Here is a 57,031-nt window from a genome sequence, read left to right on the forward strand (position 1 = left end):
CGCCCAGGTGGCGGAGCTGGCCCGCGCCGGCATGGCGGTCGGCATCGCCGGCCTGTTCCTGGAGGCCCATCCGAATCCGGCCGAAGCCAAATGCGACGGCCCCAGCGCGCTGCCGCTGGCGCAACTGGAGCCCTTCCTGGCCCAGCTCAAGGCCATCGACGACCTAGTCAAGTCCTTCGCGCCTCTGCAGATCGACTAATCCCGGCCGCCGCCGCGCGCCTCGCTGCGGCGGACCTGGCCGTCCTACTCAAGCGCTCAGGCTGTGGAACAGCTCGTCTTCCTGGGCGAAATGCAGCCTGAGCACCGCTTCCAGGCCGTAAAGCGCCTGCTGGATGTCCTGGATCCCCAGCTCCGACGGCGAGTCCCTATGCTGAGCGAACAAGCGCGCCAGCCTGTGAATGCCGCGGAAGATTTCCTGGTGGCTGCGGCTCAGCGCCGCTAAGGGATCGTCGCCGCCCAATAGCGGTGAGACTTCGGGGTACAACGCGCGCTCATCGGCCTGCTCATGCGGCAATAGCTCAAGCTGCAGCCAAGCGTCTAGCTCATCCATCGCGACGCATCTTGACTCGGCTGCCATCGATGGCAGCGATCTGGCCAAGTCCGACAGCTTGGCCAGCAAGGGTTGGAGCAGCCTGTGCTCCGAGCGCAAGGCGCTCAGCTTCGCCTCCGGCAAAGTCTTGCCCTGCCCCCGCAAAGGGCGGACGCCTAGCGCGCGCAAGGCGTTGGCGATGGCCGCAACATCGATTAGCTCCTGCAACAAGGCCCCCTCCAGCGGCGGCAGATAGCCGGCCGCAGCCAACAGCATAGCCAGCAGCGACAGGCCCATGCCCAAAGCCGCGCTTTGCGCGGCCAACCGCAGCGCGGCAGCCGCCACCATTTTGGCCTCGGCCAATTTATCCAGCCGGTCGGCCAGCAGCACGATGTCGGCGCTTTCCGCCGCCGCGGCCGAGCCGCGCGCCCCCATCGCCACGCCGACCCCGGCAGCCGCCAAGGCCGGCGCATCGTTGACGCCGTCCCCCACCATCACGCTACGCTGCCGCTCGCGCGACGCCTGGACGACTCGCTCCAACTTGTCCGCCGGCGACAACTCAGCATGCACTTCATCCACGCCTATGCCGCCGCCTATGGACTCAGCCACCTCGCGCCGGTCTCCTGTCAGCATGACCATGCGACGCACGCCGGCTCGGCGCAGCAGCCTCAAGGCGCGCGGCGTTTCCAGCCGCAGCTGGTCGGATAGCTCCAGCACGCCCTCCAGCCGTCCATCCACGGCGACGAAGACCGCGGAAGCGCCCTCCGTGGCCATCCGTTTCTCCTCCTCGAGCAGCCACGGCTCCGCCGCCGCGTGGAGCAAGACATATTGCGCGGTGCCGATCGCCACGCGCCGCCCCTCCACCACGCCGCAGATGCCGGCGCCTGGTTTTTCCTCAACCTGTTCCGGCAAAGGCAGCGGGCCGCTGCCGCGCTCATGCGCCGCTCTCAAGATGGCTGTGGCCAACACATGGCAGGACATCTGGTCCAGCGCGGCGGCTAGGCGCAGCAAGGCTCCCGCTTCGCGCGCGCCATAGACTCGAATGTCGGACAACGCCGCCTGGCCGCCAGTCAAGGTGCCGGTCTTGTCGAAAAACAGCACATCGGCCGCAGCCAGCGCTTCCAGCGCATGGCCTCCCTTGACCAGCACGCCGCGCCCGGCGCAATTGGAAATGCCAGACATCAAGGCGACTGGCACCGCCAGCAACAATGGACAGGGCGTGGCCACCACCAGAACCGCCAAGGCTCGGGCCGGATCGCTGCTCGCCCACCAGGCCAACGCCGCGAGCACCAAGGCCACGGGAATGAATCCCAAAGCGTAACGGTCGGCCAGCCGCGATGCCGGAGCCTTGCTGGAAGCAGCCTGCCCCACCAGCTTGACGATGCCGTTAAAAGTGCTGTCCTCGGCTCGGCGGGCCGCGATCATGCGCAGGCTGTCGCCGGCATTGATGGCGCCGCTGCGCAACCACCCGCCAGCCTGCAACCGGACCGGCAAGGACTCGCCAGTCAGCGGCGATTCGTCCAGCGCCGCCTCCTCGCCCACCAGCGGGCCATCGACCGGCACCATCTCCCCTTGCATGACCAGCAGCACGTCCCCAGGACGAATTTCCTCTATCGCGACCGTGCTCAGCGCCTCGCCGTCCAAGCGGTGCGCCAGACGCGGCGCGCGCTGCAGCAAGGCCGCCATTTCACGCGCGGCCTTGCCGGCGGCGAAAGTGTCCAGCAGACGCCCGGTCGCGGCCATCGCCGCGACGACGGCCGCTGTCGCTTGCTCTTCCAGCGCAATGGCGACCGCGATAGAGAGCACGGCGAGCACATCCACTCCGATCTGCCGCCGTTTCAAGGCCCCCGCGGCGTCAAACAACAGCACGCCCAGCATGGGCAGCGCGGACGACAGCAGCAGCGGAGATACATCTCCCCCGCCGCCCCATGCCTGGCGGATCAGCGCAAGCAGCAAAGCCGCGGCGGGGATGGCCAACAAAGCCACATTCCACGACAGATTCCGACTAGACATCGCAACACCCTCATGCCAGACCGGCCCCTGTTCGGAATGTACACCACGGCGACTGCTCGCGAGCGTTCCGCAATCAGCGCGGCGCGCAAAGCCGGCATCTGCGCACGCGGCCGCGCGAACAAGCCCCAGACTCCTCAGCCGGCCCCACCCCGGCTCAAGCATTATCAGCCCAGAGCCGGGGTCGCCGAAGATTAGCGCCTAAGGCAGCGGTATGCTTCCGTCCGATAGGGAAAGGCGACCTCGTCCCGGCCGCGCAGATCAGGATGCGTGTAGATCAAACGGCGCAACGCTTCGGCGAAGAGCCGTTTTTCATCGTCCGGCAAGGCGGCGATGAAGCTGACCGACAGAAAACGATCGACGATCACGCGTTCCGGCGGGCCGACATGGCTGTGCGAAAACATGGTCAAGGCCGGCGCGGCAAAGTAGCGGACGGCTTCGAACGGCCTGCGCCATGCGCCGGAATGAAACCGCGGCGTATCGCCCTCGTACGGAGCCAGCAATTCGCTGATTCGCGCCACCCAGTCGCAGGACTCGTCGCGCACATTCCAGATCAGCCCCAGGCTCCCTCCCGGCTTCAGCACCCGGTGGATTTCCCGCAGCGCATCTTCATTGGCGAACCAGTGGAAAGCCTGCGCGCACGCGACGGCGTCCATCGACGCGTCAGGCAGCGGAATCTCCCCCGCAGTGCCTTTCAACGCCCGCAGCCCCGGCAAACGCATCTGCAACTGAGCTCGCATCTCATCCACCGGTTCCACCGCCGCCACCTCGCCGGCCACCGTCGCCAACAAACGGGTGAACTTGCCGGTGCCCGCGCCCAGATCCAACACCGCCGAATCTAGCCTCAGGCCCAATTCGCGCTTCAGCCAGTCGGCCAGTTCCGGCGCGTATTCCGGCCGGCCGCGCTCATAAGCCTGAGCCTCCTTGGCAAAACCTGCTTTAGCCTGTCCATGCAATGTATCCATATTCCTCCGCCGCTTTACAGCGACCCGTGAAATTACTTTAACAAGAACAGTATTGATACGTATTTTTAAGCCAACCCTCACTGCCTAATATGGACCAGGGCGGCTCCATACCCTGCCGACGACACTCGCCTGGCTCGCACTCACATCGTCCATCCGGCGATCCGAAGACTCATCCTTGCCGCCCCCACCTTCCTAAACACTCCCGGAGGGCATATGACCACTGCCACCGAAACCCAGACCGCCATCGCGGAAGCGACGGCCACCAAGAGCTATGCCTGGACGCTGACCGCGTTCCAGCAACACGGCAATCTCTGGCTCAGATGGAGCAGCACCGCGCCGTTCCGCGCCCAACAAGGCCAAATCCACGTTTACGAGGGAACCAGTTTCCCGTCCAACCCGCAGGACAAAACCAAGAAATGGACCTGGGACGATGCCCAGAACACGCCATGGGACACCGGCCTGCCCTGGGGCTCCAACTGGTATTGCGCCTACATCGCGGAACGCCCGCCCAACGGTCCTTACGCCTACGTGGTGCAGGTCATCACGCCGCAGGAAAAGTAAGCTAGCCATAAACGACAAGCGGAAGCCCCTAGCTTCCGCTTTTTACACCCATCTTTTCGTATCGCCCGCATAAGTAACCTATCATGGCTGTTTCCAACATGCGCTATAAAAGACCAAATTGAAAAACTTGCTCAACCCCATCCTCCCATTTTTGCTCGCGATGACTCTTAACAGTCTCCCCACTCATGCTGCACCTCCTCAATACTCTAGCACCATGGCGCAACTGGATGCCATTATGCGCGAAGCTGCAGAACAATTCGCCTCCACGCCGGAGATAGCTCGCAAGCAAGCGCAGTGCTTGCAATTGCCGACAGAAGTCGACAGCCATATCCCAGGATGCCCGCTACAGTTCATGGACTCCTACAGTATCAGTAGCATCCCTGTCGGCAGGCTTCTCCCAGGCAAACGCGGCAGCATCCTGAGCATATTAGACAAAAAAAATGGCATCGCCGAATTCGGTATTTTTTATCCCGATGGTCAGGCACGCTTGGATAAAGTCGTCATTCGGACCGGACAAAGCGCGCAATACACCGTCCGTGACGATCAGGGGCGCAAGCTGGTCAGCTATAGCATTGGAAACAGCTTATTTAATGGCCGCTGGCAACAATGGGATGAAAACGGCAGAAAAGTTGCCGACGGCAATTATCAGAATGATCTGGAAAACGGCCGTTGGCGCAATTGGAATGAGAGCGGAGAGCTAGTTCAGGATGCAACCTATCGCGGAGGAGTGGAGATCTCAGGTTGGAAGATCCTGGCGAATTACCAACAGAAGTTCGTCTGGAAAATGGTTCCGGCCGGTCGTCAACAGGAGATATACCAACAGGACAAGGAAGGCCGCTACTGGTTGAAGCGGCGGGAAATCGTCGGAGACAAGCCTGACACTCGGCTCTCCCAGCAAGGCGAGATCACCACCTGGCATCCGAATGGACAAATGGCCAGCCATTATTACAGCCAAAATGGAAAATGGCACGGCCCTTACGAAACTTGGTACGAAAATGGCAAGAAACAAGAACTCTGCCATTACATAGATGGAGACAAAAACGGCAAGTCGGAGCAATGGTATGAAAACGGCCAAATGAGCGCATCGGATGATTATCGGAATGGCAAGCAGCAGGGGCCATCGCTGACCTGGCATCAGAATGGCCAGAAACGCTGGGAGGTCAGCTACCAGAATGGCAAGAGAGAGGGCCTATATCAGTTCTGGAACGATCGCGGCTTCCTTGTCAGCCGGGTCATTTATCAGGCCGGCAATATGGAAGGATGGGAAAAAGTATGGTTCAAACCGGGCCAGCTCAAATCGGAAACTATGTACAAGAACGGCAAGAAACATGGCCGGGAACGGATCTGGCAGGATAACGGCCAGCTCTGGGCCGACACCCAATATGTCGACGGCCAAGCCGAAGGACTAGCTGTCAACTACCGTGAAAACGGGCAGAAAAAGAGCGAATACACCTTCGCGCATGGCATCGAAAACGGACCCGCCCGCTTCTGGGACGAGCAAGGCAAGCTCTATAGGGAAACCATTTACCGGAATGGGATTTCGGGCGACAGCCAGCTATAGCGGCAAACGAGGCGCATACGCCTCTCGTCATCAAACCGCCGCCCCAGCCTGCAACTCTCTCAGATAGGGTTTGACCTTGGCGGCCGTTACTTTCTGCAGCTTGCACAGCAAGGCGTGGTCGATGTCCGGCAGGTGAAATTGCTGCCGCAGCGTATCGCTCAGCAGCGCCATCAAGTGGGCCGCCATTTCGGCGTCGGCCATCGCGCGGTGGGCGCGGCCGGTATCCGGCAGGCTGGCCCAGCGCGCCAGCGTGCCCAGCTTGTGGTCCGGCGCCTGCGGCAGCAGGCGGCGCGACAGCATCAAGGTGCAGGCGAAGTCCTGGCGGCGGACTAGACCCAGCAAACCCAGTTCATAGTCCCAGAACTTGCGGTCGAAGCTGGCGTTGTGCGCGGCCAGCGGCGCATCGCCGACAAAACGGGCCGCGTCGCGCATCACCTGATCCGCCGGCGGCGCGCTTTTCAGCATCGCGTTGCTGATGCCGGTCAGCCGCTCTATCATCGGCGGCACCCAGACGCCGGCGTTCATCAGGCTCTGGAAACGGTCCACCACGCGGCCGTCTTCCACCATCGCCACGCCGATCTCGGTGGCGCGGCAGTCGCCGCCCGGCGATGCGCCGTTGGTTTCGAAGTCGATGACGGCGACGCGCTGCCTCATGCCAGAGCGGCCTTTGCCGCCTCTTCCGGCGTCAGACCGTCGAAGAACTGGTCGGTATACCATTCGGCCTGCTCTTCGATGTGTTCCTGAGCCTCGGCCTCGGTCGCGCCTGCGGCGACCAGATGGGTTTCCACTTCGGCGCACCAGGCCAGCAGCGCCAGCGTTTCCTCGTCCAGTTTTTCCTGCGGCTTCTTCGACATCGGGATTTCCTTGCGATTCAATACATTATCGAGCCGGGCATTGTACCCGGCTTTGGCCTGCGCGCAAGCGCGGGTTTAGTCATCCACCCGGCCACGCAAGGACTTGATCGCCGCCCGCTGCGACTTGCCGGCCAGCCTGCGCTGCTTCGAGCCATAGGTCGGCTTGGTGGCGCGGCGCGTTTTCGGCGTATGCCCGGCGGCATCGATCAGCGCCTGGAGCCGCTCGATCGCATCGGCGCGGTTTTGCTCCTGGGTACGGTATTGCTGCGCCTTGATCACCAACACCCCATCCTTGCTAAGACGTTGATCGTTCAAGCCCAACAGCCTTTCGCGCAGCCATTCCGGGAGAGACGAGGCGGCGATGTCGAAACGCAAGTGGACGGCGGACGAGACCTTGTTGACGTTCTGGCCGCCGGCGCCTTGGGCGCGCATCGCGGTGAACGTCATCTCGTCCTCTTTGACCAGATACAGGGATGGCGGCATGGCGGAAACAATCATTGCTAAACACCCATTATAAACCGCGCGGACCCGATGGCTCGCGCGGTTATCGCTCAACCCTCCGCCTACCGGCAAAAGACAAAACCCGCCGCGCCGGACAGGCCGGCGGGCGGGTCTCGACCAAGCCTAACCTGTCACGACTTCAGATTTTTCACCAGCCCGTCGCACACCGGTTTCTGCGCGTCGTCGGCCGGCAGCTTCCCGCACACGCCGTCCAGCTGGCCCGCCAGGCGGCCGACGGCCTCCGCGTGCCTGCCATCCTGATTCCAGGCTTTGAGCTTCCCGGCCACCTTCTCCAGAGAACGGCGGCTGCGTTCGTAGAACGCGCTGCCCGACTTGCCGGCATCGATGAACACCTCGCTCGCCGCGGTCTCGATCCGGACCGTATCCTGCGGCGCCAGTTCCACCGCGTTGCTGACGTAGCTGGCGCCCCATTGCAGCCGGGTGGCCTGCCCTTCCGACGCCTGATAGGCCTTCTGGTACCAATCCAGCGCCGCCGCCTTGTCACCGCGCTCCTTGGCGTTGGAGGCCAGGATCAGCATGTGGTAATACGGCGCGTGCGAAGTTTTCAGCTCTCCCTTCAGCAATTTGTCCGACTCGTCCAGCAGGCCCGCGTCGGCCAGCAGCTCGCCGGCGGCGGTGATCACCGCCTGGCGCTGATAGGGGTTAGCGCTGGCCTTGTCCGCGTCCGCCGCCTTGGCTTTCACATCGGCCACCAAACCGGCCGGCAACGCCTGCTTGGGGTGCTGCTGTTTGTACAGGGACAGCAGCGTGGATGTCGCGCCCAGCCTGTCGCTCCAGGACAGGGTCGAGTCGGCCTCCAGCTTTTTCAGCTGGACATCAAAGGCTTGGCGCAGCGCAGCGTCGTCGCCCAGCAGCTTCAGCGCGTCGCTGGCGGAGTAGATGACGATGTCGGCGTTGGCGCGGCTCAGCGCGTCATCGCCCAATACCTTCAACAGCCGGTTGCGCGCCTGGTTCCGGTCGAAAGCCAGAGGCTCCTTCTCACCCGCCAGCGCGGCTAGCGCCTTCAGTTGCAAGCGGGTCGCGACAAAAGCCGGTTCGGACGGCACTCTCTCAGCCAGTTTTTCCAGCGTGGCGGGAACGTCTTTCTCCGGCAGCAACTGGCCGCGGTCCACATCCCAGGCGTAGTCGGCCAGCAGTTGCCAGTCGGCAGCAGCCAATTTGTTGCCGGCCAAGGCGTCGGACAATAGCGCTTTCACCGGTTTCACCGCCGTCAAGCCCAGCTGCAGCGTGCGCAGGTAACGCTCCGGATCCACCTCGCCCGGCAGGCGGGTAATCTCCGCGCCGTCCGGGCGGAACAGAATCATGGTCGGATAGCCTCGCACCTTGAATTTCTCGCCCAGCTGCTGCGCGTTCTCGCTATCGCCGTCCAGGTACACCGGCACGAACTGGCGGGTGGCAGCAATGAAGTCCGGCCGGTTGAAGATGGTGGACTTCACCTGATTGCACGGCGGGCACCACACCGCGCCCCAATACAGGAACACCGGCTTGTTCTCCGCCTGCGCGCGCGCGAACGCCGCCGGCACGTCGCCCTGCTGCCAGCCGATGCCAGGCGGCAAGGCATGGCCGTCGCTGACGTCTGCATGCGCGATCGGCATCAAACCAGCCAGCGCCAACGCCATCACCACCAAAGTTCGCTTCATGTCTCTGCCTCTTTCTGTCTTTGTATGCGTGGGGCCATGCTACACCCAATATTCTAAGAGCATAAAGACAGACTGGCGATTTGCTTAGCAGCGGAGCAGCAAAAGACGCCAACAATGCCAATGACGCTCGAATGGCGACTCGCCTATCATCGATAGCCATGAGCCGCCGGCCCCTCCGCCGCGGCTATCGCTGAGCGGCAGCGTCCACTACTTCCACATCGAGCATGCCGACGGCCGCGTGCTGCAAATGCCCGCCATGCCCTTTCCCTACTTCAGCGTCTTGCTCAGCGGCGACAGCTGCGCGGAGCGCGGGGGTAAACGCATGGCGTCCCCGCGCAGCTTCGCCGTCGGCGCGCTGTCGCGCCCGGTCAGCCTGCGCATTTCCGCCGGAGCCGTTTTCGCCAGCGCGCAGCTGCGGCTCAGCCAGCTACAAACACTGTTCGGCATTGCCAACCATGAATTGACCGACCAGAGCTGGCCGCTGGGCGCGCTCATCGGCCGCGCGGAGGAAGAGGCGCTGTTCGACAGCCTGCATCCCGGATACGGCGCTTAGCAATGGACAGACCCGCTGTCTGACTGAATCATGCGCAGGCTGGCGCGGCGCCCCCAGAGAGGACTCGACCACTGGCGGCAGCCGTCCGTCTCATTGTTTCTCGACTCCCGGCTGCTGGCAGAACCATCCAGCCTGAGCATGCGCCAGTTCGAACGCCGCTTTCGCCCGCTACGGCCAGCCATTGCGCGACATGTCGCTTTCCCCACAGTCATAAACGGCCTGCTTCGCCGCGCCCAAAACGGCAGCTACGTGCCTAGCCGCCCGCCGACCTCGTAAGCGCTGCGGTACCGCCCGACAAGCGATCTGCCAGGTGAAATCAGTCCTCGCGCAGCTCAAAATCGTGGCTGATGTCGGCGGTCTTGGCCAGCATGATGGACGCGGAGCAGTATTTCTCCGCCGACAGCTTGATCGCCCGCTCCACCGCGTCCGGCTTCAAATCGCGCCCCACTACCACGAAGTGGAAATGGATGCGGGTGAACACCTTGGGATCGACGTCGGCGCGGTCGGCCTGGATTTCCACCCAGCAGTCGCGCACGTCCTGACGGGATTTTTTCAAGATAGTGATCACGTCATAGCTGGTGCAGCCGGCGGTGCCCAGCAGCACCAGCTCCATCGGCCTCGGTCCCAGGTTGCGGCCGCCGCCCTCCGGCGCGCCGTCCATCACCACCGCGTGGCCGCTGCCGGTCTCGCCCATGAAACACACGCCGTCCACCCATTTCAGCCTCGCCTGCATCGTCCCGCTCCCCTATTTGATCAAAAATGTCCATCAGACTAACACTGCCGATTTGGGCGGACAAAGATTCACCGGTAGAATAGAAAGATTGTCCCGTTATATTCCGAGCTGCACCCATGCTGGTACTTGGCATTGAATCCTCCTGCGACGAAACCGGAGTCGCGCTGTACGACACCCAACAAGGCCTGTTGGCCCATCAGCTGCACACTCAGATGGCGATGCACGCCGAGTACGGCGGCGTGGTGCCCGAGCTGGCTAGTCGCGACCATATCCGCCGCGCAATCCCGCTGACCGAAGCCTGCCTGGCCGAGGCCGGCAAGACGCTGGCCGATCTGGACGCCGTCGCCTACACCCAGGGCCCCGGCCTGGGCGGCGCGCTGATGGTGGGCGCCAGCATGGCCAACGCGCTGGCCTTCGGCCTGAATATTCCCGTCATCCCGGTACACCACCTGGAAGGCCATCTGCTGTCGCCGCTGCTGGCCGATCCCAAGCCGGAATTCCCCTTCCTGGCGCTGCTGGTTTCCGGCGGACACACCCAGTTGATGGCGGTGCGCGGCGTCGGCGACTATGAAATCCTCGGCGAAACAGTGGACGACGCCGCCGGCGAAGCCTTCGACAAGACCGCAAAACTGCTGGGCCTGCCCTATCCCGGCGGCCCGCTGCTATCCAAGCTGGCGGAGTCCGGCAGTCCGGACCGCTTCACCCTGCCGCGGCCCATGCTGCACTCCGGCAACCTGGACATGAGCTTCTCCGGCCTGAAGACCGCGGTGCTGACACTGGTGCGCCAGCAAGAGTCCGCCCAGGGCGAGCTGGACGAACAAACGCGGATGGACATCTGCCGCGCCTTTCAGGAAGCCATAGTCGAGGTGCTGGTGAGGAAATCGCTGGCCGCGATGAAACAAGCCGGCATGAAGCGGCTGGTGGTAGCCGGCGGCGTCGGCGCCAACAAACAGCTGCGCGCCGCGCTGGACGAAGCCGCCGCCCGCAAGCGTTTCGAGGTGTTCTACCCGCCTTTGGCGCTGTGCACCGACAACGGCGCAATGATCGCCTTCGCCGGCGCGATGCGCGTCAAATTCGCCGAGCCGGCAGGCGGCTTCACCATCAAGCCGCGCTGGGACTTGTCCAGCCTGCCGGCGGTTTAAACCGAACTCATACGCCGCCCGCGCAAACGGGCGGCCAGAAGAATATGATCCAACTGAAGAACCTCAGCCTGCGCCGCGGCCTGAAAGAGCTGCTGATCGGCGCCAACCTGACGCTGAACCCCGGCTACAAGGCCGGCCTGACCGGCGCCAACGGCGTGGGCAAGTCCAGCCTGTTCGCGATGCTGCTGGGCGAATTGCACGCCGACGGCGGCGACATGCTGCTGCCGCCCAACTGGACCGTCGCCCACGTGGCGCAGGAAACGCCGGCGCTGGAGCGCAGCGCGCTCGACTACGTGCTGGACGGCGACAAGGAGCTGCGCGCGCTGGAAGCCCAACTGGCCATCGCGGAAGACAAGCACGACGGCAACGCCATCGGCCATCTTCACGGCGAACTGGCCCATATCGACGCCTACTCCGCTCCGTCCCGCGCCGGCAAGCTGTTGACCGGCCTGGGCTTCGACGAAGCCGGCCAGCAGCGTCCGGTGGCCAGCTTCTCCGGCGGCTGGCGCATGCGCCTCAACCTGGCCCAAGCGCTGATGTGCCGCTCCGACCTGCTGCTGCTTGACGAGCCGACCAACCACCTGGACCTGGAAACGGTGCTGTGGCTGGAAGACTGGCTGAAGGCCTACCCAGGCACGCTGCTGGTGATCTCGCACGACCGCGACTTTCTGGACGCCATCTGCAGCCACACTGTCGAGGTGGCCAACCAGACGCTGACGCTGTACACCGGCAACTACAGCCAGTTCGAAGTGATGCGCGCAGAGAAACTGGCGCGCCAGCAGGGCGAGTATGAAAAGCAGCAGCGCCAGATCGCACATCTGGAATCGTTCATCACCCGCTTCAAGGCCAAGGCCAGCAAAGCGCGCCAAGCGCAGAGCCGGGTCAAGGCGCTGGAAAAGCTGGAGCGGATCGCCCCGGCCCATTCCGCCTCGCCGTTCGATTTCCATTTCGACAGCCCCGAGCACCTGCCCAACCCGCTCTTGAAGCTGGACAAGGCCGACGCCGGCTATGGCGACAAGACCATCCTGTCCGGCATCAGCCTGTCGGTGGAAGCCGGCGCGCGCATCGGCCTGTTGGGCGTCAACGGCGCCGGCAAATCGACGCTGGTCAAGCTGCTGTCCGGCGACCTCGCGCCGCAGACCGGCGAGCGCGTCAACGCGCAGATGCTGAAGATAGGCTATTTCGCCCAACACACGCTGGAAACGCTGCGGCCGGACGAGTCGCCGCTGCAGCATATGCAACGCCTGGCCCCGACCACCCGCGAGCTGGAGTTGCGCAGCTTCCTAGGCGGTTTCAACTTCCGCGGCGACGCCGCCACCGACCCGGTGGGCCCGATGTCCGGCGGCGAAAAAGCCCGCCTGGCGCTGGCGATGATAGTCTGGCAAAAGCCCAATCTGCTGCTGCTGGACGAACCGACCAACCACCTGGACCTGGAAATGCGCCACGCGCTGACGCTTGCGCTGCAGGACTTCACCGGCGCGCTGATCGTGGTATCCCACGACCGCAGCCTGCTGGAGTCCACCACCGACGTATTCTGGCTGGTGAGCGGCGGCAAGGTTCAGCCCTTCGACGGCGACCTGGAAGACTACCGCCAGTGGCGCCTTGCCCAGCTGGCGGAAAACGGCAAACCATCCGAAGGCGACGCCCAGGGCGTCAACCGCAAGGAGCAGAAACGGCAAGAGGCCGAAGCGCGCCAACAGCTGGCCAAACAGCGCAAACCCTTGCAGAGCCGCCTATCCAAGCTGGAGCAGGAGATGGACAAGCTGTCGCAGGAAAAGAGCCAGCTGGAGACTTTCCTGTCATCCAGTGACGCCTATGACGACGCCAACAAGCAGAAACTGGCCGACAGCGTGCGGCGCCAGGGCGAAGTCGCGGGGCGGCTGGAAGTCGTCGAAGAGGAATGGATGGAAGTGCAGGAACAACTGGAAGCGCTGGCTCAGGCCGACTAGCGCCGCTTGCGACGGATCATGGCGGCGAGAGAAATTACTTGTAATCTCCGCCGCCGTCTTCTTACGCTAAGAAGAGGCGGGGTTCCCCGCGAACCGGAACGCGCCATGCCGCATGCGCTCACGCACAAGCTTCTGCTGGCCAGCCTGCTGCTGGCCGCGCCCCGCGTTTTTCCGGCAGAACCCATCCGCCTCGCCACCCATCTTCAGCCACCTCTCTCTTTCACTCGCGACAACGGCCAGGCGGACGGCCTGGCGGTGCAGGTCGTCGATTGCGCGCTGAAAAAGATGCAGCGCCCCTACACCTTGGACTTCGTGCCCTGGCCCCGCGCGCAATGGCAGGTCCAGCATCTGCAATCCGATGGCTTCTTCGCCGCCACGCAATCCGAAGAGCGGGACCGTTACGCGACGCTGTCCGCCCCGCTGATTCCTTACGAGCGGCGCTGGTATCTACTGAAAGCCAACCCGCTGTCGCCTTCCAGCCCCGAATTCAAACGCCAAGCGCGCATCGCCGCCTTCAGCGGCTCCAATATGGATATCTGGCTGCGCGACCACGGCTATCGCCTGAGCGCCACCCCAGGCAATAGCGAGCAACTGCTGCGCATGCTGCAATCCCGCAGGGTGGACGCCGTGCTGGGCAACAGCTACGCGGTGGACGCGCTGATCGCCCGCCTGGGACTTCAGACAGAGCTGCGCAGCGAGTTGGCCGAAGCGCTGCCGATGGGCCTCTACTTCGGCAAATCCTTCCTCGCCCGCGAAGGACCTCAATTCCTTCCCCAGTTCAACAACGCGCTGCAAAACTGCCGCCCCAAATGAAAATGCCGCCCGAAGGCGGCATTCGATATGCCTAGGCGCAAGCCGCTCAAACGGCGGCAGGCTCCCTCATCAACAACGTGACCAGACCGGCGATCTTGCGCTTCAGCTCGCGGCGGTCCACCACCATGTCCACCGCGCCCTTGTCCAGCAGGAACTCCGCGCGCTGAAAACCTTCCGGCAGGGTTTCCCGCACGGTCTGCTCGATCACTCGGGCGCCGGCGAAGCCGATGCGGGCCTTGGGCTCAGCCATCACAACATCGCCCAGGAAGGCGAAGGATGCTGACACCCCGCCCATAGTCGGATCGGTCAGCACAGAAATGAAGGGCAGCTTGTGTTCGGTCAGCAATTGCAGCGCGGCGCTGGTCTTGGCCATCTGCATCAGCGAGTTCAGGCCCTCCTGCATCCGCGCGCCGCCGGACGCCGACACGCAGATGAACGGCGCCTTGGCCTCCACCGCGGCTTGCACGCCGCGCACGAAGCGCTCTCCGACCACCGAGCCCATCGAACCGCCGATGAACTTGAATTCGAACGCGGCAACCACCGCTGGCAGCGAATGGATGCTGCCCTGCATCACCACCAGCGCGTCATCCTCGCCAGTGTCGCTCTTGGCGGCGGTAAGGCGGTCTGGGTACTTCTTGCTATCCTTGAACTTCAGGATGTCCACCGGCCGCACTTCTTCGCCCACCTCGCGCCGCCCCTCTTCATCCAGCAGAAGGTTCAGGCGCTGGCGCGCCGTCAACGGATGATGATGGCTGCACTTCGGGCAGACTTGGAGGTTGTTTTCCAGATCTGTGTAATACAGTACCGCTTCACATTCCGGGCATTTGCTCCAAAGCCCCTCTGGTACCGCCGAAGGCTTGTCTGCGCGGTTTTCGCGCTTGATCTTCGGCGGGAGGAGCTTGTTCAACCAGCTCATGCTGACTCCTTGAATCTGAGTGTCCGGATATCTCCGGCCACATTGCGACGGGGGCGATGCGCCCCCGTCTGTGTTCTAGCGGATGGCAGCCTTTAATTCGGCTACCAGACGAGTTAACTGCTCTTTGGCAGCTTCGGGTGTCGCCGCCTCAATTTCCTGCACCAGCCTGCTGCCCACCACCACCGCGTCAGCGGCGGCGGCGATGGCCTTGGCAGTCGCGGCGTCGCGAATCCCGAAGCCCACGCCTATCGGCAGCGGCAATTGTTGTCTGAGGGCAGCAATTTTACGCGCTACATCCTCAATGTCCAGATGTCCGGCGCCAGTCACGCCTTTCAGCGACACATAATAGACGTATCCGCGGGCCAGTTTGGCGATTTCCGCCACCCGCGACGGCGGGGTGGTCGGCGCCACCAGAAACACCGTGTCCAGGCCCTGGGCATCCAGCGCGGATTGAAGCTCGGCGGCCTCTTCCGGGGGACAATCCACCGTCAGCGCGCCATCCACGCCGGCCGCCTTGGCCCGCGCGGCAAATTCGGTATAGCCCATCGCGCACAGCGGATTCAGGTAGCCCATCAACACCACCGGCGTCGTTGCGTTGTCGCGACGGAATTCGGCCACCATCTCCAGCACGTGGCGCAAACCCACCTTGTGCTTGAGCGCGCGCTCGGACGCGCGCTGGATCACCGGGCCGTCGGCCATCGGGTCGGAAAACGGCACGCCCAGCTCGATGATGTCGGCGCCGCCCTCCACCAGACCATGCATCAGCGACACGGTCAGGCCGGGATGCGGATCGCCCGCGGTGATGAACGGGATCAGGGCTTTCTTGCCCGCGAGCTCGGCAAAACAGTTGGCAATGCGTGACATTCTCGCCCCCTTCACAGCGTGATGCCGGCCAGGCCGGCAACGGTATTGATGTCCTTGTCGCCGCGGCCGGACAGATTGACCAGAATCACCTGGTCCTTGCCCATGGTCGGCGCGACTTTGGCGGCCCAGGCCAGCGCGTGGCTGGATTCCAGCGCCGGGATGATGCCTTCCAGATGACAGCAATCGTGGAAGGCGCGCAACGCCTCGTCGTCCTCGATCGACACATACTCGGCGCGACCGATGTCTTTCAGGTGGCAATGCTCCGGCCCCACGCCCGGATAGTCCAGCCCGGCCGAAACCGAATGGGTCTCGATGATCTGGCCGTCCGCATCCTGCATCAGGTAGCTCTTGGAGCCGTGCAGCACGCCCACCGGCGCGCCGGAGGAGATCGGCGCGGCGTGCTTGCCGCTGGAAACGCCGTGGCCGCCCGCCTCCACGCCCACCATGCGGACGCCCGGCACGTCGATATAGGGATGGAACATGCCGATCGCATTGGAGCCGCCGCCCACGCAAGCCACCACCACGTCGGGCTGGCGGCCTATCGCTTCCGGCATCTGGATCTTGGATTCCGCGCCGATCACCGATACGAAATCGCGAACCAGCATAGGATACGGATGCGGGCCGGCGGCGGTGCCGAGAATGTAGAAGGTAGAGTCGACATTCGTCACCCAGTCGCGCATCGCTTCGTTCAGCGCGTCCTTGAGCGTCTTGGAGCCGGACTCCACCGGCACCACGGTGGCGCCCAGGAGCTTCATGCGGAATACATTGGGCGACTGGCGCTTGACGTCCTCCGCGCCCATGTACACCACGCACTCCATGCCGTAGCGGGCGGCGACGGTGGCGGTGGCCACGCCATGCTGGCCGGCGCCGGTTTCGGCGATCACGCGCTTCTTGCCCATGCGGCGGGCCAACAGCGCCTGGCCGATGGCGTTGTTGATCTTGTGGGCGCCGGTGTGGTTCAGGTCTTCGCGCTTGAACCAGATCTGCGCGCCGCCCAGCTGCTCGGACCAGCGCTTGGCGTGGTAAACCGGGCTGGGGCGGCCGACATAGTGCTTGAGCTCATGATGAAACTCTTGCCAGAACGTCGGATCGGCCTTCACGCGGGCGTATTCTTCTTTCAGCTGATCCAGCGCCACCATCAAGGTTTCGGCGACGTAGACGCCGCCGTAAGGGCCGAAATGGCCCTGCGCATCCGGAAAATCATACCGATCCATGTCTTGCTCCTGATATGAAGGCCGCCATTCTGGCGGCGGATTTGATTCCCTTGGACGCCTCCACTCCGCTGGAGACATCCACCGCGGCCGGCTTCACCCGGCGCACGGCTTCGATAATGTTCTGTTCGTCCAGCCCCCCGGACAGGATCAACGGCAAGGGCAGATTGTCCGGCAACAGGGTCCAATCGAACGTGGCGCCCGTGCCGCCGTGCGCGCCTTCGACGAAAGCGTCGGTCAGCAAGCCCCGCGCATCGGGATAACAGCGCGCCCATTCCAGCAGGTCCACGCCCGGCTTCACCCTCACCGCCTTCAGGTAGGGTCGATGGAAAGCGCGGCAGAACTCAGCGCTCTCCTCGCCGTGGAACTGCAACACGTCGATCGCGCAACCGGCCAGCACCCGCTCCACCCATTCGCGCTCGGGATTGACGAACAAGGCCACCACGCTGACGAAGGGCGGCAGCGCGGCGATCACCGCGCGCGCCTGCTCAATCGACACATTGCGCGGGCTCTTGTCGTAAAACACCAGTCCGACGGCGTCCGCTCCCAGGCGGGCCGCCTCGGCGCCGTCCTCCGGCCGGGTGATGCCGCAAATCTTGACTCTGACCACGATGTCCTGTGCCCCGCTCGATAAGGGTTGTACTTCAGCGCAGCCTGAGCCGCGCCGCCTCGCAGCGGGACGGCAGCGCGAACGCGTCCGGATAACCCACGCCGGTCAGATACAAGCCGTCCGGCATGAAAGTGGGCGGCGCGCTGGTGCGGTCCCGCGCCGCCAGCAAAGCCTGCATGTCGTCAGGGCTCAACGCCCCTTTGCCTACGTACAGCAGCGCGCCGACGATGTTGCGCACCATGTGGTGCAGGAAGGCATCGGCGTTCAAATCGAAGCGCAGCAGGCCGTCGGATTCGACGATATCCAATTGCTGCAGATTCTTGACCGGCGACTTCGCCTGGCACTCCGACGCGCGGAAACTGGAAAAATCATGCCGCCCCAGCAGCCGGGCCGCCGCCTCGCGCATCGCCGCCACATCCAGCGCCTGGTGATACCAGCCCACCTTGCCCGCCAGCAGGCAGGAACGGACCGGATGAGTCAGCAGGAAATAGCTGTAGCTGCGGGAAAACGCGGAGAAGCGGGCATGGAATTCGTCGCCGACTTCGCGCGCCCACACCACTGCCACCTCGGGCGGCAACAGCGCGTTGACGCCTCTTACCCAGGCATTGAGCGGACGCGTCGCATCGGTATCGAAATGAACTACCTGCATCGCGGCATGCACGCCGGCATCGGTGCGGCCGGCGGCGTGGGTGGCCACTTCGCGGTTGCCGGCGATCTGCCCCAATGCCTGATTCAGCCTGTCCTGTACCGTATTGCCGTGCGGCTGGGTCTGCCAGCCGGCGAACGCCCGACCGTCATACTCTATGCCGAGCGCGATTCTCATACCCACTCATCCATTCATTGCCACGCTCCAGTCGACCAAAGCCTCGCCCAGAGCGATAAAGCACCCACTTTATCCTATCCTGCCCGGTTTGCGCCACACGCGTCGCCTCAATACAAAAACAAATGGCACCGGCCGAAACCGGTGCCATTGGCCACTCCCGCCCACGCACTTAGCGGCCGTGCTGGGCCTCGCGCATCAACAGCTCGGCGGTTTCCTTGTCGCCCATTTCCATATAGAGCTTGGCCAACTCCATTTTCTCGACATCCTCGGTTCCCTCGATCGGCGCCTCCATTGCCTGCGGCGGAGCGGAAGGCGCTTTCGCGGCGACAGGCGCGGCTGCCGGAGCCTCGGGAGGAGGAGCCACTATCGCGGGGCGCGGCTCAGGCGCCGCGGCCTTGGGCTCAGCAATCTGCGGCTCCGCGCCGGGTTCCCGTGCGAACAAGGGGTGATCGGGCAGTTGGGCGCGGCCCAGCTCGCTGACCCGCTGCCACATGGTACTGTCCTTGCTGAACATGCTCTGGGCGGCGGTAGCCTCCTCGATGAACACGGCTTTGTCAGGCTGGGCCGCCAGCACTTCCAGCAACTTGTAGCGCAGATCCTGCCGCAAGGGCTCTTTCGCCAGGCCCTCCCGCAGAATCAGCAAAGCCTGGTCGTCCCGCCCATAAGCCAGATAGACCTCAGCCTCGGCCATCACGTCGACGGAGCCCAGATCTATGCCCTCATCGCTCTTCAACGAACTCATCAGCGAGGTCAGCGGCTTCAACTGCATCTTGGCGGATTCGGCGTCATTGCCTGCGCCGCCACCAGCGTCCTGGCCAGCGGCGGCGGCGCGGCGGCGGCGGATCAGCAGCAGCGCCACCAGTCCCAGCGCGGCGGCCGCGCCGCCCAGCTTGATTTGCACATCCCTGTCGTTCAACGCCGACATCGCGCCTGCCGCCGCGCCGCGCGCCGGCGGAGACGGAGGAGCGGCCTCCCGCCGGATAACCGGTTCGGGCCTGCTCTCGGGAGACTGAAGCAGTTCCGGCGGCCCATGCAAAGCCGGAACCTCCGGCTTGACTGCCGGCGACTCCGGCGGCTCTTCCTTCCTCGCCGCCTGCGCCTCAGGCTTGTTGGCGGGTGGTTTGGGCGGGGCAGGCGTGGGTTTGGCGGACACGCCCCCCTCCTGCTTGCTGGCCGCCACAACGCCCGCGGATGCAGCAGAGGGCTTGCTCTTGGCTTGCTGAAGCGAACGGATCTTGTCTTCCAGCGCCTTGGCTCTTTGCTCGGTCTGCTTCAGCGCCTGTTCCTGCTTCATCAGCATGTCGCGCATGCGGCGCTCGGCCGCCAGCGCCTGCGGCGATGATGCCGTTTGAGCGGCAGGCTTCGACTCCGGAACGGGCTTCGCCGCCGGCTTGGTTTCCGGCTGGGCCGCCGCCTTGGCCGGGCGGGACTTCGCCAGATCGGCCTGATGCCCTTCCGCCAGCAGTTTGGCCATGCTGCCCGACTTGGCGGTGTCCTTCGCCTCCTCCGGCTTGCCCGCGCCCTTCGCCGCTTCCGGCATCGTCCAGCCGCTCGGATAATGCAGCTCCGCGCCCGCCAGCAGGCGATTGGCGTCGCCGTCGACGAAGGCCTCGGGATTATCCCGCAACAGCCGCCCGGCCACATCCTCGCCGCGCGCCTGGCCGCTCATCTTCATGGCGATCCCCGACAAGGTATCGCCTCTTTTCACCTGGTAGATCTTGCCGCCAGACGTCGACTCAGCGCCGGCAAGCCTTGCCTCCGGCTTTGCGACAGCCGCTCCGCCCTTGGCCGCGGCGCCATCCAGCGCCAGGCTGTAAGTCTTTTGCGCCCGGATAGTGCCGGCGATCACCTCAACCCGGAACGATAGTCTCGGCTGGGTGATCGGCAGAGATGAGGACAGCCGCAGCATGCGGTGCCCGCTGGGTGAACGGTCCAGTTGATGAGAGATGGACGCCACTTGCGACAGCTGCTCCTTCATCGCCACACCCTGCGCGGCATCCGGCAGAATCGCTACCCGAAATTGCTCCGACTTGTCGAAAGCGCCGCCCAGCAAGGGCAGCTCTGCGATCAGCGGCTCGCCCAGACGGGAGCTGACGCGGATATCGCCCAAGCCCGCTCCATCCAGCCTGGAACCCTGGTCCGGCGTCGCGGCATGGCGCTTGTCGTCGTCTCCGCCGGCTGGCACCGGCGCCTTGCGGCGCGGCCCGTCGCGCTTGTAATCCACCTCGAACTCGCGGACCAAGCTGCCCGCAGGCCATCGCACCTCAACCGCGAAGCGCAGCAAGGGTTCGCCGAAGCTCGCCGGGCCCTTGACCTGCACTTTGCTGATGCGGCCATCGCTGCTGCGCACCAGATTGAAATGCAAAACCGGCGCGGAACCGCTGTAAGGGGACAGCAGCGGATAATTGTTGCGATCGGCCAGATTCACCTGCGCCAGATCTTCGATATCCTCATTGACGACCGGTATTTCAGCGGCGAACGACTCTCCATCCGCCGAAAGCACGCGTATCGGCCCTAATCCCGCATGCGCCGCATAAATGCTTCCCATGCCTGCCAGCAGCAGCGCCAAGCCTGTCTTGCGAAAATTTGCAGCCATCGTTGATGTTCCCAATCTTCTTGCGTGCATGATACAACCCGCCCCAACGGAAAAATACCCGCCTTCGCCCCAAAGGCCCTTAATCCATCAAGGCAGCCGGCATTTTGCAAAAACGCATAATTAAACCTTATAGCACTTTCGCCTGACAATCCCATGCGAAACGCAATACTGAATTGATGGCATCCCAATTCCTCCGCAGCGCCGCTCCGCCAACCATCAGACCGATGAATCCTCATCCCCGCGCATGAGAATCGCCCGACGCTCAAAAGGGGATTTGCCTTTCCATCCTGCTGCGTTTTCGGCTGTGCGTTTAGCGCCCGCGATGGCCAAACGCCAGACGCCCTACCCCGCGGAAATGGAAAATCGGCGTTCTGTCGCGAAAACATGCGCCCTACTGAAAACCCACGCAAGGCTCGGAGAAAGCCCAAACATGAAAAAACCGCCTGAGCGCACGGCTGCAGGCGGTTTTCTTGCCGGAGGGCGGCAATCGCTCAGGAACTGATCTTGTCGAGCAAGGCCTGAGCTTCGTCCTTGAGCGGCCCCTGGGCCTCGTTCAGCAAATCCTGCAGCACCTCGCGCGCGCCCTCGCGGTCGCCCATGTCCAGATAAACCTTGGCCAAGTCCAGCTTAGTGGCCAGAGGATCATCCATCACCGACACACCCTCCGCCTCTGCCGGAGCGGTCTGAGCCGGCTGCGCCTCCTCGGCAACTTGCGACTCCTCCGCCAGCATGTCTTCGTACAAGGACTCCAGCCCCTCGGCGCCAGGCGCCTCCGCCGGCTTGGCTTCCGCCACAGATGCCCCATCCAGATTGAAGTCGAAGTCCAGCATATTGGCCTCCGGCTCCGGTGCCTTAGACTCACCCGCTGCGGGCTCCGCCGTCAGCATGGCGTCCAGATCGAAATCCAGCGCGCTGGCTTCCGGCTCCGGCGCGGCCTCGCCGCCTGCCGGGGCATCAAACAGCGCCGCCAACGGATCTGCCTCTTCCGCGGCCGCCGCCGGCAATGCCGGTTCGGACGGCGCCGGAGCGGGTGCCGCTTCGATGGCCGCGGGAGCCTCTTCGCCGAACAACTCTTGATCCAGATCGATCACCTCGCCGCCAGCGGCCACCGGCGCGGACTCCGGCTCGCCGGCACCCGCCTGATACAGGGCGTTGCCCGGATCGATGGCCCTGCCCAAAGCCGCCGCCTTGGCCCACAGCGCGCCCTTGCCGTCGAAGGCGGCATGCATTTCCTTGGCCAAGCGCTCGAAACCAGCGACATCCGGCCTGGCGGCGTACACTTCCATCAGCTTCATCCGCACCTCATGGCGCGACGGATCCTTCTGCAGGGCATCCTTGAGAATTTCCTCAGCCTGCTGATCGCGGCCGTAGGCGATGTAAACCTCGGCCTCCGCCACTGGATCGACTTCCGCCGCATCGATGGCGCCGGCAGCCTGGGTGAAGTTGCTCATGAAAGAGTTGCTGCCGCCTGCGGCGTTGGCGTCATGCCCGGCTACCGTGCTGCGGCCCAGCGCGGCGCTGCCGGCGTTCTCGTCAGCAGCTTTGCGCCGCCTGGCGATCATGACGCCAAGCAACCCCAGCAAGCCCACGCCGGCGACTCCGCCTCCGATCAGCGGCAGATACCCCAGCACCCTGCTCATCAGCGATGGCGCAGGCGGCGGCGCAGGATGCGCGACCGCGGGCTTGGGATGGGGCTTCTCCACCGGTTTCGGCTCCGGCTTAGGCGCGCTGGCAGCAACAGCCTCATGCGGAACGCTTGCGGCCATCGGCGCGCTGGACGGCGCCGGCGCGGCGGCAGGCACGACGGGCTCCAGCTTGGCGCCCGGCGCCTGCAGGCTGCTCTGCAACGCTTTCAACTGCTGCTCCAGCGCCGCGATGCGGGTGGTGGCGTCCTGCAACGCCTTTTCCCGGGAGCTGATCTGTTGCTGCAAATCATTGAGCCTGGCGCTGTCCGAGCCATCCCCCGGCGCCAGTTTCAACACGTCGCCTCCCTTGCCCGCCGGCACGGCTGCCTGGCCTCCGGCTGACGAGGCCTGCGCAGCCGGAGCGGGCTCGCCCAGGATGCCGGCCACCTTGCTAGCCGACAAAGCGCGCATCTTGCGCGCGGACGGCACTTGCAGCGTCGAGCCCGGCTTGGGATGGCTGACGTCGCCATCGGCGAAAGCATCCGGATTGGCCTGAACCAAGGCGGCCATGGCCTGCCGCAACGACGCGCCCTTGGGCTTGACCTTTGCCGCCAAGGAGCGCAGCGTGGCGCCCTGACGCACCGTCAGCTCGCGCGGCGCGGCGGGAGCAAGCTTCGCCGGCGCAGCCTGGCGATAACGGCTGGCCTGATCGCTGTCCGCATAGCTGGGCACGTCCTGGACAATGTTTTGCGCGACGTAGTTGGCGGGATCGAGCAACACCGTATATTCGCGGACCGAGCGGCCGGACGGCGCCTTAGCCTCGACCACGAAGCGCAGATAGGGATCGTTTATGGGCTGGGTGGAGCTGACGCGTATCATCGCGCCGCGCGTATTGGGACTCAGCGCGAAGCGCAGGGAGGACAAGGAGCTGGCGTAATCGACATTCAAGGCCTGAAAGGTTTCGATGCCCGCCAACCCTACTCTGACGGCGTCCAGCTCCGTCGGCTGCACGCCGGTCATCTCGATGTCGGCCTTCAATAGCTCGCCCAGATTGGAGCGAACATGTATCTTCCCCAAACCGGCCCAGGCGCACGCGGAGTACGCCAGGGCGGTCAATAGCACGCCAAGCTTGAGTTTTCCCTGATTTCTCACTGTCTACCTTCCGGCACTGTCGCATTATCAGATGTTATCGGCATTCATCCCTTCGGGATGAGTGTGCAACTGTTGCAATCTTAGGCCCTGGCACGTCGTTTAGCCAGATTTCACAACCGATGCCAGCTTGGCATGCCGTGCGCGTCGTTTACATCAAGGCGCTTTGCCCAGCCAGGATTTCAGCGACGCGCACGCAATGCAGCGCCGCGCCGGCCTTGACGTTGTCGGCCGACACCCACAAGCCCAGCGTCTTGCCGTGCTTGCGCAGGCGGCTGACCCACACCATCTCGTTGCCGGTGGCCTCCATCGGCGTCACGTAGCCGCCATGCTGGTCGCTGCCGACCACCTGCAATCCTGCCGCCTTGAGGCGTTTGCGCGCTTGTTCGAGGTCAAACTCTTCATGCAATTCGACTTGAATCGCCCAGGAATGGCCAAAGAACACCGGCACGCGCGCGCAGGTGACTTCCAGTTGTTCCGGCTTCAGCTTCAACAGGCGAGCGGTTTCGTCGCGAACCGAGCGCTCTTCTTCCGAATCGCCGCTGTCGTCCACATCGCCGATCTGCGGCAACACGTTGAAGGCGATGCGCTTGGCGTAGACGCTGACTTCCGCGTCGCGATGCGAGAACAGCGCGGTGGTTTGCTCCGCCATCTCTTCCATCGCCTTCTGGCCGCTGCCGGATACTGCCTGGTAGGTGGCCACGGTCACGCGGGCGATGCCCAGCGGCGCGAGCGGCGCCAGCGCCAGCGCCAGCGGCGTCACCGTGCAATTAGGCACGGCCACCAGCGGCGCGCGGCCCAGTTCCTCCAGCTCGGAGGCATTGATGGCCGGCGCCACCAGCGGCACGCCGGCGTCGCCGCGGAAAGCGGAGCTGAAATCCACCACCGCCGCGCCGGCATCGCGCGCTTGCGGGACATACTGGCGCGAGATGTCGCCGCCGGCGGCGAAGATGGCCAGGCCGACGTTCTCGAAGTTGAACTCGTCCACCACGTGCACGTCCAGCTCCAGATTGCCCAGCGACACGGTGCTGCCATCCTGCTCGGCGCTATCCACGGCGAACACTCGCGCGGCCGGGAAGCTGCGCTCGGCCAGCAATTCCAGCACGGCTTGGCCCACCAGGCTGGTGGCGCCCACGACGGCGATCTGCAGAGAAGTCGACATAATGTTGTTCCTATCGTTACCGCCGGCGGCGTCTCGCCCGCCGGCATTGCAATGCGAAAAGGGCACCGAGGTGCCCTTGAATTCTGTTGCGGCCGGCAAAGCCGGCCCAGGCTCGCGCCTATTCTACCCGTCAGCGCTCGATCAGGATACGCAGCATGCGGCGCAGCGGCTCGGCCGCGCCCCACAGCAGTTGGTCGCCGATCACGAAGGCGGACAAATACTCGCCGCCCATATTCATCTTGCGCACGCGGCCGACGCCCACTTCCAGGCCGCCGGTAATCGCAGCCGGCGTCAGTTCCTTGACCGAAATCTCGCGGTCGTTAGGCACCCACTTCACCCAGTCGTTGCCGGACTTGATGATGGATTCGATCTCGGACAGCGGCAGATCCTTCTTCAGCTTCACGGTCAGCGCCAGGCTGTGGCAGCGCATCGCGCCGATCCGCACGCACAGACCGTCCACCGGCACCACGCTGGAGGTGCCGAGAATCTTGTTGACCTCGGCCTGGCCCTTCCACTCTTCCTTGGACTGGCCGTTGTCCAGTTGCTTGTCGATCCACGGAATCAAGCCGCCGGCCAGCGGCGCGCCGAAGTACTCAGTCGGCACGTCCTCGCGGATGGCCTTGGCCACTTTGCGGTCGATCTCCAGAATGGCGGACGACGGCGTGGCCAGCTCTTCGGCCACGGTGGAGTGGATCGCGCCCATGCCCTTCAGCAGCTCGCGCATGTGGTTGGCGCCGCCGCCGGAAGCCGCCTGGTAGGTCATCGAGGACACCCAGTCGACCAAGCCTTCGCGGAACAGGCCGTTCATGCCCATCAGCATGATGGAGTTGGTGCAGTTGCCGCCGATGTAATCCTTGACGCCGTTGGCCACGCCCTTGTCGATCAGCTCGCGGTTGACCGGGTCCAGCACGATGATGGAGTCTGCCTGCATACGCAGCGTGGAGGCCGCGTCGATCCAGTAGCCTTTCCAACCGGCGGCGCGCAGCTTGCCGTACACCTCGGTGGTGTAATCGCCGCCCTGGCAGGTGACGATCACGTCCATCGCCTTCAGCTCGTCGATGTCGCCGGCGTCTTTCAGCGGCGGCACGTCGCGGCCGATGTCCGGCGCCTTGCCGCCGACGTTGGAGGTGGTGAAGAACACCGGTTCCGCGATCACCGCGAAATCGTTTTCCTCGCGCATGCGCTGCATCAGCACGGAACCGACCATGCCGCGCCAGCCTACAAAGCCTACTCTCACTGGAAATCTCCCGAGTCTGTCCTAAGTCCGAATCGTGACCGCCGCGCGGCTGACGCCGGCGCGGCGGTTAAATTTTTGTTACCCCATTGTGCAGCGCGCCACGATGGCAGGCAATGGGGTAAATCGTTTTTATTGTGAAGTTCCGCAGAACAAATGATTAAGCCGCGATGAACGGCTTGCCAGCAGGCATTGAGACCGGCGCCAAAGGATGCCGGAAGCGCCCGGCAGGCACCACCATCGGCCAGAGGACCAAGGCTTGGGCGGCATTACGCCCAGGACTTGGGCAATGCCGCGCCATGCCTGGCTCAACCCCCGCTTGACCGAGCAGCGGGCCATACGACAAGCACGGCATCAGGGGAAACCGTCAGCCGCGCTTTAAGAGTGGCTAACAAAACTCTGTGTTACGGCTGAGGCAAGGCGCGCCGACACAGGCAGTAGTTGAGTACGACAAGTCGGCGCAACGCCGCATCAGGAATTTTGTTAGCCACTCTTAGCGGTAAAACCTGCGCTTGCGGGTAAAGCAGGCCGCCAAGCCTTGCCATATCAAATAGCCGGCGGCGACCACTGCGCTAGCGACGATCAGCAGGCTACCGCCGGCGATCAGCGCGAAGGGCTCGCGCAGCACGCCGCCCGCGTCGACATGGGAACCAATCAAACCGGCCGCGCCCAAGCAGGCCAAACCGGCGGCCGCCATCAGCGCGACGATGATCAGCAAGGATTTCAAAGAACAGGACATAGTTCCAGACCTAAGTAGCGGATAAGTTCTCAGTCCAGGTTTTCCACTCCGAGTTCCATGCTTGGGGCCATGCTAGGCTCACAATGAACCTTCACAATTCTACTCAGCTTGGCAGAGAGGGCTGTTTCTTGAGCTTTGCCCGCTCGGCCAGAACTGTAGTCTAGGTTGAATAAAACGAAGCCCAATGTTTACCGAGAAAATACTCGACCCCATAAATATTGATCGCCATATATCGCAATGAGCGCTGGACTTCGCAAGCTCAGCCCAATTTACGGCTCCACCCATTAAAAATTACTCAACAAAATAAACCAGAACAGCACTAGCATCCTCTTTAATTAGATCCGAGCTAACAACACCCTTTGGAAATTCCTTACCACTCTGAAAACGTTGATAATTTACATTATTAATAAATCGATCAAAATCCTCTCCGCCGCATTTAGGACAAGCAGGCATTGATGCTAAAAATCGGTGAACTTTCTCTTTCTGATACTCATAATACCCGCCCCCATAATCTGGAACCACATTAGGTTTAGGCTCACTCAGAACTGGGTTTACTCGCTGATCAACCCAAATTATAGAGTAGCAAATCCTACATTGCGCCCCTACCACTAAGCTATCAGCCCAAGTCAGGTACACTAGCCCATCAAGTTCGTAGGACCGGATATGAGCTGGCTCAATACCGAGCCGGGAAGCCATCACTTCCTTAATGATCACTTTCATATCTCCCATTATGGAAATCGGACATCAATAATCGGCACAATTGTCTTTGGGTCGTAACGTCCTCCAAAGAGAACAACAGGGCCGTAGGTTGGGCTGAATGAAATGAAGCCCAACATTCACCGAGAAAATGCACGACCCCATAAATATTGATCGCCATATATCGCGGCAAACGTTGGGCTTCGCAAGCTCAGCCCAACCTACGGCCCTCTCCAATGTTGCAACCGCCGCATTTTAAACACCGAACCTTCCCACGAAAGGCTTGGTCCGATTCAACTATGCGATCAGGTTAATTTCTGAGTGCTGATTGAGAAACTGCTCTTGGTCCTCGCCAGCAATAAGAGGCTGTACCTCAGCAGGAACTCTCGTCCTGGAAATTCGAATACCATTCATGCACGATCGACACCAAATCAATTTCCAGCCGAATTCACTATCAGCAAAGCCAAAGTACTGATAAGAAAGGCCGATGGAACTACAAACCAGGCATGAACACTGAGCATATCCAGCATCGCTAGCCGGCAAGTATTTCACCCAATCCAGGTAAGTAAAGTTATTGACCATTATTCACCCCCCAGGTCGCTCTGTTTTGTTCTTCTGATAGGGCCGGAGGTTGGGCTGAATGAAATGAAGCCCAACGCTTACCGACAAAATGCACGACCCCATAAATATTGATCGCCATGTATCGCGGTGAACGTTGGACTTCGCAAGCTCAGCCCAACCTACGGCCCTGGCGTTTGCGCCTGACTTGCCCGCGCTCAGAGCGCTGCGCATTCTCAGCCCCTTCCTGCCGGACAGCGAGGCAATGCAAGACGTCGTGACACGCAGCGCGCTGCTGGCGATGATCTCGGATGACCCCAAACCTCACGGTTTGCCCCAAACGGATTCACCGCCCCACTGGGACGAATTGAAACGCCGTGCCTGCCAGCAACAGAACGACCATGTCATCAAGCTTGTACACGCCTGCTGGCAAGAAGATGGCTTACGCGCCGATCCGCGCTGGCGCAAGGCTGCCGCGCTAGCGCTGCATGGCCGTGGATAGGAGAGGCAGAGCGGGCATGTCCCCGCCCGCCCATCCCGCTTCTTACATCGCCGCCACCACCGCGTCGCCCATGCTGGAACAACTGACTTTCTCGCAGCCGGCTTTGTAGATGTCTCCGGGGCGATAGGACCATAGATACCGCCTTTCACTTCAAGCGGCTCCGGCGTAGTCGGCCCGGTAAGGTTGCGTGTTTCAGCACGCTCAAGCACAGATGGACCAGTTTCCGCATAGCCGCTTGAAGTGAAAGGCGGTATCTACGGCCCTATTAGCGGTAAAACCTGCGCTTGCGGGCAAAGCAGGCCGCCAACCCTTGCCACATCAAATAGGTGGCAGCGACCACGGCACTGGCAACGATCAGAAAGCTGCCGCCGGCGATCAACGCAAAGGACTCTCGCAGCACACCGTTCGCGTCGACATGGGAACCGATCAAGGCGGCTGCACCCAGGCAGGCTAAACCGACGGCCACCATCAGCGCGACGATGATCAGCAAGTGTTTCAAGGAGCGTGGCATAGTTCCAGACCTAGGTAGCGGATAAGTCTTCAGTCCAGGCTTTACACTCCGAGTTCCATACTTGGGACCATGCCAGGCCCACAATGAACCTTCACGATCCAACTCAGCTTGGCAGAGAGGGCCGTTTCTTGAACTTTGCCCGCGCGGCCAGAACCATAGCTTGGGGAGAATGAACTGAAGCCCAACCTACGGCCCTGCTATCCCATCTAACTACTTGCTTACCTTCCGTGGCGTTAAGACCACCTGGTTGCGACAACCAGAATAGCGGCAACTCACCTTTTGGAGCTACGCCCTCTCTGTCCCAACAGTTCCAACGTACCGTCACTTACCCAACAAGTGACCAAGTCGCTGATCCAGCCCCTCGTCCGAGAGTCCCTTGCCACTTCCATCGAAGTCCCACTTCCATACGTAGGAAATGTCGTCTAGCGAAAAACTATCAAAGAGCTCATAAAGCAGTACTCCGGCATCATTTCGCGACACCCCATACTCCGCAGAAAGGTCGCGCAGCAACCTACTCACCGACAAATAGGTACTTAGCTTGGCTCTCCAAACATCAGCATCCGCTGACGTAAACTCTTGAGGCTGAATTGCCATCTGAATGGTCCTTATTTCCTTAGTTGGGCTTGCCAAACCAGACTTTAACATCGACTCCGTAATCTTGAAGCTTAACAACCTGGGTATAACCGAACCCTTTGGCTTGCTGACCCGTCCAAGTTGAAAATGCCGCCTGCTCTGGCGTCAATGGGTTCGCACCAGATGTCAATTGTCGGTACGTTTCCTAGTTAACGCTGCCATCTCCGTCGAGCCAAGTTCCACGTATCTGATTTACTTGCACTCCATCCTGCTTCAAACGGTTCATCAACCCGTAAAACATATCTTTGCCACCACCGAGGGTTGCGCTATTACCTCCAGCGCGAATGTCAAAGCCAAGCGTACCTTCCAAGTCAATAACGGCGTCAAGATAGTGTACGTCACCGTAGCCTCGGTATAGGTACCGCACATCCGGTGCTCTCATTCGCTGTGGGACAAAGCTATCAGTTAGGTCAATCCTTGGCGTGTACCCACTTGCGGTTGCACTCTCGGTCGCTAGGCTTTTCCGGCCCGTTCACGCATCCGCGCCCTCATCTCCTTCATCGCCCCCGCGTCTTCGCCAAGAATGAAGAAGTGCTTTTGACTAACGGGGCATTCGATGCCGCGTAGGACTGCTCCGCGCTTCCAATTTTCAGGAATCGTCCTTAGCTTGGCACGGCAAACCGGGCAAAAAAGCTCCCCACCTTCCCGAGTATGCTTCAACGCGTCGGCGCTTGACAGTTGGTCGGCAAGCATCTGGTTCATCATCGGCCTCCAAATGGATACTTACCCTGAGGCAAGTCTGGGTAGAGAGACTGCACATCGTTCCATATGTTCATACGCTCCTGCAACAAGGGGCGAACACCATTCTGGAACAAGGATTCATTCCTAAACGCAAGATACTCAGTGTACTGAGTATCTTGTGGAATCCCGTTGAAGAAACCGTTTTGGTGTGGTCTGTCCCGATCCCCATGGACACTAACTTAAGGTGGATAATCCCCACCAAGGAGCAGTGTTCATGACCAAGACCAGACGTACTTTCCCTGAGGCCCTCAAGCGCGAAGCAGTTGAGCAGGTACTTGCCGGCACCCGCCCTTCGGCGCTGACGCTGAAACGCAGATGCAGGCCGCTGGCGTCGTAGATACGGCGGGTGGTGCCGACGCCGGCGATGGTTTCGCTGATCAGCTGGTTCTGCGCGTTGTAGCGGCGGCTGGTCTGCCGCTGCTGCGCATCGCGCGCGCCGATGCGGTTGCCGGCGGCGTCGTAGTCGTAGTGGCTGCTCTGGCCGCGGCCGTCGGTGACGTCGCTGACCCGGGCGTGGCTGTCGTAGTTGTAGCGTTGCTCCACCCCGCCGCCGGCGAGGCGGCGCAGCTGGCCGTTGTCGTATTCGAGCTGGGTGGCCTGGTTGGCGGCGTCGGTGACGGTGGTGCGCTGGCCGCCGGCGTCGTAGTCGAAGCGGGTGATCAGCTTCTGGCCGTCGCGCACGTCGCTGACGGTCTGGATCCGGTAGTCGGACCCGACCTGGACGTAAGTGAAGTCGAGTTGGCTGCCGTCGCTCTGCTGCAGACTGGCCACCCGGCGGCTGGCGCCGTCATAAACATAGCGGGTGGTGTAGACCTGGCCGTCGGCCACGCTGTTGTCGTCGGGGGTGAGATCGGTGGTGACGCTGCTCAAACGCCCCTGGGCGTCGTAGCCGTAGCGGGTGCGGGTCAGCGTCTGGCTTTGGCCGTCTTTCAGGTACACCGTGCGCAGCTGGCTCAGCTGGCCCTGGGCGTCGTAGTCGACAAACAAGGCTTCGCCGCCGGCGCGCTTCAGGCTGACGATGCGGCCGGCGCCGTCGTAGCCGACGTCCACCGTCTGGCCGTCGCGGTCGCGGGTTTGCTGCAGCCGGCCGCCGGCGTCGTAGCGCTCCTGCGCCTGGCTGGCGCCGTCGGTCCAGGTCCAGCCTTGGGCGTCGCCGCGCAAGGTGTCGTCGGCGCCGCTGTCGCTGCGTTGCGACACGTACAGCCCGCGCGCCGCGTCGTAGGCGTACAGGGTGTCGCTGCCGTCCTCGGCCAGACGGTGGACGCTGCTGCCCGCCGTATTCAGCGCGCCGGACAGGCCGCTCAGCTGGCGGCTGTAGCCCAGCCGCCAGTTGCCGGCGTCGCCGCCCTGGCCCTGGCTGTTGTAAGTGCGGATCAGGCCCCGCGGCAGGCCGCCGGCCAGGAATTCGTCCTGGTGCTGCAGGATCAGGTTGCCGTTGCCGGCGTTGACGTAGACTCGCTCGCCACCGCGGCCGAACGCCGCCGCGCCCAGCTGGCCTGATGCGCCCAGCGCCGCCAGCGAACCGTTGCGCAAACCCAGTCCCGTACCCGCCACTACTGCAACCATACCGCTACCCCATCAAAAGTCTGTTGTGTCGAACAGCCTTATCCTGGATTTGCGGCGAAAGTTTAGCGGAAAGTGAAAATATTTTATTCGCATTCGAGCATGAAAATTGCACTTCACTGTGGAATCAAGGACTTAAAACGCCAATCAACAACCGACCATCTATATAAAAAATGGCGCGATCCTTCAGCGGATCGCGCCACGCGCGTCAATCAGCGGACCAACGGCGTCACATCGCCGCCACCACCGCGTCGCCCATGCCGGAGCAGCTGACCTTCTCGCAGCCGGCTTCGTAGATGTCGGTGGTACGGTAGCCCTGGGCTAGCACCTTTTTCACCGCGTCCTCCACGCGCCGGGCGGCGGCTTCCTGGCCAAAGCTGTAGCGCAGCATCATCGCGGCGGACAGGATGGTGGCCAGCGGGTTGGCCAGGTTCTGGCCGGCGATGTCCGGCGCCGAGCCGTGGCTGGGCTCGTACAGGCCCTTGTTGTTCTGATCCAACGAGGCGGACGGCAGCATGCCGATGGAGCCGGTCAGCATCGAGGCTTCGTCGGACAGGATGTCGCCGAAGATGTTGCCAGTGACCATCACGTCGAATTGCTTCGGATTGCGCACCAGTTGCATCGCCGCGTTGTCGACGTACATGTGGCTGAGTTCCACTTGCGGGTACTCCTTGGCCACCTCGATCATGATTTCTTTCCAGAACTCGGTGGTTTCCAGCACATTCGCCTTGTCCACCGAGCACAGCTTGCGGTTGCGCTTCATGGCGATGCCGAAGGCGACATGGGCGATGCGGCGCACTTCGCTCTCGCTGTACCGCATAGTGTTGTAGGCCTCGCGCTCGCCCAACTCGTTGACGGCGATGCCGCGCGGCTGGCCGAAGTAGATGTCGCCGGTCAGTTCGCGCACGATCATGATGTCCAGCCCGGCCACCACTTCCGGCTTCAGCGTGGACGCGTTGGCCAGCTCCGGATACAGGATGGCTGGCCGCAGGTTGGCGAACAGGTTCAGGTCCTTGCGGATGGCCAGCAGGCCGCGCTCGGGACGCAGCGGACGGTCCAGCTTGTCGTAGGCGGGGCCGCCCACCGCGCCCAGCAGCACGGCGTCGGCTTCGCGCGCAAGCTTCTGCGTGGCCTCGGGATACGGCGCGCCGTACTGGTCGTAGGCGGCGCCGCCTAGCGGCGCGTGTTCGGTCTCCATCTTCAAACCGTCGCGGCGCAACACGTCCAGCACGCGCTCTGCCTGGGCGATGATTTCAGGACCGATGCCGTCTCCCGGCAGGATAGCGATCTTCATGAATGCTCCTTTATTTCCGCTTGTCGTCGTCGCGCCGGGTCAGTCTCTCCACCAATACCCGTTCGCAACATTTGAATACGATATAGGCCGCCATCGCGGCATAGCCGGACAGCAACAGTTCTCCCAGCTGGCGCAGCGCGCCGTCCATCGCCGCCTGCCAGCCCACATCCAGCCACAGTTTGAGATTCAGCTGCAGCAGCAAAGCCAGGTTGACGGTGGCGGCGCCGAACAGCAGAAAGCTCAGGCCAAGCAACAGGAAGGCCGCCAGCGGGCGGCGATGCAACCAGGCCAGCCAGCCGCGGCCGCTCATGGCGATCTCACCCCGGTTTTCATGCCTGCTCCGCCTCGTCCAGCGAGACCATGCCGCTTTTCTCGACGATGCCGGTCAGCAAACCGTCCAGACTCACGCTGTTCCGGTTTCGCCAGTAATCGCGGATGCCCGGCTCGCCCTTGGCGCGGGCCCAGTCGTTCAACTGCTCCCGCTCGCCCAAGTACTGGTAGTAAGGCACCGACATGCCGCAGGAAGCTTGCACCAGCTCCACGTCCAGCAAGAATATCTGGCGCGCGCCCGGCAAGGGATTGAACAAGCCGTAACAACTACTCCAATCCTCATCGCCGGGATGCACCACGCGCGCTTGGCCATAAAGGCGCAGGATCAGCGGTTTGCCGTCAAACGCGCAGAACATCACGGTCATGCGCGGACTATGCTCGACATGGCAGGCGGTTTCATTGCCGCTGCCGGTGACGTTCAGCCAAGCCACCCGCTTCGGCCCCAGCACCCGCAGCGAGTCCATGCCCTTGGGAGACAGGTTGACATGGCCATCCGGCATGGCGGTGGCGACGAAAAACAGCTTTTGCCCGGCAATGAACTCGCGGTGCGAGTCTTGTAGTTCCTGGTAACGCTGCCCCATGCCGGGCCTCCCTCAACAATGAATTGCCCTGTTGGCGGACAGGTTTGCCTTACGCAAAATGCTCCGCGCCCTCCGGCACCGCCACCCACCCATGCTTCCTCTCCTCATAAACCGACACGCTCGGAGCCGGAAAGCCTGGGTCGGCAAACGCCCCCACTGGTATCGCCACAAACTCTTCCAGCCCCTCCGGTTCGTAGTACACGGTGGCGCCGCAAGTCGGACAGAAATGGAATTTGACGCGGGAGCCTTCGTCGCCCACGCGGACGTAGACGGTGGAATCGCCGGCAATGGCAACGTCCTTGCGGTAGAACCTGGCCTGCTGGCCAAAGACGCTGCCGGTGCGGCGTTGGCAGGCCAGGCAGTGGCAGATGGAGACGCGTACCGGTTCGCCTGAGACTTGGGCGGTAAGCTGGCCGCAGCTGCATGCGGCAAGGCGGTTGGACATGGGACGCTCTCTTCCAGTAACTAATGTTGGGTTGCACGGCACCCTCGCCAGGCGCCCCTTCGCATGGAGCTTGCCCGTGCTCATACCGCAGGCAGGCAAGCGAACCATTGCGCGCCTGTCAGGAAAACAGCCAGGGCTGCGCCGCGCGGCGCTTCGCCTCGAAAGCCTTGATCTCTTCGGCATGCTGCAAGGTCAGGCCGATTTCGTCCAGCCCCCCCAGCAAGCAGTGCTTGCGATGCTCGGTGATGTCGAACAGGAAGGCTTGTCCTGACGGGGCGAACACCGTCTGCGCGGCCAGATCCACCTTCAGGCTATAGCCCGGCTGCGCCTCGCATTCGCGGAACAGCTGATCCACGATGTCCGCCGCCAGCACGATGGGCAACAGGCCGTTCTTGTAGCAGTTATTGAAGAAAATATCGGCGAAGCTGGGCGCGATCACCACGCAAAAACCCTGGTCGTCCAACGCCCACGGCGCGTGCTCGCGGCTGGAGCCGCAGCCGAAGTTCTCTCGCGCCAGCAGGATCTGCGCGCCTTGGTAGCGCGGCTGGTTCAGCACGAAGTCCGGGTTCAGCGGACGCTGGCTGTTGTCCATGCCCGGCTCGCCGTGATCCAGGTAGCGCCATTCGTCGAACAGATTGGGGCCGAAGCCGGATCGCTTGATCGACTTCAGAAACTGTTTGGGGATGATCGCGTCGGTATCGACATTAGCCCTATCCAAGGGACAGACCAGGCCCTGCAAGGTGGTGAATGCTTTCATGCTGCGCTCCTGTTCAGAATGCGCGGGGATCACTGGGCGGCATGCTCTATCGCTTGGCCGCCCTTCTCCACCGCGTTGCCAACGGCCTGCCCCGCCTTCTGCAAACCGTGCCCCACCGCCTGACCGCCTTCCTTGGCGTCGGTTTTAATGCCTTGCACGGTGTTGCAGCCGACCAGCAGCAGGGCCAGGCTCAGACAAACCATCGTTTTTTTCATGATGTTTTCGCTCCATTGGGTGACAGCCGGGCTGTCTGACAAGATAAAACAGGCATTCTAGCGAAATCGCCGAGCAACCTTCCATTCTTGTCTGACACGCCTCGCCGGCTTTTGCTCCCCGCCGTCGCGATCTAGCCCGCCGCCAACCGGCGCACGTCGACGAAATGGCCGGCCACCGCCGCCGCCGCCGCCATCGCCGGACTCACCAGGTGGGTGCGTCCGCCCTGGCCCTGGCGGCCTTCGAAGTTGCGGTTGGAGGTGGAGGCGCAACGCTCGCCCGGCAACAGCCGGTCGGCGTTCATCGCCAAGCACATCGAACACCCCGGCTCGCGCCACTCGAAACCAGCGGCGACGAAGATCTTGTCCAGCCCCTCGGCCTCGGCCTGGGCCTTGACCAAGCCGGAGCCCGGCACCACCAGCACCTGCTTGACGCTGCCAGCCTTGCTGCGGCCCTTGGCCACCGCGGCGGCTTCGCGCAGGTCTTCGATCCGGCTATTGGTACAGGAGCCGATGAACACCACATCCACCGGAATTTCATCGATGGGCGTATCCGCCTCCAGGCCCATATAGGCCAGCGCGCGCTCGATGCCTGCCTTTTTCACCGGATCGCTCTCATTGGCCGGATTCGGCACCTTGCCGCCCACAGCCGTCACCATCTCCGGCGAGGTGCCCCAGGTGACCTGCGGCTGGATGTCGGCAGCCTGCAGCACGATCACTTCGTCAAAATGCGCGCCTTCATCGGAATGCAGCGTGCGCCAGTAGGCGACGGCTTGTTCCCATTGCCCGTCTCTGGGCGCGAACGGGCGTCCCTTGACGTAGGCTATGGTCTTGTCGTCCACCGCCACCAGGCCGGAGCGAGCGCCGCCTTCGATCGCCATATTGCACAGCGTCATCCGCCCTTCCATGCTCAGACCGCGAATCGCCTCGCCGCCGAACTCGATGGCGAAGCCGGTGCCGCCGGCGGTGCCGATCTTGCCGATGATGGCCAGCGCCACATCCTTGGCGGTGACGCCGGTACCCAGCCGACCGTCCACTCTAACCAGCATGTTTTTCGATTTCTTGGCCGTCAGGCACTGGGTGGCCATCACGTGCTCCACCTCGGAGGTGCCGATGCCGTGCGCCAGCGCGCCGAAAGCGCCGTGGGTGGAGGTGTGGCTGTCGCCGCACACCACGGTCATGCCCGGCAGCGTGGCGCCCTGTTCCGGGCCCATCACGTGGACGATGCCCTGGCCCTTGTCCTTGAACGGGAAATAAGCCAACGCGCCGAAAGCCTTGATATTGGCGTCCAGCGTTTCCACCTGCTGGCGCGAGATCGGGTCCTGGATGCCTTGGTCCCAATGGTCGGTGGGCGTGTTGTGGTCGGCGGTGGATACCACGGAATCGACGCGCCACAACTTGCGGCCGGCCAGCTTCAGGCCTTCGAAAGCCTGCGGGCTGGTCACTTCGTGCACCAGATGGCGGTCGATGTACAGCAGCGCGGTGCCATCGGCCTCTTCACGCACCACATGGCTGTTCCAGAGTTTGTCGTACAAGGTTTGCGCGGTCATGTTGCGGTTCCTCGGGTCGTCGTTGACTGCATATTCGAACAGTTTTTATCCTGTTACAAGATAAGCATTTATACTGGTATAAAAACCAACAGGATAAGACCATGGACACCGCTTCGACTCCGCTTGGCGCCTTTCTGCGCGCCCACCGCGAACGGCTGACGCCGCAGCAGGCCGGCCTGCCCGCCGGGCTTCGCCGCCGGGCCAAGGGCTTGCGCCGCGAGGAGGTGGCGCAGCTGGCCGGCATCAGCGCCACTTGGCTCACCTGGCTGGAGCAGGGCCGCAGCGAATCGGTCTCCGCGCATACGCTGGGCCGCCTGGCCGCCGCGCTGCAGCTGTCGGGCGCGGAAACCGACTACCTGTTCGATCTGGCTGGCCTGAAGAATCCGCAGGAAAAGCGAGCCGACGCCAATCCGCAAGCGCGGGAGATATTGGAAGCGATGTTGCCACGCATCGACATGCCGGCCTATGTGCTAGACCGCCGCTGGCGGGCAGTGGCCTGGAATGCGGCGGCGGAGGAGTTATTCTGCGACTGGCTGGGCAAACCCGACGCCAGCCGCAATCAGCTGGACTTCATTTTCCTGATGCCGGAAGCGCGCGGCTTCATCGACAACTGGCCGGAGCGGGCCCGGCGCGTGGTCGCCGAGCTGCGCGCCGACCTGGGCCAGCAACTGGATGACGCGGAAACCGCCGGCATGCTGGAAAAACTGCGCCGCGAAAGCCCCGAGTTCGACCGGCTGTGGCAGCAGCAGGACGTGTTGGAGCGCGAAGGCGGCGAACGCGGCTTTCACCACCCCCGGCTCGGCCCGCTTCAGAAGCAGCAGATCACGCTGCGGCCGGCCAACGCCCCGGAATTCAAACTGGTGATGCTGCTCTGAGCTTGCCGGCCGGCCGCAGCCAGCGCAGGCACACCAGCACGCCGATCAAGGCCGCGACGGCCGACATCGCGAAGGTCAGCATCACGCCGCCATGCGGCCACACCAGCCCGCCTATCAGCCCCCCGCCGCTGCCGCCCACGCCGAAAGACGCGACGATGTACAAACCCTGCGCGCGGCCGTGGTGCTGTTCGGCGAACATGCGGTTGATCAGGCCGATGGCCGACGCGTGGTGCAAGGCGTAGGTCAGCGCGTGCAAAGCCTGGGCGAAGGCGGCTACCGCCGGCGAGGCCAGGCAGGTGGCGATCAGGCCGAAACGCAGCACCGCCGCCAGCAAGGACGCCAGCATCAACGCTTCCAGCCCGAAGCGGCGCATGATGCGCGGCATCAGCATGAAGACGCCCACCTCGAACACCACCCCCAGCGCCCACAGCACGCCGACCGCCGCTTTGTCATAGCCGAAAGCCTTCAAGCCCAGCGAATAGAAGGTGTAATACGGTCCATGGGCGAAGGCTTGCAGAAAGCAGCAGGCGAACAGCGCCATCACCGCCGGCTTCTTCAGCGTGTCCCAGATCGGCCCGGCTGGCTTGGGCTTGCCCTGCGGCACCACCTCCGGCACCTTGAACGCGGCCAGCGCCACGCCGGCCAGCAGCGCGGAGACGATCCACGGCGTCGCCGCGATGCCCAGCCAGTCCAGCAGGTAGCCGCCACTCATCGCCAGGCAGACGAAGCCTATCGACCCCCATACCCGCACCCGGCTGTAGCGGCCGGGATTGTCGCGCGTCAGGTAGGCGGTGCTGGCCTCGACCAAGGGCAAGGCGGCGGCCCAGAAGAAATGCGACACCGCCAGGTTGACGAAAATCCACCAGAAGCCGTCATGCAGCCCCACCAGGCAGAAACTGGCGGCCGACAGAACGGAAGTGGTGACGATGATGTTGCGGCGAAGGCCGCTTCGGTCTGCCAGCCAGCCCCAGAAGCCCGGCGCGACGATCCGCGCCAGCGTGGACAGCGCCATCAGCACCGATATCTGCCAGGCGCTGAACGACAGCGACTGCAGATACAGGCCCCAGAACGGACTGAACATGCCCTGGAAGGTGAAGTAGGTGAAATAGAACGAAGCGAACGGCCACAACGACTGCATTGTCATCTTTCTGAAGGTTCGATGCCGGGCGCCATCCAGCGCCGGGCCGGACCGACGCCGCGATGGCGGCTAAAACGACGATTTGAAGCGGGATATCTCGCGGCGGGCCTTCTTGGTGGGCCGGCCGTCGCCATGCGGGAAACTAGCGTGCTCGGCCTTCAGCAACAGCGACCGCTCCTCGCGGGCGGCGATGGACGCCTCGTCCTCGCGGTACATCAGCACCGCCTCCTTGGCCGGGCGGCGCTGGGTAGAGAGCTGCAGCACCTCCACGTTGTATTCCAGCTGATTCAAGCGCAGGAACAGCCTGTCGCCCTCCTTCACCACGCGCGAGGCCTTGACCCGATCGCCGTTGACCAGCACCCGGCCCAGCTCCAGCGCCTCATGCGCCAGTTGGCGCGTCTTGAAGAAACGCGCCGCCCACAACCACTTGTCGAGACGAACCTTGTCGTCGTCCCGTTCATCCTGCCTTGCCATCATTCCACCTTCCAATGCGCCGACACCTGCCCGTGCAGGCTGAGGTCCAGTTGATCGCCGGACACGATGCGCGCCACGCCTTCCGGCGTGCCGGTGAAAATAAGGTCGCCGTCGGACAGGCCGTAAAGCCTGGACAGATAACTGATCTGTTCGGCCAGCGTGAGCAGCATCAGGCTGGCGTCGCCGCTCTGGCGCAGCTGGCCATTGACCCGCAATTCGAACTTCAATTGCTGCGGATCCGCTACTCGGGCGGCCGGCACCAGCGTGGACACGCAGGCCGCGCCGCGGAAGCCCTTGGCCTTGGTCCATGGATGGCCTTTGCGCTTGGCCTCCGCCTGCGCATCGCGCGCGGTCAGGTCCAGGCCGATGCCGTAACCCGCTACATGGCTCAGCGCCGCGTCCGGCGGAATATCGTTCCCGCCCTTGCCTATCAACGCCACCAGCTCGCACTCGTGATGGACGTCGTCGGAATAGGCCGGCAGACAAATGGGCGAGGACTCGTCCAGCAGCGCCGAGGTCGGCTTCAAAAACACCAGCGGCTCGTCTTCCACCTTGTTGCCCAGCTCGGCGGCGTGCGCGGCGTAATTGCGGCCGATGCAGAAAATATTGCCGACGCGGATGGCATGTAAGCCAAGTTTTACACTCGACATTGCAATTCCCCCTGGATTTCGAAGTCGATTATCCCACAAGCGATGTCAAACCCATACCGCGAAACGCTTTGTGTTTTATGACGCTTTGTGCATCGCAGCAACAAACTGCGGCCAATGCCAGCCTTATGGCGGATTTCGCCGCCGGACGGCGTGAAAATGTCATGCAACCCTGTTAAAGTCGCAGGGACATCCGCTTGACCATGCAGTCCAGACATTCAGACAGGCTTCGACAACGATTTGCACGTTTCAGGAGATTCATCTTGTCCCAGAATAGTACCGCCGCGCTGGAAGGTTTCTTCACCAGCCTCTCCGAGGCCAACCAGCAATGGATGCAGCAGTTCGTCAATTCACTGTCGCCGGCCTATGCCCCCGACGCCGAAACCCATCCGTTCTCCGGCGCCTGGTCCCAGCTGATGAACCAGACCAATCAGCTGTTCGCCCTGCAGTCCTCGCTATACCAGCAGCAGATCAACCTGTGGTCGCAGTTCCTCGGCCAGACTGCCGGCCAGCAAGCGCCGGCCGAGCCGGGCGCCAAGCCCGCCGACCGCCGCTTCGCGTCGCCGGAGTGGAACGAGCACCCGTTCTACAACTTCCTCAAGCAGAGCTATCTGCAAACTTCCAAATGGATGATGGAGCTGGTGGACAAGACCCAGCTCGACGAGGACGCCAAGGACAAGCTGGCCTTCGCCACCCGCCAGTATCTGGACGCGATGTCGCCCAGCAATTTCATGCTGACCAACCCGGACGTGGTCAAACGCGCGATCGAGACCAAGGGCGAAAGCCTGGTCGAAGGCATGAAGAACATGCTGGACGACATCCAAAAGGGCCACATCTCGATGTCGGATGAAAGCAAGTTCGAGATCGGCAAGAACCTGGTGATCACGCCCGGCCAAGTGGTGTTCCGCAACGAGCTGATCGAGCTGATCCAGTACACCCCCACCACTGACAAGGTGTACGAAAAGCCGTTGCTGTTCATCCCGCCCTGCATCAACAAGTACTACCTGATGGACCTGCAGCAGGACAACTCGATGGTGCGCCACTTCGTCGCCCAGGGTTACCGCGTGTTCCTGATCAGCTGGCGCTCGGCCGTGTCCGAGATGAGGCACTTCACCTGGGAAACCTATATCGAGAAAGGCGTGTTCGAGGCGGCGGAGGCGGTGCAGAAGATCACCAAGCAGCCAACGATGAATGTGCTCGGCTTCTGTGTGGGCGGGGTCATCCTCACCACCGCGCTGTGCGTGGCCCAGGCCAAGGGGCTGAAGTACTTCGACTCCGCCACCTTCATGACCTCGCTGATCGACCACGCCGAGCCGGGCGAGATCTCGTTCTTCATCGACGAAAACGTCATCGCCGGCCGCGAGGCCAAGATGGCCGCCGGCGGCATCATCAGCGGCAAGGAGATCGGCCGCACCTTCGCCAGCCTGCGCGCCAACGATCTGGTATGGAACTACGTGGTCAACAACTATCTGCTGGGCAAGACCCCGGCGCCGTTCGACCTCCTGTTCTGGAACAACGACGCGGTGGATCTGCCGCTGCCGATGCACACCTTCCTGCTGCGCCAGTTCTACATGAACAACGCGCTGGTGCGCCCGGGCGCGATCACGCTGTGCGGCGTGCCGATCGACATCTCCAAGATCGACGTGCCGGTCTACATGTTCGCCGCGCGCGACGACCACATCGTGCTGTGGAGCTCCGCCTTCTCCGGCCTGAAATACCTGGGCGGCGCGCCCAGCCGCCGCTTCGTGCTGGGCGCGTCCGGCCATATCGCCGGCTCCATCAATCCAGTCACCAAGGACAAGCGCAACTACTGGGCCAACGACAAGCTGCCGCTGCACGCCGAGGAATGGCTGGAAGGCGCCGAAAGCCGCCCCGGCAGCTGGTGGAAGGACTGGGACGCCTGGCTGGCGCCGCAGTCCGGCAAGCAGGTGGCCGCGCCCAAGAGCCTGGGCAGCAAGGACTTGCCGCCGCTGCAGGCGGCGCCCGGCGAATACGTGCTGGCCAAGGCCATGCCCGCCGTTGCTGCCAGCCTGCAATAACCCCATTCAAACGCCCCTCAGGGCGGCATGGCCCGCCGCCGCGCGGGCCGCAAGCAAAAGGAGAAAGACATGGAAGTAGCAATCGTAGCCGCGCAGCGCACCGCCATCGGCAGCTTCGGCGGCGGTCTGGCCAAGATCCCGGCGCCGGAGCTGGGAGCAACCGTGATCAAGGCGCTGCTGGAAAAAACCGGCGTCAAGCCGGAAGACGTCAGCGAAGTGATCCTGGGCCAGGTGCTCACCGCCGGCAGCGGCCAGAATCCGGCCCGCCAGGCACTGATCAAGGCCGGCCTGCCGGTCACCACCCCGGCCACCACGCTGAACGTGGTGTGCGGCTCCGGCCTACGCGCCGTGCATCTGGCCGCACAGGCCATCCTCGCGGGCGACGCCGAGATCGTCATCGCCGGCGGCCAGGAAAGCATGTCGCTATCCCCGCACATCCTGCCGGGCTCCCGCGACGGCTTCCGCATGGGCAACGCCCAGTTGGTGGACACCATGGTCAACGACGGTCTGACCGACGCCTACAACGCCTATCACATGGGCATCACCGCCGAGAACGTGGCGGCTAAATACGGCATTGGCCGCGAGGAGCAGGACGCCTTCTCGCTGCAGTCGCAGCAACGCGCCGCCGCCGCCCAGAAGGCCGGCAAGTTCAAGGACGAAATCGTCCCGGTGCTGGTGCCGCAGCGCAAGGGCGACCCGCTGGCCTTCGACGCCGACGAGTTCATCAAGCATGACGCCAGCGCCGACGGCCTAGCCAAGCTGCGCGCGGCCTTCAAGAAAGACGGCACCGTCACCGCCGGCAACGCCTCCGGCATCAATGACGGCGCCGCCGCGGTGTTGCTGATGTCCACCCAGAAGGCCGATCAGCTGGGCCTGAAGCCGCTGGCCATCATCAAGGGCTACGCGCTGACCGGCTGCGAGCCGGAAATCATGGGCATCGGCCCGGTGTCCGCCACCCGCAAGACGCTCGCCAAAGCCGGCTGGAAAGTGGAAGACCTGGATCTGGTGGAAGCCAACGAAGCCTTCGCCGCCCAGGCGCTGGGCGTGGCCAAGGAGCTGGGCTGGGGTTCGGACAAGGTCAACGTCAACGGCGGCGCGATCGCGCTGGGCCACCCAATCGGCGCGTCCGGCTGCCGCGTGCTGGTGACGCTGCTGCATGAAATGCAGCGCCGAGGCTCCAAAAAAGGCCTGGCCACGCTGTGCATCGGCGGCGGCATGGGCGTGGCGCTCGCGGTTGAGCGCCCGTAAGCGCCTCCCGCCGTCAAATCAAAACCGCCGGATCTTCGCCGGCGGTTTTTTCATTCCCCCAGCTCCCGCCTCCATCCCTGCGCTGCCCCCGTTCGCGCAGATAGGCGATGTCCAAATCCAGCGGCTGTCCCAGCCACATCGCGAAATCGCTGTGATCCTCGACATCGTCGCCGCTGAGCGGATGCACCAGAATATCCAGCTCGCCGCGGTTCAACATCAGCCACGGCACCAGTTCGCCGAACTGCGCGGCACCGAACGCCAGCTGGTACGCCCCGCAAGGATGCGGTCCGTACGCCTGGTCGCGCCACCGTCCAACGCTGACATCGAAGCGCTGCTGCACCGCCTCCCTGAGCCAGCTTGCGCGCGTCTTGCTGTTTTCGTCGAAATACACATGGGCGTGGTAGCCCGTCACTGTTATCGCCTGTTGCATGCTTATTCTCCCTTGCGGATGCTGCCCAATGCCCTACGTGCGAACTGATCCATCCTCGCAAGCCATGACAGCGACGAGGATAGAGGCTCTGGGCTTCCATGCTATTGTACTGCCGCTTGACCGTTCAGCGGGCCGCAAACGAGGCTAGGGCATCCAGCCCATCGAGGCATGGAGGCCCATCAGCTTGTCGCCATCTCTCCAGGCAGCAATGATCCGTCGCGAGATCTGGCGAGCAGGGCCTCGGACAACCATTTCTTGGGGCGAGCGCTTTCAGTTTCCAGGCCTCAGGCGCGCTGGAACTCGATGACATTTCGGCACGCCGAGCACGGCGCTCTTGAGAAAGCCGATGACCTGCCCCTCAGCGGATCCGCTCATTTTCATATCCGCCATTCTCCTACAGCAACGGGCCTCTCCCTACTTTTGATTGGCATGGACATGCGCCAAGGAGAGCAGATCGCAACATCGCCTATTTGACAATAGGTCCTTTACGCTATTCCAAGGCTTGCTTATTAACAGGCACACAAATGTGCAGGGCCTATCAGCACTCAGTACAACCCTATCAAGTCAGGTTGGTTTAACTACTGGAATTTTCCTAGATTAAAAAAGAATAGCGCCGCTTGAACTGAAGGCTGCCGCCTCAAGCAAGCGCTATCGCTTGGCATATCAGCAAAGCCAACACCACCTATAAGGTTTTCAAGCGGGGACTGGGAGGGAGGGACGCATGCTTGCGGGCAACCGGCATCATATAACAACAATAACTTTGACTTATATTCTTGTTGCGCTTGCCTGGCTTGTCATTCCGGACATCCTGTTCAATGGGCAAGCAGGTGAGCTTGTATTTGGCGGGCTCGCATGGGATATATTCTTTATTTTCGTGTCAGCTAGCTTGTTGTACTTTTCTCTGCTCAGAGTGCACCCCAATAATTTTGCCAGGCTCCTCCACTATGAAAAGCTATCGAGTTGGGCATGTGCCCACCCTCACCGTTTGGTGCTCTCCATCATCACAATTTACACCCTGCTAGCTCTTCTTTGGCTGGTCATTCCAGACTGGCTGCTTGACAGTCAAGGAGTGGGCATATGGATAGCCAGTGGCAAAGATGCATTATTTACTTTCGTAACGGCGACGCTTTTATTTTGGAGTCTACGCTCCCTTCGTGAAGAAAAATCAGCCACGCCGATTTCGTTTATATTGCCTAGTGACAAATGGAAAAGTTATATTTTTTCCATCATCGGCTCCATCTTGGTTGTAATAGTTCGCATCAATATTCCTCCAGAGTTCACCCAACGCCCACTATTAATACTATTTCTGATTCCAATTGGCCTAAGCGCCATTCTTGGTGGCCTGGGACCTGGTTTACTTGCAACAGCAATTTCGACAGGAAGCATAGCACTGCTTTTTTCTATGTCAGCGGGTAGCGTCAGCTATCTAGGAATTGATTTGTTACAAACTAGCCTGCTAGTGCTCAATGGTGTTGTGCTGAGCATGCTGGGGGAGCATCAGTCTCACGCTCGCTCACGCTTAGTCGCATCATTACGCGCATTAGAGGCCAAATCTGCTGAATTGCGACAAAGTGAAGAGCGCTTTCGCACCATTTTTGAAGGTAGTCCAGTTGCAATGGGGCTATCACGCAAGGAAGATGGTCGGCTGATCGAAATCAATCAAGCTTTCAGACAATTATTTCATGTTGATATGCATCAAGCTATTGGACGCACCACTCAGGATCTAGCAATCTGGTTCAATCCAGATGATAGAACGAGGCTGATAGCCGAAATGCAGAATTGCCAACGCATAAGCGGAGCCCCCGTTCAGTTGCGAAAAGTTAATGGCGAGACTTTCCATGCTCTTCTCTCATGGCAGTTGATCCAGTTTGGCGGAGATGTCTATATCCATGGAGCAGTATTGGATGTCAGCAAGGAGCATCGCATACAAGAATCATTACGCCGCAGCGAACATGAATTTCGTCTACTAATGGACGCCATCACGGATTACGCCTTCTTCCTGCTTGATCCGAACGGGATGGTAAAAAGCTGGAGCATCGGCTCCCAAGGCATTAAAGGCTACTCTGCCGATGAAATCATCGGCCGATCTTTTACTTGTTTCTATACCAAGGAAGACCAAGATGCAGGCATTCCAGATTCATTATTAACTTACGCAACAGAAAATGGCCGAGCGGAGCATGAGGGTTGGCGTATTCGACGCGATGGCAGCCGTTTCTGGGCTAAAGCGGTTGTATATTCCATTCGAGATGAGGCTGGTTTGCTGGTAGGTTTTGCCAAAGTCACTCAGGACCTGACTACACATAAAGCAGCTGAACAAGAATTGCGAGACAGCGAAAAGCGCTACGCCAGCATTGTCAACTCCGCAATGGATGGCATCATTACAATTGACGCTGTACAGGATATTACGTTTTTCAATCCGGCGGCTGAAATCATGTTTGGTAGAAAAGCTTGTGATACTGTTGGGCAACCTTTGGATATCCTCTTGCCTCCAGCTTTTCGCACTGCACATATCCAACGTGTCAAAGCTTTCAATCAGAGCACCGTAACCAGTCGTCGCACAGGGAGCCAGGATGGAAAAATTCTAGGCATCAGAGCGGATGGTTCTGTCTTTCCCGTGGAGACATCATTTTCCAAGCTAGAATTGGATGGCAAGCGTTTTATTACGGTAGTCATACGAGATATCAGCGACAGAGTGCAAGCTCGTACCGAATTGGAAACGCATTTGCAGCATTTGGAGTCACTGAATGAGCTAGGAAGGGTAATTTTAGCTGCTCAAACGCCACATCAGGTGGCACAACTAGGCTTACGCTACCTGCGTAAACTTGTACCATTCTGGGGCGCGACAGCCATGATTATCGATTGGGAAGAGCATCAGGCGCAAGTATTGGCCATGGAGCGCGCGCCAGGCTCAAGCTATAACCCAGGACAACGACTATCCCTTTTCAGCTATGGCTTGGATGACTTAAGGCACTTAGAAAAAGGAGAGGTTTGCCGAGTGGATGAGCTTGGCTCGATACCCAAACGATCAACTATCCTGGAACGCCTATATCAACAAGGCATGCAGTCTTACATCCGGATTCCGTTGCTGGCCGAAGGCAAATTATTGGGCGTCATGAACCTCGCGTCAAAAGAACCGGGCGCTTTCACCGCGATACAGCAAGATCTTGCGGAAGGTTATGCACGTCAACTAGCCATTGCCTTGCAGCAATCATTGCTACGTCAGCATATAGAACATCTAAGCAGGGTATATGAGGTATTAAGCCGCATAAATGCCTTGATTGTACGCTGCCATAGCCGCAATGAGCTTTTTGACGATGCCTGCCGCATCGCCGTAGAAGTAGGCGCGTATCAGATGGCGTGGCTTGGCATTATTGACCCTTCCAGCCAAGAAGCACACGTTACCGCCTATTACGGCAAGAATGATGGCACTCCTCAACAGATTAATTTCAGTACCGGGGAAGATACTATCATTCGAGATGATGCAGTTTATCGTGCCGTGCAATCTGCGAAAATGGTAGTTTGCAATGATGTGCAGTCTACGACAATCTCCTCCCAGTCCGACACAAGCCTTTCCATCCATCCTCCCCAGGCCGCAGCTTATTTACCGATTATCGTAAATGGCGAGACAACCGCGATTTTGGCTCTATATGCAAGAGAGGTTGGGGTATTCGATAAACAAGAAACCGCACTTCTGCAAGAACTATCAGATGACATCGCTTTCGCGCTCGACCATATCTTAAAAGAAGAAAAACTGGATTACCTTTCTTATTATGATAGCCTAACAGGCCTTGCCAATCGCTCCCTGCTTAGTGAGCGTTTGACGTTGAAAACGATAGACGCAGAACGTGAAGTCAGCAAGCTAGCAGTCGCACTCCTGGATATTGAGCATTTCAGAACCATCAATGATGTATTTGGCCGTCGGGTTGGAGATCACCTTCTTCATGAATTGGCCGCCAGTCTGACGGAACATCTAGGCGATGCCAATCTGTTAGCCAGATATGGCTCAGATCAATTCGTAATGATGCTGCCTGACACACAAAATGAAGAGGAGGTTGCTCGACGAATTGACTACTTGCAACAAAACTGCCTAGGAGGCACATTTGCCGTTATTGACGATATCGAGCTGAGGCTTTCCGCCAAGTTTGGGGTTGCCATGTACCCAGACGATGGACTGGACTCCAATACCTTGCTGGAGCGTGCTGAGTCGGCGCTGAACCGTTCAAAAGCAGAAGCGAAACCATTTTTATTTTATCGCCAGGAAATGACTGAGCGCGCGCTTGTCTCGCTGGCCTTGGCAGCCAAACTGCGGCAGGCCATCGAACGTGAGCAGTTCGTACTTCACTATCAACCCAAGTACAATGCTCGTACTCACCGTTTGGTAAGTGTGGAAGCCTTGATCCGCTGGGAAAGCCCAGACTTCGGGCTCGTTCCGCCGGCCGAATTTGTCCCAATCCTGGAAGAGCTTGGTTTGATAGGTCAAGTTGGCATCTGGGTATTGCAGAGGGCTGTCGAAGATTTTCATGAATGGAAGAGCGCAGGCCTGCACACTCCACGCATTGCGGTTAATGTCTCCCCGTGGCAACTCAAACAAACTGATTTTATTTCAACACTGTCATCCATACTGCAGCGCTACCCAAGTGAAAATGGCATCGATCTTGAAATTACTGAAACCCAGATTATGGAAAATATCGACAACAGCATTGAAACACTACATCAATTACGGAAATTTGATCTCGCCATTGCTATCGATGATTTTGGCACAGGCTATTCCTCTCTTGCCTACCTGGCAAAGCTGCCAGTACAGGCGCTGAAAATCGACCGCGCCTTTATTAGCTCCATGCTGGATCAAAGCGAAACCATGACGCTGGTAGAAATGATCATTTCCATGGCGCACGCCATGAGTCTTGAAGTCATTGCCGAGGGGGTAGAGAACCAGGAACAAGCTGAAGTTTTAAATAATTTGGGCTGCGATGTGCTTCAGGGTTTTTGGCTGAGCCCGCCGCTTTCCAAGATCGAGTTAACAAAAAAATTACAGCTCGCGCACTAAGAGCCGCTAACAAAACCTGTCGACAAATCGCAGACATATCAATGAGAAAGCCAGCTTTAGCAAGGCGTAATGCGTGTCCAGCCGCCGCTCGAAGCGGATGCGCAATTTCCCGAAGCCAGCTAGCCAAGAATGGGTACGTTCTACCACCCAGCGGTGGCGACCTAGTCTCTCACTGCTTTCCACCCCGCGCCGAGCAATTCGCACCAAGATTCCGCGTCGGCTCAGGTGTGCACGGCAACGGCGGTAGTCATAGCCTTTGTTAGCATGCAGCTTGTAAGGCTTTCGTCTGGGCCGTCCTGGCAAACCAGGAACGGCAGGAATCGCATCGACCAAAGTTTCGAAGACCATGGAGTCGTGCCGATTGGCGCCAGCAATGCTCAGCGCCAGTGGCAAACCTCGGCGATCTACGATGATGTGCCGTTTGCTGCCGCATTTAGCTCGATCGGTGGGGTTGGGGCCGGTCTCTTGGCCCCCCGGGGGCTGGCAACGCTACCCCCATCGATGCTGGCCCGGCTCCAATCAATTTGATCGTGTTGGCGTAGTTGTATCAGCAAAGCCAGATGTAGGCGGTCCCAAATACCTTGCGCTTGCCAATCCCGCAGTCTTCGCCAGCAGGTCATCCCGCTGCCCAAACCGAGTTCCTGTGGGAGGTCCTCCCAAGGAATGCCGGTTGTGAGAACAAACAAGATGCCGTTGAGGGCAGCAAAATCATCCAACCGCGGCCTCCCAGCCCGGCGGGAACGCGGCGGCGGGGAGAGTAGCGGCTGCAATGACTTCCAAAGCTTCTGGCTGATGACTTTTCGTTACATCTTCGCCAGATGAGGGCATACGCATCTGGCATGAAGAGGTTTTGTTAGCGGGTCTAAGAGTGGCTAACAAAACTCAGTTTTACGACTGAGGCAAGGCGCGCCGGGGCAGACAGTACAAGCAGTACGGCAAGTCGGCGCAACGCAGCATCAGGGGTTTTATTAGCCACTCTAAGCGCTGCCGACGCCCCTCCCCCCGCTATTGAATAGCATGTCACTTTAGCGTCCAGCTCGCCACGATATGGAGTGTGGGCACGAAGAAACGATTCACCGTAGAACAGAACCTCCGGATTTCTGCGCCAAGCGGAGACAGGCATGCCCACTGCCGAGCCATGCTGATCACCAGCCACTCGTGGTCTTGACCCGCGAATCAGCCGGCGACAAGCTGCTGGGTGGCGCCTTCGGCCGCAGTTCCCCAGGCCTGCTGATTTGGACCTGCTCCATTCGCCCAAGCCGATGCGGCGGCGCAGTTCACACTTTCTTATCCAGTAGAAAGCGCGGCCCGCTCCCCTTCTCGCCCGCCTCGTCGTCCGGGTTGTACAGCTTGCAGCGCTCCAATGACAGACAGCCGCAGCCTATGCAGCTGTCCAGTTGATCCCGCAACCTACATAGCGCGTCGATCCGCGCCTGCAGCAACGGGCGCCAAGCCTGCGAGATCTTGGCCCAGTCGTCGGCCGTCGGCGTGCGCTGCGACGGCAGCTCAGCCAGCGCCGCGCCGATATCCTGCAGGCTCATGCCCATCGCCTGGGCCACCCGGATGAACGACACCCGGCGTATCGCATCGCGGCGATAGCGCCGGGTCTTGCCCGCCTCGCCCACGCTATGGATGAGCCCTCTCGCCTCATAAAAACGCAAGGCGCTGGCCGCCACGCCGGTGCGTTTGGCCAATCGGCCTATGGTGATGGCGCTGTCTTCCATATTCGCATTGACTTAAAGTTAACTTTAACTTTGATACTAGCATGGCAATCATTCATTACGCGAACGACATGAGCCATATCCAGATCGTCTATTATTCCAGCGGCGACAGCACCCACCTGCTTGCCGAAGCCATCCAGGCAGGCGCGGCGGAACACGGCCACGCCCGCCTGCTGCGCATCCTGCCGCAACATATCCAACACGGCCGCTACCCCATCCAGGCCTTTGTCGACGAGCTGCAGGACGCCAGCGCCATTATTTTCGGCAGCCCCACCTTCATGGGCGGGCCCGCCGCGCAGTTCAAGGCCTTCGCCGACGCCAGCAGCGCCAACTGGTGCCGCCAAGCCTGGGCAGACAAGATCGCCGCCGGCTTCACCATAGGCGGCAACCTGAACGGCGACCAGCAATGCACGCTGGCCTACTTCTCCACGCTGGCCGCCCAGCACGGCATGCTGTGGTGCGGGCTGGACATCGCCGCCGGCTACAGCCCTGAGGGGCTCAACCGTCTGGGTTGCCAGCTGGGCGCCACCGCGCACAGCCCGGATGGCAAGCTGCACCCATCCGATCTGGCCACCGCCCGCCACCTGGGGCGCCGCGTCGCCGGACTGGCCAACCGCATGCGCGCCGCCGCGCTCAAAAAGGAGCAACAGACATGACACCCGACATCCATGGCATAGACCACATCCACGTCTACACGCGCGACCGCGCCGCCGCCGAAGCCTGGTACCGCCGCGTGCTGGGCCTCATCCGCGTGCCCGAACTGGAATCCTGGAGCCCCGGCCGCGGGCCGCTGACCGTCGCCAATGCGGCCGGCACGCTCAAGCTGGCGCTGTTCGAGCGGCCCGAAGTCGTTCCGGGGGCGGTAATCGCGCTGGGCGTGGACGCCGACGGCTTCCTGCAATGGCACGCCCATCTGCGGAAAGAGCTGGGCGCGCAGCCGGAAGCGGTGGACCACGAGCTTTCTTGGTCGATGTATTTCCTCGATCCAGACGGCAACGGCTACGAAATCACCAGCTACGATTACGCGGCCCTGAAGATCCGGCTGGCCCAAGACTGAAGGCCCAATGAAAAACCTCCCGCAGCGCCATGCTCGGGAGGCTTGTCCTCTTGTCCGGCCAAGCGGCCGGAAATATCCGCCCATGCCGGGCGGTCGGGTTCGGCGATGGCGCCGCTCAGGCGCGGCTGCCTAGTGAGGAACGATGACGGGGGCTTCCGGCGCATGCTTCTTCTGATGCTTGGCGGCCCGTTTCTCCTTCGGCGTCATCAACGGCTGTTTCTTCGACTCTTTGCTGGTGTGTCTGGATTTGCTCATGATTCGCTCCTGATTTAGTCGAGCGTCGGCATGACCGACACCGGCCTCAGTATAGTAAGAATCGACAGGAATGCCGGAAACGCAACAAAAATGCGCACAACATCTTGCCTTGCATCAAATATCTTGCCAAATCAATAAATGCCATTATCATTAATGTTCACGCCAAACAAAGCTCTTGCCAAGCCATGAGCGGCGACAAAACGACAAAGGAATCCACGATGAAGCATTTTCTGTCCACTCTCGTCCAGCTTTGCAACGTAGCAGGCCGCCCTGGCCACCGCCGCGTCAAGCACCGCTGAACCCCGCTCGGCTCCACAACCGTCGCGCCGGCGGATGAGCATGCCAACCATGAGCTGCGCTCATCCACTTGCGCGGCGTTTCCTTTGCTTACAGAATGCATGCAACCACCCTCCCGGAGCCGGCATGAACACTGTAGCAACCCCGCAATTGGACACCATTCCGCAACGCATCGCCTCGCTGCGCGCCGCGATGAAGAACGCCGGCGTCGACGCCTGTCTGGTGCCCTCGTCCGATCCGCATATTTCCGAATACCTGCCCAAGCGTTGGCAGGCGCGCCAATGGCTGTCCGGCTTCACCGGATCGATGGGCACGCTGATCGTCAGCGCCGACTTCGCCGGAGTCTGGGCCGACGGCCGCTATTGGGTCCAGGCCGAACAGGAACTGGCCGGCACCGGCGTTCAATTGATGAAAATCGACACCGCCGCCAGCAGCCTGCATCTGCAATGGCTGGCCGACACGCTGAAGCCTGGCCAGACGCTGGCGGTGGACGGCGACTCGCTGGGCCTGGCCGCGGCCAAGGCGCTGCAAGCCGCGCTGGAGCCGCGCAGCATCGCCCTGCGCACCGATATCGACCTGATCGACGCCATCTACGCCGGCCGCCCGGCGCTGCCCGCCGCCGCCATCTACCAGCATGACGCCGCCTACGCGCCGGAAAGCCGCGCCGCCAAACTGGCCCGCGTGCGCGAAGCGATGCGCGCGGCCGGCGCCGAGCGCCACTTCATCTCCACGCTGGACGACATCGCCTGGCTGTTCAATCTGCGCGGCGCCGACGTCAGCTACAACCCCGTATTCATCGCCCACGCGCTGGTCGAGGCCGGTTCGGCCACGCTGTTCGTCGCGCCGGGCAAGGTAGACGCCGCCCTCGCCGCCCAGTTGGCCGCCGATGGCGTCCGGGTGAGCGATTACGCCGAAGCCAAGCCCGCTCTGTCCGCGTTGCCCGGCGGCGCGCTGCTGATCGATCCCCGCCGCGTCACGCTGGGCCTGCGCCAGGCGGTGGCGGACGGCGTCCAGGTGATCGAGGCGATCAACCCCAGCACCCTGATGAAATCGCGCAAGAGCGCTGCCGAAGCCGAACACGTGCGCCGCGCGATGGAGCAGGACGGCGCGGCGCTGGCCCAGTTCTTCGCCTGGTTCGAAGCCAACGTCAACCAGGCCCGCATCACCGAGCTGACGATAGACGAAGAAATCACCGCCGCGCGCGCGCGGCGCCCTGGCTTCGTCTCGCCCAGCTTCGGCACCATCGCCGGCTTCAACGCCAACGGCGCGCTGCCGCACTATCACGCCACCCCGGAAGCGCACAGCGAGATCAAGGGCGACGGCCTGCTGCTGATCGATTCCGGCGGCCAGTATCTGGGCGGCACCACCGACATCACCCGTGTGCTGGCTGTCGGCAGCCCTTCCGCGGAGCAAAAGCGCGATTTCACCCTGGTGCTGAAAGGCACGATGGCGCTGTCGATGGCCCATTTCCCGCGCGGCACGCTGTCGCCGATGCTGGACGCGCTGGCGCGCGCGCCGCTGTGGCAGCACGACATCGACTTCGGCCACGGCACCGGCCACGGCGTCGGCTATTTCCTCAACGTGCATGAAGGCCCGCAGAGCATCTCGCGCGCAGTGCCGGAGCCGCACATGGCGATGCAGGAAGGCATGATCACCTCGATCGAGCCGGGCGTGTACCGCGCCGGCCAGTGGGGCGTGCGCATCGAAAACCTGGTGCTGAACGTGGCGTCGGAGCAGAACCAGTTCGGCGACTTCCTGAAGTTCGAGACGCTGACGCTGTGCCCGATCGACCGCCGCTGCATCGACCATTCGCTGCTGACCCGGCCGGAGATCGATTGGCTGAACGGCTACCACGCAGAAGTGCGCGCGCGGCTGTTGCCGCTGGTAGACGGCGCGGCGCGCGACTGGCTGCTGGCCAACACCGAAACGCTGTAAACTGCGGTGATACTGTGACAGGCCATGCCCCGCGGCATGGCCTGTTTCGTTTTAGCAAGGAAAGACCAATGCCGTTCGACCGCCTGGCCGACCTGCGCCTGTTCCAGGACGCCTCCCAGCTTGGCAGTTTCTCCGCCGCCGGCCGCAAGCACGGCCTGTCCCCCGCGGCCGCCAGCGCCTGCATCCAGCGCATGGAAGCCGCGCTGGGCGCCCGCCTGTTCCAGCGCACCACCCGCCGGCTGCGGCTGACCGAAGCCGGCGAAACCTATCTAACCTACTGCCGGCAAGCGCTGGAGCTGCTGGAGGAAGGCGAGCACCGGCTGCAGCAGGAACAGCGGGAGCTGAGCGGCGTGATCCGCCTGTCCGCCCCATCCGACCTGGGCCGCAACCGATTGCTGGACTGCCTGGACCGTTTCGGAGCTGAACACCCCGCCGTGCACTTTTCGCTGTCGCTCAGCGACACGCCGGCCGACCTGATCAGCGACGACATCGACCTCGCCATCCGCTATAGCCAGCCCGCGGACAGCAGCCTGGTGGCGCGGCAGCTGGCCGCCAGCCGCCGCGTGGTCTGCGCCGCGCCGGCGCTGCTGGAAAGGTTGGGCGTGCCCAGCCGCCCGCAGGATCTGGCTACGCTTCCCACCCTGACGCTGATGACCGGCCACGGGCCGATGAACGAATGGCGCTATCGCGACATGGGAGAGGCCAGAACGCTGCGTCTGGAGCGCGCGCGCCAGAGCAACGACGGCGAGGTGCTGCGCCGCTGGGCGGTGCAGGGCCTCGGCTTCGCCTATAAGTCGCAGTTGGACATCGCCGCCGACCTCGCCGCCGGCCGGCTGGCGACAGTGCTGGACGACTACTTCACCGAGCCCGCGCCGCTGCATCTGCTCTACCCCGGCCACCGGTTGCAGCCGGCGCGGATACGGCGGCTGATAGATTTCCTGCTGGAGCAGTTCGCGGTGTAGAAGACGGCGGATGCGTCTGCGGCCTGCCGCAGCCCCGCCCGGCTCGACGCCCCGACTTGGAAGCGCCTGCCCGCCATTTACAATATTAGGGCTTGCCGCCGTCCTGAGGCGTCGCGCTCAAGCCGATCTACCTGGCCGCCACGACCGAGGCTGCAGCAACGACGTTGAATGCGTTTGCAGAAGGCGATCGAGAGCGGAGACCTCCCACCGTACCGGCAATGTGGCGCCGGCAATGGGAACAGGTCATTCCCGTCTTCGGCTACCCGTCGCAGGTGCGCAGGATCATTACACGACCAAGACGATTGAAAGCATGCACATGCAACTGCGCAAGATCGTCAAAACCGGGGCCATGTCCCGAACGACGAGGCTGCCAGCAAGCTGCTCTACCTTGCCTTGCGCAAGATTGAGAAAGGCTGGAAGATGCCGCCTATCACCTCGAAACAGGCCGCCAGCCAGTTCGCCATTCTGTTCGGTGAGCGCTTTACCGACGCCATAGGCTGAGATTTGTCTAACCAACCACAGAATTCCTGACACCTCCCTCGTCGGCTATTTCGAGTGCGCCAGACGCCCGTCCGCCGACGTGCCGCGCGATGCGCGGCGTCTGTCTCAGCGTCACGCAGCCGGCGTGCAAAGAGATTGCCCCATGCGCGCCAAAGCATGGCCTTCGCTCATAGCGGCAGCGCGCTGGCCGTTTGCAGCGGGACAGGCTCGACTGCTCACCGTCGGCGCCAGCCCGTCAGCAGGCCTGCTCAGGCCACAGACTCGCTCAGGCCTATTGGCGCGTCTTCAACCATATCGTCAAGTTGAGCCAGATTGGTGCCCAGCAGGGCAAACACCGAGATCGCCAAACTGCCGATGCCGCACAACACAAAGAGCAAGGCTACGCCTCGTCCTTGTCCAATCCCCAACCAGCCTCCGAGCAGATCCGCCAAGCCGCCGCCAGGCATCATCGCAGGCGCGAGCACTCTCTCCACCAGTACGCCGCCCGCCAGCAGCATCGCCGAAACCGCGGCGAGGTTGATCGAAGCCAACAGGCTGAACAAGCTGCCGCGCCAGTCCAACGGCGTCTTGCGCATCCAAAGGCTCAAAGTGCAGCTGTTGGACACGCTGCCGCATGCCATCGCCGCCATGGCGGCCAGTGCCCACAACAGGGGCTTTTCCACGAAGCCGGCCATGGCCACGGCGACCGCCAACAGCAGATCCGACAATATGATCCAACGCATCAGCCGACGCTTGGGATTCGCGATGGTGACCGCGATCGCGCCGCCAATCGCGCCGAAGGCGCCGCACCCCATCACCATCCCCAGCGTGTCGCTGCCGTGCCGGGCCAGCACCAGCGGCGTCAGCATGCTGGAAACCAGCGTGATCAGCGCCACCTGCAACAGCATATAGATCAGCAAACCGAACATCGCTCTCTGCCCGTTCAGATAGGCCATCGTTTTGCTCAGACTGGAGCGGCTGTGCCGCCACAAACGGCCAACCGTGTTGCCTGCGGCCGCCGGCTCCGTCGCTCCCCGCATGGCTCGCAGCACCAGCAAAACCGCGGCCGCAATCAGCAGCGTCTCCAAAGGCAGAATGCCCGTCAGCCCAAACCGAAACATCAGCGCGCCGGCCAGCATCGGCCCCGCGAGTTGCACCAGCCCATCGCTCAGGGTCCGCAATCCATTGGCCTGGCTCAGCTGGTTGACGGGCAGCAGCCGGCTCAATGCCACTTGGTATGATGGCCTACGGAAGAGGTGGATCAAAGCGACAAGTCCATTCATCGCCATCGC

At 62.0% G+C, this 57,031-nt stretch carries 53 protein-coding genes and 2 pseudogenes (1 of these 55 cut by a window edge); 17 read left to right on the forward strand and 38 right to left on the reverse strand.

The genetic code is table 11. From position 1 onward, the window contains the following. Positions 1-199, forward strand: a pseudogene (locus tag LQR33_RS14020) (3-deoxy-8-phosphooctulonate synthase); the annotation flags it as partial. A gap of 48 nt (positions 200-247) precedes the next feature. Here the strand turns inward: LQR33_RS14020 and LQR33_RS14025 are convergent. Both LQR33_RS14025 and LQR33_RS14030 read right to left on the reverse strand, forming a co-directional pair. Then, entirely contained in the window at positions 248-2,542 is a 2,295-nt protein-coding gene (locus LQR33_RS14025; RefSeq protein WP_231469436.1) for a heavy metal translocating P-type ATPase, read from the reverse strand. Positions 2,543-2,733: 191 nt separating this feature from the next. After that, the gene (locus LQR33_RS14030) at positions 2,734-3,504 is read right to left on the reverse strand and encodes a class I SAM-dependent methyltransferase (RefSeq protein WP_166440692.1); all 771 of its coding nucleotides are present in this window, start codon (positions 3,502-3,504) and stop codon (positions 2,734-2,736) included. 213 nt (positions 3,505-3,717) lie between these two features. Between LQR33_RS14030 and LQR33_RS14035 the strand changes: the two genes are divergently transcribed. Further along, entirely contained in the window at positions 3,718-4,065 is a 348-nt protein-coding gene (locus tag LQR33_RS14035) for a hypothetical protein (protein ID WP_166440693.1), read from the forward strand. Between the two features lie 118 nt (positions 4,066-4,183). Then, positions 4,184-5,626 (forward strand): toxin-antitoxin system YwqK family antitoxin, encoded by a 1,443-nt coding sequence (locus tag LQR33_RS14040; protein ID WP_231469438.1) that lies wholly within the window; start codon positions 4,184-4,186, stop codon positions 5,624-5,626. A 30-nt stretch (positions 5,627-5,656) separates the two neighbouring features. Here the strand turns inward: LQR33_RS14040 and LQR33_RS14045 are convergent, their stop codons facing one another. From LQR33_RS14045 to LQR33_RS14060, 4 genes are all read right to left on the reverse strand, one after another. Next, positions 5,657-6,280 carry a 3'-5' exonuclease gene (locus LQR33_RS14045; RefSeq protein ID WP_166440695.1) on the reverse strand — a complete coding sequence of 208 codons (624 nt, stop codon included), beginning with the start codon at positions 6,278-6,280 and terminating at the stop codon, positions 5,657-5,659. Beyond that, positions 6,277-6,480 carry a hypothetical protein gene (locus LQR33_RS14050; RefSeq protein WP_021476013.1) on the reverse strand — a complete coding sequence of 68 codons (204 nt, stop codon included), beginning with the start codon at positions 6,478-6,480 and terminating at the stop codon, positions 6,277-6,279. Before LQR33_RS14050 ends, LQR33_RS14045 begins: the two co-directional genes overlap by 4 nt. A gap of 75 nt (positions 6,481-6,555) precedes the next feature. Further along, the gene (gene arfB, locus LQR33_RS14055; protein ID WP_166440696.1) at positions 6,556-6,963 is read right to left on the reverse strand and encodes an alternative ribosome rescue aminoacyl-tRNA hydrolase ArfB; all 408 of its coding nucleotides are present in this window, start codon (positions 6,961-6,963) and stop codon (positions 6,556-6,558) included. Positions 6,964-7,112: 149 nt separating this feature from the next. Further along, positions 7,113-8,642 carry a thioredoxin family protein gene (locus tag LQR33_RS14060; protein WP_166440697.1) on the reverse strand — a complete coding sequence of 510 codons (1,530 nt, stop codon included), beginning with the start codon at positions 8,640-8,642 and terminating at the stop codon, positions 7,113-7,115. A gap of 256 nt (positions 8,643-8,898) precedes the next feature. Between LQR33_RS14060 and LQR33_RS14065 the strand changes: the two genes are divergently transcribed. Then, complete coding sequence (locus tag LQR33_RS14065) at positions 8,899-9,195, forward strand: hypothetical protein (RefSeq protein ID WP_231469441.1); 297 nt, start codon at positions 8,899-8,901, stop codon at positions 9,193-9,195. A gap of 316 nt (positions 9,196-9,511) precedes the next feature. On the opposite strand, the gene LQR33_RS14070 is transcribed toward LQR33_RS14065, so the two are convergent. Beyond that, a complete protein-coding gene (locus tag LQR33_RS14070) occupies positions 9,512-9,928 on the reverse strand; it encodes an OsmC family protein (protein WP_166440699.1) in 417 nt (138 codons plus the stop codon). A gap of 116 nt (positions 9,929-10,044) precedes the next feature. On the opposite strand from LQR33_RS14070, the gene tsaD reads away from it, so the two are divergent. The 3 genes from tsaD (at position 10,045) to LQR33_RS14085 (ending at position 13,832) form a co-directional block, all read left to right on the forward strand. Then, positions 10,045-11,070 carry a tRNA (adenosine(37)-N6)-threonylcarbamoyltransferase complex transferase subunit TsaD gene (gene tsaD, locus LQR33_RS14075; RefSeq protein ID WP_221664121.1) on the forward strand — a complete coding sequence of 342 codons (1,026 nt, stop codon included), beginning with the start codon at positions 10,045-10,047 and terminating at the stop codon, positions 11,068-11,070. A 44-nt stretch (positions 11,071-11,114) separates the two neighbouring features. Continuing rightward, positions 11,115-13,019, forward strand: a complete 1,905-nt coding sequence (locus LQR33_RS14080; RefSeq protein WP_231177821.1) for an ATP-binding cassette domain-containing protein — start codon at positions 11,115-11,117, stop codon at positions 13,017-13,019. 105 nt (positions 13,020-13,124) lie between these two features. Further along, complete coding sequence (locus LQR33_RS14085) at positions 13,125-13,832, forward strand: substrate-binding periplasmic protein (RefSeq protein WP_166440702.1); 708 nt, start codon at positions 13,125-13,127, stop codon at positions 13,830-13,832. Positions 13,833-13,878: 46 nt separating this feature from the next. Here the strand turns inward: LQR33_RS14085 and accD are convergent, their stop codons facing one another. From accD to LQR33_RS14140, 11 genes are all read right to left on the reverse strand, one after another. Next, on the reverse strand, positions 13,879-14,748 hold the full coding sequence (gene accD, locus LQR33_RS14090; protein WP_166440703.1) for an acetyl-CoA carboxylase, carboxyltransferase subunit beta: 870 nt from the start codon (positions 14,746-14,748) through the stop codon (positions 13,879-13,881). 75 nt (positions 14,749-14,823) lie between these two features. Beyond that, the gene (gene trpA / locus LQR33_RS14095; RefSeq protein ID WP_166440704.1) at positions 14,824-15,612 is read right to left on the reverse strand and encodes a tryptophan synthase subunit alpha; all 789 of its coding nucleotides are present in this window, start codon (positions 15,610-15,612) and stop codon (positions 14,824-14,826) included. 11 nt (positions 15,613-15,623) lie between these two features. Then, positions 15,624-16,826, reverse strand: a complete 1,203-nt coding sequence (gene trpB, locus LQR33_RS14100; RefSeq protein WP_231469444.1) for a tryptophan synthase subunit beta — start codon at positions 16,824-16,826, stop codon at positions 15,624-15,626. Then, the gene (locus LQR33_RS14105) at positions 16,813-17,436 is read right to left on the reverse strand and encodes a phosphoribosylanthranilate isomerase (RefSeq protein WP_221664148.1); all 624 of its coding nucleotides are present in this window, start codon (positions 17,434-17,436) and stop codon (positions 16,813-16,815) included. Before LQR33_RS14105 ends, trpB begins: the two co-directional genes overlap by 14 nt. A gap of 31 nt (positions 17,437-17,467) precedes the next feature. Beyond that, the gene (gene truA / locus LQR33_RS14110) at positions 17,468-18,256 is read right to left on the reverse strand and encodes a tRNA pseudouridine(38-40) synthase TruA (protein WP_166440706.1); all 789 of its coding nucleotides are present in this window, start codon (positions 18,254-18,256) and stop codon (positions 17,468-17,470) included. Positions 18,257-18,425: 169 nt separating this feature from the next. Next, on the reverse strand, positions 18,426-20,852 hold the full coding sequence (locus tag LQR33_RS14115) for a type IV pilus assembly protein FimV (RefSeq protein ID WP_231469447.1): 2,427 nt from the start codon (positions 20,850-20,852) through the stop codon (positions 18,426-18,428). Positions 20,853-21,343: 491 nt separating this feature from the next. Next, positions 21,344-23,599 carry a FimV/HubP family polar landmark protein gene (locus LQR33_RS14120; RefSeq protein ID WP_231469449.1) on the reverse strand — a complete coding sequence of 752 codons (2,256 nt, stop codon included), beginning with the start codon at positions 23,597-23,599 and terminating at the stop codon, positions 21,344-21,346. Between the two features lie 178 nt (positions 23,600-23,777). Next, on the reverse strand, positions 23,778-24,788 hold the full coding sequence (locus tag LQR33_RS14125) for an aspartate-semialdehyde dehydrogenase (protein WP_166440709.1): 1,011 nt from the start codon (positions 24,786-24,788) through the stop codon (positions 23,778-23,780). A 130-nt stretch (positions 24,789-24,918) separates the two neighbouring features. Further along, entirely contained in the window at positions 24,919-26,025 is a 1,107-nt protein-coding gene (asd, locus tag LQR33_RS14130) for an aspartate-semialdehyde dehydrogenase (RefSeq protein ID WP_231469452.1), read from the reverse strand. A gap of 490 nt (positions 26,026-26,515) precedes the next feature. Further along, positions 26,516-26,761 (reverse strand): DUF3955 domain-containing protein, encoded by a 246-nt coding sequence (locus tag LQR33_RS14135; protein WP_166440711.1) that lies wholly within the window; start codon positions 26,759-26,761, stop codon positions 26,516-26,518. Positions 26,762-27,052: 291 nt separating this feature from the next. Then, positions 27,053-27,481, reverse strand: coding sequence for a hypothetical protein (locus tag LQR33_RS14140; RefSeq protein WP_221664131.1), 429 nt, complete (start codon positions 27,479-27,481; stop codon positions 27,053-27,055). Positions 27,482-28,280: 799 nt separating this feature from the next. Here LQR33_RS14140 and LQR33_RS14145 point away from each other — a divergent pair. Beyond that, positions 28,281-28,517: a hypothetical protein gene (locus LQR33_RS14145; RefSeq protein WP_166440712.1), complete on the forward strand. Its 237-nt coding sequence runs from the start codon at positions 28,281-28,283 to the stop codon at positions 28,515-28,517. Positions 28,518-28,782: 265 nt separating this feature from the next. Here the strand turns inward: LQR33_RS14145 and LQR33_RS14150 are convergent, their stop codons facing one another. The 10 genes from LQR33_RS14150 to leuC form a co-directional block, all read right to left on the reverse strand. Then, on the reverse strand, positions 28,783-29,007 hold the full coding sequence (locus LQR33_RS14150) for a DUF3955 domain-containing protein (RefSeq protein ID WP_043596312.1): 225 nt from the start codon (positions 29,005-29,007) through the stop codon (positions 28,783-28,785). A gap of 1,107 nt (positions 29,008-30,114) precedes the next feature. Further along, positions 30,115-30,366: a hypothetical protein gene (locus LQR33_RS14155; RefSeq protein ID WP_231469454.1), complete on the reverse strand. Its 252-nt coding sequence runs from the start codon at positions 30,364-30,366 to the stop codon at positions 30,115-30,117. A gap of 210 nt (positions 30,367-30,576) precedes the next feature. Beyond that, positions 30,577-31,968, reverse strand: a complete 1,392-nt coding sequence (locus LQR33_RS14160; RefSeq protein ID WP_231469457.1) for a hypothetical protein — start codon at positions 31,966-31,968, stop codon at positions 30,577-30,579. A gap of 226 nt (positions 31,969-32,194) precedes the next feature. Next, positions 32,195-33,259 carry a 3-isopropylmalate dehydrogenase gene (gene leuB / locus LQR33_RS14165; protein ID WP_231469459.1) on the reverse strand — a complete coding sequence of 355 codons (1,065 nt, stop codon included), beginning with the start codon at positions 33,257-33,259 and terminating at the stop codon, positions 32,195-32,197. A 10-nt stretch (positions 33,260-33,269) separates the two neighbouring features. Beyond that, entirely contained in the window at positions 33,270-33,569 is a 300-nt protein-coding gene (locus LQR33_RS14170) for a hypothetical protein (protein WP_021475992.1), read from the reverse strand. A 19-nt stretch (positions 33,570-33,588) separates the two neighbouring features. Then, positions 33,589-34,170, reverse strand: a complete 582-nt coding sequence (locus LQR33_RS14175; protein WP_231469462.1) for a pyridoxamine 5'-phosphate oxidase family protein — start codon at positions 34,168-34,170, stop codon at positions 33,589-33,591. Between the two features lie 49 nt (positions 34,171-34,219). After that, complete coding sequence (locus LQR33_RS14180; protein WP_231469464.1) at positions 34,220-34,615, reverse strand: GFA family protein; 396 nt, start codon at positions 34,613-34,615, stop codon at positions 34,220-34,222. A gap of 118 nt (positions 34,616-34,733) precedes the next feature. Further along, complete coding sequence (gene leuD / locus LQR33_RS14185; protein ID WP_231469466.1) at positions 34,734-35,372, reverse strand: 3-isopropylmalate dehydratase small subunit; 639 nt, start codon at positions 35,370-35,372, stop codon at positions 34,734-34,736. Positions 35,373-35,401: 29 nt separating this feature from the next. Beyond that, positions 35,402-35,587, reverse strand: a complete 186-nt coding sequence (locus LQR33_RS14190; RefSeq protein WP_221667775.1) for an entericidin EcnAB — start codon at positions 35,585-35,587, stop codon at positions 35,402-35,404. 131 nt (positions 35,588-35,718) lie between these two features. Continuing rightward, positions 35,719-37,134 carry a 3-isopropylmalate dehydratase large subunit gene (gene leuC / locus LQR33_RS14195; protein WP_231469469.1) on the reverse strand — a complete coding sequence of 472 codons (1,416 nt, stop codon included), beginning with the start codon at positions 37,132-37,134 and terminating at the stop codon, positions 35,719-35,721. 101 nt (positions 37,135-37,235) lie between these two features. Between leuC and LQR33_RS14200 the strand changes: the two genes are divergently transcribed. Beyond that, positions 37,236-38,009: a helix-turn-helix transcriptional regulator gene (locus LQR33_RS14200; protein ID WP_231469470.1), complete on the forward strand. Its 774-nt coding sequence runs from the start codon at positions 37,236-37,238 to the stop codon at positions 38,007-38,009. On the opposite strand, the gene LQR33_RS14205 is transcribed toward LQR33_RS14200, so the two are convergent. The 3 genes from LQR33_RS14205 to LQR33_RS14215 all read right to left on the reverse strand — a co-directional run bounded on the left by LQR33_RS14205 (position 37,987) and on the right by LQR33_RS14215 (position 40,271). After that, the gene (locus LQR33_RS14205; protein WP_231469472.1) at positions 37,987-39,147 is read right to left on the reverse strand and encodes an MFS transporter; all 1,161 of its coding nucleotides are present in this window, start codon (positions 39,145-39,147) and stop codon (positions 37,987-37,989) included. The two genes, LQR33_RS14200 and LQR33_RS14205, sit on opposite strands and share 23 nt — an antisense overlap. Before the next feature lie 69 nt (positions 39,148-39,216). After that, complete coding sequence (locus LQR33_RS14210; RefSeq protein ID WP_166440744.1) at positions 39,217-39,621, reverse strand: RNA-binding S4 domain-containing protein; 405 nt, start codon at positions 39,619-39,621, stop codon at positions 39,217-39,219. Continuing rightward, positions 39,621-40,271: a fumarylacetoacetate hydrolase family protein gene (locus tag LQR33_RS14215; RefSeq protein ID WP_231469475.1), complete on the reverse strand. Its 651-nt coding sequence runs from the start codon at positions 40,269-40,271 to the stop codon at positions 39,621-39,623. The genes LQR33_RS14210 and LQR33_RS14215 overlap by 1 nt, the downstream gene beginning before the upstream one ends. A 329-nt stretch (positions 40,272-40,600) precedes the next feature. On the opposite strand from LQR33_RS14215, the gene LQR33_RS14220 reads away from it, so the two are divergent. Both LQR33_RS14220 and LQR33_RS14225 read left to right on the forward strand, forming a co-directional pair. Then, positions 40,601-42,307 (forward strand): PHA/PHB synthase family protein, encoded by a 1,707-nt coding sequence (locus LQR33_RS14220; protein ID WP_372400952.1) that lies wholly within the window; start codon positions 40,601-40,603, stop codon positions 42,305-42,307. Positions 42,308-42,376: 69 nt separating this feature from the next. Further along, positions 42,377-43,555, forward strand: a complete 1,179-nt coding sequence (locus LQR33_RS14225) for an acetyl-CoA C-acetyltransferase (protein ID WP_166440727.1) — start codon at positions 42,377-42,379, stop codon at positions 43,553-43,555. A gap of 13 nt (positions 43,556-43,568) precedes the next feature. Here the strand turns inward: LQR33_RS14225 and LQR33_RS14230 are convergent, their stop codons facing one another. Beyond that, positions 43,569-43,985, reverse strand: coding sequence for a DOPA 4,5-dioxygenase family protein (locus tag LQR33_RS14230; protein ID WP_231177851.1), 417 nt, complete (start codon positions 43,983-43,985; stop codon positions 43,569-43,571). A 721-nt stretch (positions 43,986-44,706) separates the two neighbouring features. Between LQR33_RS14230 and LQR33_RS14235 the strand changes: the two genes are divergently transcribed. Beyond that, positions 44,707-49,032, forward strand: a complete 4,326-nt coding sequence (locus tag LQR33_RS14235; RefSeq protein WP_231469478.1) for an EAL domain-containing protein — start codon at positions 44,707-44,709, stop codon at positions 49,030-49,032. Positions 49,033-49,038: 6 nt separating this feature from the next. Here the strand turns inward: LQR33_RS14235 and LQR33_RS14240 are convergent. Next, positions 49,039-49,826 (reverse strand): IS5 family transposase gene (locus LQR33_RS14240; protein WP_378077728.1). Its coding sequence is split into 2 segments (ribosomal slippage): positions 49,039-49,505 and positions 49,505-49,826, totalling 789 coding nucleotides; the frame shifts between segments, so codons are not numbered across the junction. Positions 49,827-50,309: 483 nt separating this feature from the next. Next, positions 50,310-50,756, reverse strand: a complete 447-nt coding sequence (gene soxR, locus LQR33_RS14245; protein ID WP_166440730.1) for a redox-sensitive transcriptional activator SoxR — start codon at positions 50,754-50,756, stop codon at positions 50,310-50,312. A 41-nt stretch (positions 50,757-50,797) separates the two neighbouring features. On the opposite strand from soxR, the gene LQR33_RS14250 reads away from it, so the two are divergent. Both LQR33_RS14250 and LQR33_RS14255 read left to right on the forward strand, forming a co-directional pair. Beyond that, positions 50,798-51,409 (forward strand): flavodoxin family protein, encoded by a 612-nt coding sequence (locus LQR33_RS14250; RefSeq protein ID WP_231469481.1) that lies wholly within the window; start codon positions 50,798-50,800, stop codon positions 51,407-51,409. Then, positions 51,406-51,810, forward strand: a complete 405-nt coding sequence (locus LQR33_RS14255; protein WP_231469484.1) for a VOC family protein — start codon at positions 51,406-51,408, stop codon at positions 51,808-51,810. The genes LQR33_RS14250 and LQR33_RS14255 overlap by 4 nt, the downstream gene beginning before the upstream one ends. Positions 51,811-51,939: 129 nt before the next feature. On the opposite strand, the gene LQR33_RS24230 is transcribed toward LQR33_RS14255, so the two are convergent. Then, positions 51,940-52,065, reverse strand: coding sequence for a hypothetical protein (locus tag LQR33_RS24230; RefSeq protein ID WP_021475974.1), 126 nt, complete (start codon positions 52,063-52,065; stop codon positions 51,940-51,942). 131 nt (positions 52,066-52,196) lie between these two features. After that, complete coding sequence (locus LQR33_RS14260) at positions 52,197-52,415, reverse strand: hypothetical protein (protein WP_231469486.1); 219 nt, start codon at positions 52,413-52,415, stop codon at positions 52,197-52,199. 97 nt (positions 52,416-52,512) lie between these two features. Between LQR33_RS14260 and LQR33_RS14265 the strand changes: the two genes are divergently transcribed. The 3 genes and pseudogenes from LQR33_RS14265 to LQR33_RS24410 all read left to right on the forward strand — a co-directional run. After that, positions 52,513-54,297 carry an aminopeptidase P family protein gene (locus LQR33_RS14265; protein ID WP_231469495.1) on the forward strand — a complete coding sequence of 595 codons (1,785 nt, stop codon included), beginning with the start codon at positions 52,513-52,515 and terminating at the stop codon, positions 54,295-54,297. Positions 54,298-54,365: 68 nt separating this feature from the next. Next, the gene (locus LQR33_RS14270; protein WP_231177882.1) at positions 54,366-55,259 is read left to right on the forward strand and encodes a LysR family transcriptional regulator; all 894 of its coding nucleotides are present in this window, start codon (positions 54,366-54,368) and stop codon (positions 55,257-55,259) included. A gap of 164 nt (positions 55,260-55,423) precedes the next feature. Then, positions 55,424-55,489: pseudogene (locus LQR33_RS24410) on the forward strand (hypothetical protein); the annotation flags it as partial. Between the two features lie 55 nt (positions 55,490-55,544). Here the strand turns inward: LQR33_RS24410 and LQR33_RS24415 are convergent. Together LQR33_RS24415 and LQR33_RS14280 are read right to left on the reverse strand one after the other, a co-directional pair. After that, positions 55,545-55,775, reverse strand: coding sequence for a hypothetical protein (locus LQR33_RS24415; RefSeq protein ID WP_378108679.1), 231 nt, complete (start codon positions 55,773-55,775; stop codon positions 55,545-55,547). Positions 55,776-56,008: 233 nt separating this feature from the next. Continuing rightward, a protein-coding gene (locus LQR33_RS14280; protein WP_231469497.1) for an MFS transporter crosses the window boundary here: on the reverse strand, positions 56,009-57,031 show its 3' portion. It continues 318 nt past the right edge of the window; only the last 1,023 of its 1,341 coding nucleotides appear in the window; its start codon lies beyond the right edge, outside the window; its stop codon occupies positions 56,009-56,011.

It is taken from the genome of Chromobacterium piscinae (assembly GCF_021129175.1).
GTDB lineage: Bacteria > Pseudomonadota > Gammaproteobacteria > Burkholderiales > Chromobacteriaceae > Chromobacterium > Chromobacterium piscinae.

Coding starts and splice junctions, on each gene's coding strand:
- LQR33_RS14025 (WP_231469436.1), bottom strand. CDS start 2,542: ATGTCTAGTCGGAATCTGTCGTGGAATGTGGCTTTGTTGGCCATCCCC.
- LQR33_RS14030 (WP_166440692.1), bottom strand. CDS start 3,504: ATGGATACATTGCATGGACAGGCTAAAGCAGGTTTTGCCAAGGAGGCT.
- LQR33_RS14035 (WP_166440693.1), top strand. CDS start 3,718: ATGACCACTGCCACCGAAACCCAGACCGCCATCGCGGAAGCGACGGCC.
- LQR33_RS14045 (WP_166440695.1), bottom strand. CDS start 6,280: ATGAGGCAGCGCGTCGCCGTCATCGACTTCGAAACCAACGGCGCATCG.
- LQR33_RS14050 (WP_021476013.1), bottom strand. CDS start 6,480: ATGTCGAAGAAGCCGCAGGAAAAACTGGACGAGGAAACGCTGGCGCTG.
- arfB (WP_166440696.1), bottom strand. CDS start 6,963: ATGCCGCCATCCCTGTATCTGGTCAAAGAGGACGAGATGACGTTCACC.
- LQR33_RS14060 (WP_166440697.1), bottom strand. CDS start 8,642: ATGAAGCGAACTTTGGTGGTGATGGCGTTGGCGCTGGCTGGTTTGATG.
- LQR33_RS14065 (WP_231469441.1), top strand. CDS start 8,899: ATGCCCTTTCCCTACTTCAGCGTCTTGCTCAGCGGCGACAGCTGCGCG.
- LQR33_RS14070 (WP_166440699.1), bottom strand. CDS start 9,928: ATGCAGGCGAGGCTGAAATGGGTGGACGGCGTGTGTTTCATGGGCGAG.
- tsaD (WP_221664121.1), top strand. CDS start 10,045: ATGCTGGTACTTGGCATTGAATCCTCCTGCGACGAAACCGGAGTCGCG.
- LQR33_RS14080 (WP_231177821.1), top strand. CDS start 11,115: ATGATCCAACTGAAGAACCTCAGCCTGCGCCGCGGCCTGAAAGAGCTG.
- LQR33_RS14085 (WP_166440702.1), top strand. CDS start 13,125: ATGCCGCATGCGCTCACGCACAAGCTTCTGCTGGCCAGCCTGCTGCTG.
- accD (WP_166440703.1), bottom strand. CDS start 14,748: ATGAGCTGGTTGAACAAGCTCCTCCCGCCGAAGATCAAGCGCGAAAAC.
- trpA (WP_166440704.1), bottom strand. CDS start 15,612: ATGTCACGCATTGCCAACTGTTTTGCCGAGCTCGCGGGCAAGAAAGCC.
- trpB (WP_231469444.1), bottom strand. CDS start 16,826: ATGGATCGGTATGATTTTCCGGATGCGCAGGGCCATTTCGGCCCTTAC.
- truA (WP_166440706.1), bottom strand. CDS start 18,256: ATGAGAATCGCGCTCGGCATAGAGTATGACGGTCGGGCGTTCGCCGGC.
- LQR33_RS14115 (WP_231469447.1), bottom strand. CDS start 20,852: ATGGCTGCAAATTTTCGCAAGACAGGCTTGGCGCTGCTGCTGGCAGGC.
- LQR33_RS14125 (WP_166440709.1), bottom strand. CDS start 24,788: ATGTCGACTTCTCTGCAGATCGCCGTCGTGGGCGCCACCAGCCTGGTG.
- LQR33_RS14135 (WP_166440711.1), bottom strand. CDS start 26,761: ATGTCCTGTTCTTTGAAATCCTTGCTGATCATCGTCGCGCTGATGGCG.
- LQR33_RS14140 (WP_221664131.1), bottom strand. CDS start 27,481: ATGAAAGTGATCATTAAGGAAGTGATGGCTTCCCGGCTCGGTATTGAG.
- LQR33_RS14145 (WP_166440712.1), top strand. CDS start 28,281: ATGCAAGACGTCGTGACACGCAGCGCGCTGCTGGCGATGATCTCGGAT.
- LQR33_RS14155 (WP_231469454.1), bottom strand. CDS start 30,366: ATGATGAACCAGATGCTTGCCGACCAACTGTCAAGCGCCGACGCGTTG.
- LQR33_RS14160 (WP_231469457.1), bottom strand. CDS start 31,968: ATGGTTGCAGTAGTGGCGGGTACGGGACTGGGTTTGCGCAACGGTTCG.
- leuB (WP_231469459.1), bottom strand. CDS start 33,259: ATGAAGATCGCTATCCTGCCGGGAGACGGCATCGGTCCTGAAATCATC.
- LQR33_RS14170 (WP_021475992.1), bottom strand. CDS start 33,569: ATGAGCGGCCGCGGCTGGCTGGCCTGGTTGCATCGCCGCCCGCTGGCG.
- LQR33_RS14175 (WP_231469462.1), bottom strand. CDS start 34,170: ATGGGGCAGCGTTACCAGGAACTACAAGACTCGCACCGCGAGTTCATT.
- LQR33_RS14180 (WP_231469464.1), bottom strand. CDS start 34,615: ATGTCCAACCGCCTTGCCGCATGCAGCTGCGGCCAGCTTACCGCCCAA.
- leuD (WP_231469466.1), bottom strand. CDS start 35,372: ATGAAAGCATTCACCACCTTGCAGGGCCTGGTCTGTCCCTTGGATAGG.
- LQR33_RS14190 (WP_221667775.1), bottom strand. CDS start 35,587: ATGAAAAAAACGATGGTTTGTCTGAGCCTGGCCCTGCTGCTGGTCGGC.
- leuC (WP_231469469.1), bottom strand. CDS start 37,134: ATGACCGCGCAAACCTTGTACGACAAACTCTGGAACAGCCATGTGGTG.
- LQR33_RS14200 (WP_231469470.1), top strand. CDS start 37,236: ATGGACACCGCTTCGACTCCGCTTGGCGCCTTTCTGCGCGCCCACCGC.
- LQR33_RS14205 (WP_231469472.1), bottom strand. CDS start 39,147: ATGCAGTCGTTGTGGCCGTTCGCTTCGTTCTATTTCACCTACTTCACC.
- LQR33_RS14210 (WP_166440744.1), bottom strand. CDS start 39,621: ATGGCAAGGCAGGATGAACGGGACGACGACAAGGTTCGTCTCGACAAG.
- LQR33_RS14215 (WP_231469475.1), bottom strand. CDS start 40,271: ATGTCGAGTGTAAAACTTGGCTTACATGCCATCCGCGTCGGCAATATT.
- LQR33_RS14220 (WP_372400952.1), top strand. CDS start 40,601: ATGCAGCAGTTCGTCAATTCACTGTCGCCGGCCTATGCCCCCGACGCC.
- LQR33_RS14225 (WP_166440727.1), top strand. CDS start 42,377: ATGGAAGTAGCAATCGTAGCCGCGCAGCGCACCGCCATCGGCAGCTTC.
- LQR33_RS14230 (WP_231177851.1), bottom strand. CDS start 43,985: ATGCAACAGGCGATAACAGTGACGGGCTACCACGCCCATGTGTATTTC.
- LQR33_RS14235 (WP_231469478.1), top strand. CDS start 44,707: ATGCTTGCGGGCAACCGGCATCATATAACAACAATAACTTTGACTTAT.
- soxR (WP_166440730.1), bottom strand. CDS start 50,756: ATGGAAGACAGCGCCATCACCATAGGCCGATTGGCCAAACGCACCGGC.
- LQR33_RS14250 (WP_231469481.1), top strand. CDS start 50,798: ATGGCAATCATTCATTACGCGAACGACATGAGCCATATCCAGATCGTC.
- LQR33_RS14255 (WP_231469484.1), top strand. CDS start 51,406: ATGACACCCGACATCCATGGCATAGACCACATCCACGTCTACACGCGC.
- LQR33_RS24230 (WP_021475974.1), bottom strand. CDS start 52,065: ATGAGCAAATCCAGACACACCAGCAAAGAGTCGAAGAAACAGCCGTTG.
- LQR33_RS14260 (WP_231469486.1), bottom strand. CDS start 52,415: ATGGTTGGCATGCTCATCCGCCGGCGCGACGGTTGTGGAGCCGAGCGG.
- LQR33_RS14270 (WP_231177882.1), top strand. CDS start 54,366: ATGCCGTTCGACCGCCTGGCCGACCTGCGCCTGTTCCAGGACGCCTCC.